Origin of the sequence: Halomonas sp. PR-M31 (assembly GCF_001039575.1) — a bacterium.
Lineage (GTDB): Bacteria > Pseudomonadota > Gammaproteobacteria > Pseudomonadales > Halomonadaceae > Modicisalibacter.
In genome coordinates, this window is record NZ_JIBT01000002.1 from 1 (window position 1) to 57,671 (window position 57,671).

51 protein-coding genes and 1 pseudogene are annotated in these 57,671 nt (G+C 58.5%); 26 read left to right on the plus strand and 26 right to left on the minus strand.

All coding sequences use genetic code 11. The features are described from left to right. Window positions 1–300 precede the first annotated feature (300 nt). On the plus strand, window positions 301–1,371 hold the full coding sequence (locus tag CH74_RS01040) for a tellurite resistance/C4-dicarboxylate transporter family protein (protein WP_048305641.1): 1,071 nt from the start codon (window positions 301–303) through the stop codon (window positions 1,369–1,371). A gap of 75 nt (window positions 1,372–1,446) precedes the next feature. Here CH74_RS01040 and lldD read toward each other — a convergent pair whose 3' ends face one another. Both lldD and CH74_RS01050 read right to left on the minus strand, forming a co-directional pair. Beyond that, complete coding sequence (lldD, locus tag CH74_RS01045) at window positions 1,447–2,601, minus strand: FMN-dependent L-lactate dehydrogenase LldD (protein ID WP_048305642.1); 1,155 nt, start codon at window positions 2,599–2,601, stop codon at window positions 1,447–1,449. Between the two features lie 165 nt (window positions 2,602–2,766). Further along, entirely contained in the window at window positions 2,767–3,738 is a 972-nt protein-coding gene (locus tag CH74_RS01050; RefSeq protein ID WP_048305643.1) for a universal stress protein, read from the minus strand. Between the two features lie 372 nt (window positions 3,739–4,110). Here CH74_RS01050 and CH74_RS01060 point away from each other — a divergent pair, with 372 nt between their 5' ends. From CH74_RS01060 to CH74_RS01095, 8 genes are all read left to right on the plus strand, one after another. After that, window positions 4,111–5,496 (plus strand): V-type ATP synthase subunit B, encoded by a 1,386-nt coding sequence (locus tag CH74_RS01060; protein WP_048305645.1) that lies wholly within the window; start codon window positions 4,111–4,113, stop codon window positions 5,494–5,496. 21 nt (window positions 5,497–5,517) lie between these two features. Then, on the plus strand, window positions 5,518–6,123 hold the full coding sequence (locus CH74_RS01065; protein ID WP_048305646.1) for a V-type ATP synthase subunit D: 606 nt from the start codon (window positions 5,518–5,520) through the stop codon (window positions 6,121–6,123). After that, complete coding sequence (locus CH74_RS01070) at window positions 6,120–7,901, plus strand: V-type ATP synthase subunit I (protein WP_048305647.1); 1,782 nt, start codon at window positions 6,120–6,122, stop codon at window positions 7,899–7,901. Before CH74_RS01065 ends, CH74_RS01070 begins: the two co-directional genes overlap by 4 nt. Further along, complete coding sequence (locus CH74_RS01075; protein WP_048305648.1) at window positions 7,889–8,338, plus strand: ATP synthase subunit C; 450 nt, start codon at window positions 7,889–7,891, stop codon at window positions 8,336–8,338. Before CH74_RS01070 ends, CH74_RS01075 begins: the two co-directional genes overlap by 13 nt. Before the next feature lie 17 nt (window positions 8,339–8,355). After that, on the plus strand, window positions 8,356–9,048 hold the full coding sequence (locus CH74_RS01080) for an ATP synthase subunit A (RefSeq protein ID WP_048305649.1): 693 nt from the start codon (window positions 8,356–8,358) through the stop codon (window positions 9,046–9,048). Between the two features lie 17 nt (window positions 9,049–9,065). Further along, window positions 9,066–9,764: a hypothetical protein gene (locus CH74_RS01085; RefSeq protein ID WP_048305650.1), complete on the plus strand. Its 699-nt coding sequence runs from the start codon at window positions 9,066–9,068 to the stop codon at window positions 9,762–9,764. Between the two features lie 159 nt (window positions 9,765–9,923). After that, on the plus strand, window positions 9,924–11,783 hold the full coding sequence (locus CH74_RS01090) for a V-type ATP synthase subunit A (protein WP_048305651.1): 1,860 nt from the start codon (window positions 9,924–9,926) through the stop codon (window positions 11,781–11,783). Between the two features lie 87 nt (window positions 11,784–11,870). Continuing rightward, on the plus strand, window positions 11,871–13,628 hold the full coding sequence (locus CH74_RS01095; protein WP_082140234.1) for an alpha/beta hydrolase: 1,758 nt from the start codon (window positions 11,871–11,873) through the stop codon (window positions 13,626–13,628). Between the two features lie 187 nt (window positions 13,629–13,815). Here CH74_RS01095 and CH74_RS01100 read toward each other — a convergent pair whose 3' ends face one another. The 6 genes from CH74_RS01100 to CH74_RS01125 all read right to left on the minus strand — a co-directional run bounded on the left by CH74_RS01100 (window position 13,816) and on the right by CH74_RS01125 (window position 18,895). Beyond that, window positions 13,816–14,370 (minus strand): cytochrome b, encoded by a 555-nt coding sequence (locus tag CH74_RS01100; protein ID WP_048305652.1) that lies wholly within the window; start codon window positions 14,368–14,370, stop codon window positions 13,816–13,818. Between the two features lie 91 nt (window positions 14,371–14,461). Then, window positions 14,462–15,016 (minus strand): cytochrome b/b6 domain-containing protein, encoded by a 555-nt coding sequence (locus tag CH74_RS01105; RefSeq protein ID WP_048305653.1) that lies wholly within the window; start codon window positions 15,014–15,016, stop codon window positions 14,462–14,464. Further along, window positions 15,009–15,284: a PepSY domain-containing protein gene (locus tag CH74_RS01110; protein ID WP_048305654.1), complete on the minus strand. Its 276-nt coding sequence runs from the start codon at window positions 15,282–15,284 to the stop codon at window positions 15,009–15,011. The genes CH74_RS01105 and CH74_RS01110 overlap by 8 nt, the downstream gene beginning before the upstream one ends. Window positions 15,285–15,537: 253 nt before the next feature. Next, complete coding sequence (locus CH74_RS01115) at window positions 15,538–16,512, minus strand: cytochrome-c peroxidase (RefSeq protein WP_082140235.1); 975 nt, start codon at window positions 16,510–16,512, stop codon at window positions 15,538–15,540. 401 nt (window positions 16,513–16,913) lie between these two features. Further along, window positions 16,914–18,239 (minus strand): HAMP domain-containing sensor histidine kinase, encoded by a 1,326-nt coding sequence (locus CH74_RS01120; RefSeq protein WP_048305656.1) that lies wholly within the window; start codon window positions 18,237–18,239, stop codon window positions 16,914–16,916. Continuing rightward, a complete protein-coding gene (locus tag CH74_RS01125; RefSeq protein WP_048305657.1) occupies window positions 18,236–18,895 on the minus strand; it encodes a response regulator transcription factor in 660 nt (219 codons plus the stop codon). The genes CH74_RS01120 and CH74_RS01125 overlap by 4 nt, the downstream gene beginning before the upstream one ends. A gap of 164 nt (window positions 18,896–19,059) precedes the next feature. On the opposite strand from CH74_RS01125, the gene CH74_RS01130 reads away from it, so the two are divergent. From CH74_RS01130 to CH74_RS01150, 5 genes are all read left to right on the plus strand, one after another. Next, window positions 19,060–19,395, plus strand: coding sequence for a PepSY domain-containing protein (locus tag CH74_RS01130; RefSeq protein WP_048305658.1), 336 nt, complete (start codon window positions 19,060–19,062; stop codon window positions 19,393–19,395). A 232-nt stretch (window positions 19,396–19,627) separates the two neighbouring features. Further along, entirely contained in the window at window positions 19,628–20,110 is a 483-nt protein-coding gene (locus CH74_RS01135; protein ID WP_048305659.1) for a DUF2271 domain-containing protein, read from the plus strand. Between the two features lie 22 nt (window positions 20,111–20,132). Further along, the gene (locus CH74_RS01140; RefSeq protein WP_048305660.1) at window positions 20,133–22,358 is read left to right on the plus strand and encodes a PepSY domain-containing protein; all 2,226 of its coding nucleotides are present in this window, start codon (window positions 20,133–20,135) and stop codon (window positions 22,356–22,358) included. A gap of 381 nt (window positions 22,359–22,739) precedes the next feature. Then, on the plus strand, window positions 22,740–23,804 hold the full coding sequence (locus tag CH74_RS01145) for an efflux RND transporter periplasmic adaptor subunit (protein ID WP_053070584.1): 1,065 nt from the start codon (window positions 22,740–22,742) through the stop codon (window positions 23,802–23,804). An 83-nt stretch (window positions 23,805–23,887) separates the two neighbouring features. Continuing rightward, window positions 23,888–26,947, plus strand: coding sequence for an efflux RND transporter permease subunit (locus CH74_RS01150; RefSeq protein WP_048305661.1), 3,060 nt, complete (start codon window positions 23,888–23,890; stop codon window positions 26,945–26,947). A gap of 51 nt (window positions 26,948–26,998) precedes the next feature. On the opposite strand, the gene CH74_RS19775 is transcribed toward CH74_RS01150, so the two are convergent. Next, complete coding sequence (locus CH74_RS19775; protein ID WP_301280842.1) at window positions 26,999–27,121, minus strand: hypothetical protein; 123 nt, start codon at window positions 27,119–27,121, stop codon at window positions 26,999–27,001. Here CH74_RS19775 and CH74_RS18530 point away from each other — a divergent pair. The 5 genes and pseudogenes from CH74_RS18530 to CH74_RS01170 all read left to right on the plus strand — a co-directional run bounded on the left by CH74_RS18530 (window position 27,080) and on the right by CH74_RS01170 (window position 31,033). Next, a pseudogene (locus CH74_RS18530) lies at window positions 27,080–27,624 on the plus strand (cation diffusion facilitator family transporter). The gene CH74_RS19775 and the pseudogene CH74_RS18530 sit on opposite strands and share 42 nt — an antisense overlap. Beyond that, window positions 27,564–28,172 carry a cation diffusion facilitator family transporter gene (locus CH74_RS18535; RefSeq protein ID WP_172656291.1) on the plus strand — a complete coding sequence of 203 codons (609 nt, stop codon included), beginning with the start codon at window positions 27,564–27,566 and terminating at the stop codon, window positions 28,170–28,172. Before CH74_RS18530 ends, CH74_RS18535 begins: the two are co-directional and overlap by 61 nt. A gap of 175 nt (window positions 28,173–28,347) precedes the next feature. After that, on the plus strand, window positions 28,348–30,072 hold the full coding sequence (locus tag CH74_RS01160; RefSeq protein WP_253272879.1) for a ribonucleoside triphosphate reductase: 1,725 nt from the start codon (window positions 28,348–28,350) through the stop codon (window positions 30,070–30,072). Between the two features lie 29 nt (window positions 30,073–30,101). Then, window positions 30,102–30,269: an anaerobic ribonucleoside-triphosphate reductase gene (gene nrdD / locus CH74_RS01165; RefSeq protein WP_048305662.1), complete on the plus strand. Its 168-nt coding sequence runs from the start codon at window positions 30,102–30,104 to the stop codon at window positions 30,267–30,269. After that, complete coding sequence (locus tag CH74_RS01170; protein ID WP_053070585.1) at window positions 30,266–31,033, plus strand: anaerobic ribonucleoside-triphosphate reductase activating protein; 768 nt, start codon at window positions 30,266–30,268, stop codon at window positions 31,031–31,033. The genes nrdD and CH74_RS01170 overlap by 4 nt, the downstream gene beginning before the upstream one ends. A gap of 13 nt (window positions 31,034–31,046) precedes the next feature. Here the strand turns inward: CH74_RS01170 and CH74_RS01175 are convergent, their stop codons facing one another. The 12 genes from CH74_RS01175 to CH74_RS19210 form a co-directional block, all read right to left on the minus strand. Beyond that, a complete protein-coding gene (locus CH74_RS01175) occupies window positions 31,047–31,448 on the minus strand; it encodes a DCC1-like thiol-disulfide oxidoreductase family protein (RefSeq protein ID WP_048305663.1) in 402 nt (133 codons plus the stop codon). Window positions 31,449–31,474: 26 nt separating this feature from the next. Then, a complete protein-coding gene (locus CH74_RS01180; RefSeq protein ID WP_216594676.1) occupies window positions 31,475–33,382 on the minus strand; it encodes a hypothetical protein in 1,908 nt (635 codons plus the stop codon). 8 nt (window positions 33,383–33,390) lie between these two features. Further along, window positions 33,391–34,542: an Mrp/NBP35 family ATP-binding protein gene (locus tag CH74_RS01185; RefSeq protein ID WP_048305664.1), complete on the minus strand. Its 1,152-nt coding sequence runs from the start codon at window positions 34,540–34,542 to the stop codon at window positions 33,391–33,393. 16 nt (window positions 34,543–34,558) lie between these two features. Further along, window positions 34,559–35,422, minus strand: a complete 864-nt coding sequence (locus tag CH74_RS01190) for a dimethylsulfide dehydrogenase (RefSeq protein WP_216594677.1) — start codon at window positions 35,420–35,422, stop codon at window positions 34,559–34,561. A 10-nt stretch (window positions 35,423–35,432) separates the two neighbouring features. After that, complete coding sequence (locus CH74_RS01195) at window positions 35,433–36,176, minus strand: molecular chaperone TorD family protein (RefSeq protein WP_082140237.1); 744 nt, start codon at window positions 36,174–36,176, stop codon at window positions 35,433–35,435. A gap of 10 nt (window positions 36,177–36,186) precedes the next feature. Beyond that, window positions 36,187–37,167 (minus strand): selenate reductase subunit beta, encoded by a 981-nt coding sequence (locus CH74_RS01200; RefSeq protein ID WP_048305665.1) that lies wholly within the window; start codon window positions 37,165–37,167, stop codon window positions 36,187–36,189. Between the two features lie 35 nt (window positions 37,168–37,202). Continuing rightward, window positions 37,203–39,962 (minus strand): molybdopterin-dependent oxidoreductase, encoded by a 2,760-nt coding sequence (locus CH74_RS01205; protein ID WP_253272881.1) that lies wholly within the window; start codon window positions 39,960–39,962, stop codon window positions 37,203–37,205. Window positions 39,963–40,507: 545 nt separating this feature from the next. Then, window positions 40,508–40,939, minus strand: coding sequence for a hypothetical protein (locus tag CH74_RS01210; RefSeq protein WP_048305666.1), 432 nt, complete (start codon window positions 40,937–40,939; stop codon window positions 40,508–40,510). A gap of 114 nt (window positions 40,940–41,053) precedes the next feature. Then, window positions 41,054–41,431: a hypothetical protein gene (locus CH74_RS01215; protein WP_048305667.1), complete on the minus strand. Its 378-nt coding sequence runs from the start codon at window positions 41,429–41,431 to the stop codon at window positions 41,054–41,056. Between the two features lie 95 nt (window positions 41,432–41,526). Beyond that, entirely contained in the window at window positions 41,527–42,306 is a 780-nt protein-coding gene (locus CH74_RS01220) for a hypothetical protein (protein ID WP_048305668.1), read from the minus strand. A 57-nt stretch (window positions 42,307–42,363) separates the two neighbouring features. Next, complete coding sequence (locus CH74_RS01225) at window positions 42,364–44,754, minus strand: LAGLIDADG family homing endonuclease (protein WP_253272882.1); 2,391 nt, start codon at window positions 44,752–44,754, stop codon at window positions 42,364–42,366. Further along, window positions 44,712–45,509, minus strand: coding sequence for a ribonucleotide reductase N-terminal alpha domain-containing protein (locus tag CH74_RS19210; RefSeq protein ID WP_172656289.1), 798 nt, complete (start codon window positions 45,507–45,509; stop codon window positions 44,712–44,714). Before CH74_RS19210 ends, CH74_RS01225 begins: the two co-directional genes overlap by 43 nt. Window positions 45,510–45,993: 484 nt before the next feature. Here CH74_RS19210 and fdxA point away from each other — a divergent pair, with 484 nt between their 5' ends. Genes fdxA through CH74_RS01245 form a run of 4 tightly spaced genes read left to right on the plus strand, consistent with a single transcriptional unit; the run spans window position 45,994 to window position 47,730 of the window. Then, entirely contained in the window at window positions 45,994–46,317 is a 324-nt protein-coding gene (fdxA, locus tag CH74_RS01230; RefSeq protein WP_048305697.1) for a ferredoxin FdxA, read from the plus strand. Window positions 46,318–46,330: 13 nt separating this feature from the next. After that, window positions 46,331–46,774 carry a hypothetical protein gene (locus CH74_RS01235; RefSeq protein ID WP_048305669.1) on the plus strand — a complete coding sequence of 148 codons (444 nt, stop codon included), beginning with the start codon at window positions 46,331–46,333 and terminating at the stop codon, window positions 46,772–46,774. Then, a complete protein-coding gene (locus CH74_RS01240) occupies window positions 46,767–47,396 on the plus strand; it encodes a cytochrome c oxidase subunit 3 family protein (RefSeq protein ID WP_216594678.1) in 630 nt (209 codons plus the stop codon). Before CH74_RS01235 ends, CH74_RS01240 begins: the two co-directional genes overlap by 8 nt. Before the next feature lie 31 nt (window positions 47,397–47,427). After that, complete coding sequence (locus CH74_RS01245; protein WP_048305670.1) at window positions 47,428–47,730, plus strand: cytochrome C oxidase subunit IV family protein; 303 nt, start codon at window positions 47,428–47,430, stop codon at window positions 47,728–47,730. 14 nt (window positions 47,731–47,744) lie between these two features. Here the strand turns inward: CH74_RS01245 and CH74_RS01250 are convergent, their stop codons facing one another. From CH74_RS01250 to CH74_RS01270, 5 genes are all read right to left on the minus strand, one after another. Next, on the minus strand, window positions 47,745–47,948 hold the full coding sequence (locus tag CH74_RS01250; RefSeq protein WP_048305671.1) for a hypothetical protein: 204 nt from the start codon (window positions 47,946–47,948) through the stop codon (window positions 47,745–47,747). 14 nt (window positions 47,949–47,962) lie between these two features. Beyond that, window positions 47,963–49,903, minus strand: coding sequence for a nitric oxide reductase activation protein NorD (locus CH74_RS01255; RefSeq protein ID WP_048305672.1), 1,941 nt, complete (start codon window positions 49,901–49,903; stop codon window positions 47,963–47,965). A 15-nt stretch (window positions 49,904–49,918) separates the two neighbouring features. Further along, window positions 49,919–50,746: a CbbQ/NirQ/NorQ/GpvN family protein gene (locus CH74_RS01260; protein WP_048305673.1), complete on the minus strand. Its 828-nt coding sequence runs from the start codon at window positions 50,744–50,746 to the stop codon at window positions 49,919–49,921. A 66-nt stretch (window positions 50,747–50,812) separates the two neighbouring features. Beyond that, window positions 50,813–52,171, minus strand: a complete 1,359-nt coding sequence (locus CH74_RS01265) for a cbb3-type cytochrome c oxidase subunit I (protein WP_048305674.1) — start codon at window positions 52,169–52,171, stop codon at window positions 50,813–50,815. A 64-nt stretch (window positions 52,172–52,235) separates the two neighbouring features. After that, a complete protein-coding gene (locus tag CH74_RS01270) occupies window positions 52,236–52,688 on the minus strand; it encodes a cytochrome c (protein WP_048305675.1) in 453 nt (150 codons plus the stop codon). A gap of 302 nt (window positions 52,689–52,990) precedes the next feature. Here CH74_RS01270 and CH74_RS01275 point away from each other — a divergent pair, with 302 nt between their 5' ends. The 3 genes from CH74_RS01275 to nosZ all read left to right on the plus strand — a co-directional run bounded on the left by CH74_RS01275 (window position 52,991) and on the right by nosZ (window position 57,512). Then, window positions 52,991–53,308, plus strand: a complete 318-nt coding sequence (locus CH74_RS01275) for a cytochrome c (protein ID WP_048305676.1) — start codon at window positions 52,991–52,993, stop codon at window positions 53,306–53,308. A 172-nt stretch (window positions 53,309–53,480) separates the two neighbouring features. Then, window positions 53,481–55,622, plus strand: coding sequence for a transcriptional regulator NosR (gene nosR, locus CH74_RS01280; RefSeq protein ID WP_216594679.1), 2,142 nt, complete (start codon window positions 53,481–53,483; stop codon window positions 55,620–55,622). 3 nt (window positions 55,623–55,625) lie between these two features. Further along, window positions 55,626–57,512 (plus strand): TAT-dependent nitrous-oxide reductase, encoded by a 1,887-nt coding sequence (gene nosZ, locus CH74_RS01285; RefSeq protein WP_048305677.1) that lies wholly within the window; start codon window positions 55,626–55,628, stop codon window positions 57,510–57,512. Window positions 57,513–57,671: the final 159 nt, after the last annotated feature.

Below are 57,671 nucleotides of genomic sequence, written 5' to 3' on the forward strand. Positions count from 1 at the left end.
TTCCAGCTCCGTCGAGACGCCGCCATCAAGAGTCAGCGTCTGTCCGGTCTGCAGCCGTTCCCAGACGTCGCTGTAACGGGTGCCGGCAGAAGGCGTTGAAGTTTCCATGAGATAAAACAGATTCCTTGGATGTTCGATGAAAGAGGCGGTGTCTGACCCACCGTCGGTTTGGCTATCTCTAGATCACTTTAGCCCTAGCCCATTCCAGTTCACTCATGTCTTTGAGAGTGGTCTATCTTGGGGATGAATTCCATATCCGGCTTTGAAGAGCCAACAACCCGTCTGGGGTACCACACCACGATGACAAATGAGACACCTCAGCCCACTTTGCTCAAAGCCGTCGTTTGCGACCTGCATCCCACCTATTTTGCCATGGTCATGGCCACCGGCATCGTCTCCATTGCGGCCTACAAATTGGGGCTGCCACCGATTGCCTACGGGTTGTTCTATCTCAACTGCATGACCTATGGCGTCTTGGCAGTATTGCATGCGCTACGGCTTTGCTGGTTTCCGCATCGTGCACTATCGGATCTGCACGACCATTCCCGGGGCCCGGGCTATTTCACCTGGATCGCCAGTACCGCTGTGCTAGGCACCCAATGCGTCATGCTGGTAAACGCCTATACGGTGGCACTGGTGCTGTGGGTTTTGGCCTGCCTGCTGTGGGTAGGCATCACCTATACCTTTTTCACGCTGTTCATCATCAAGAAGACAAAACCGCCGCTGGAAGATGGCATTAACGGCGCCTGGCTACTTGCCGTGGTGGCCACTCAGTCCGTTTCCGTGCTCAGCGCTCATATGGCCAGCGAATGGCTGGAACCCTATCGACTGGAAGTGAATTTCCTGGCCCTGTCCATGTGGCTGTGGGGCGGCATGCTCTACATCTGGATGATTGCGCTAATCTTCTATCGCTACTACTTCTTTCATTTTTCGCCGAAAGATCTATCTCCGCCTTTCTGGATCAGCATGGGCGCCATGGCCACCTCGACTTTGGCGGGATCACTGCTCATCGCCAACAGCCCGGATGCCCCCTACCTGGACTCGTTGTTGCCGTTTTTGAAGGGTTTCACCGTGTTCTTCTGGGCTACCGGCACCTGGTGGATTCCCATGCTGTTGCTGCTCGCTCTCTGGCGTCATGTCGTCAAGGGCCTGTCCGTGAAGCACAACCCGCTGTACTGGGGTGCTGTCTTTCCCGTAGGCATGTACACCGTGGCCACGGAAAAAATGACCCAGGCAATGCAGCTGGAGTTTCTGCAGATCATTCCGCAGGTCTTCTTGTATATCGCCCTGCTGGTCTGGACGGTGACGTTTCTCGGCCTGCTGGTCAGCATGCTGCAGACGGTTCGCGCTCGGAAGAGCCGAACCTCGTAGCACCATGGAGCAACGCAATCGCAAAAAGGCAGCTCGGGCTGCCTTTTAGTTACCGATTTCGATGGCCGTCCTCGCTTACTGGGCCGCCTGCTTCAGTTCGCGTACCAGCAGGTCGGCATTGATGTCGCCGATGGTCCTGGCGCCGGTGAGTACCATCGCCACCCGCATCTCCTGCTCGATCAGATCCAGCAGATTGCGCACCCCGGCCTCGCCGTCCACCGCCAGGGCATAGATATAGGCGCGACCCAGCATGACGCAGTCGGCGCCAAGGGCCAGCATGCGCACCACGTCCAGCCCGGTGCGAACCCCGGAATCGGCAATCACCTTGAGCTCCCCTTTCACCGCATCCGCAATCGCCGGCAGTGCGCGGGCGGTGGAGGGCGTACCGTCGAGCTGACGTCCACCGTGGTTGGAGACCACCACCCCGTCGGCGCCGAAGGACACCGCGTCCCGGGCATCATCCGGATCGAGAATGCCCTTGATGATCATGGGGCCGTCCCAGAACTCGCGAATCCACTCAAGCTCTTTCCAGGAGATCGACGGATCGAAGTTCTCTCCCAGCCAGCCAATGTAATCCGCAAGGCCCGTCGGATTGCCACGATAGGCAGAAATATTGCCCAGGTCATGCGGCTTGCCCCGCAACCCCACGTTCCAGGCCCAATGAGGATGCGTCATGGCTTGCAGCACCCGGCGCATTGGCGCATTCGGACCGCTCATGCCGGAGTGGGCATCCCGATAACGAGACCCCGGCACCGGCATGTCCACGGTGAAGATCAGCGTGGTCACCCCGGCAGCCTTGGCCCGCTCCAAGGCGTTCTTCATGAAGCCTCGGTCCTTGAGGATGTAGAGCTGAAACCACATGGGACGCTTGATGGCCGGGGTGACCTCCTCGATGGGGCACACCGATACCGTGGACATGGTAAACGGGATGCCTTTCGTCTCCGCGGCCCTGGCCGCCTGTACCTCGCCCCGGCGGGCGTACATGCCGGTCAAGCCCACCGGCGAAAGCGCCAGGGGCATTGACAGGGTCTCATCAAAGAAACGAGTCGTCAGATCCAGCTCCGACATGTCGTTGAGCACCCGCTGACGCAGGGCGATATCCGCCAGATCCTCGACGTTGCGCCTGAGAGTGTGTTCGGCGTAGGAGCCGCCATCGATATAGTGAAACAAAAAAGGCGGCAGTCGACGCTTGGCTGCCGCCCGGTAATCCGTGGAAGCGGAAATGATCATCAGGCAAGTCCCTCGGTGGTTGCAGGGTCGACGCTTGCAGGGTCGATGTCTTGGCTCATGGTACATTTCCCTTTGGGCTAGGCGCTATCTGAAGCCGTCATCCTCGAGTGCAATTTCTTCCCTTGATAGACGATTGGACCTGAGGCGAGCAACATTCTCACCCTCTCAGTCAAAAACTATCGGCGACGTGAAATTCGACGGCTTGACCGCAAGCACGGAACAGCTCAGCCGATCAAGAGTCGCTTCCGCCGTATTGCCGATCAGCCACCCCGTAATGCCCGCGCGTGCAACGGTCCCCATCACCACCAGATCCGCCTGCAACTGGACGGCCATCGCGGGAATCATTTTCATTTTCTCCGGTGCCCCTTGGAACGCATGAAATCGGGGCACAATATAGTCATAGGCTTGCTGCCCTATCCAAGTAGGCAGCAGCTGCTTCAAGCGGTTCATGGCATTCATGTGACTGGCATACACACCCTCGGTGAAGGCCTGCTCCGCACCTCTTCTATCATTCGCCCATATGCCCACATAGCCCGCATGCGGGGCGTCCCAGACATGCATCACATGCAAGATGGCGGAGTTCGCCAAGGCCAGCGAACTGGCCGTCTTCAGAATCTGCTTGGTAAGTGGCTCTTCGAGCGTTTCGGGACGATCAGCATTGAAATCGATCGCCGCAACGATGTCGTCATACCGTGCCTTTTCACCAGGCTTCATCAGCCAGACAGGGCACGGACATTTGCGCAGCAAATGCATGTCGTTGCTGCCGAACAAGCGATCGCGCCAGTCCGGATTCTCCGCGGACTTGATGACCAGATCAAAAGAGTGATTCACCACATGACGAATCGTTTCCATGAACAGCTTACCGAGCAGCACATCGACGTGAATGGTGCAGTCTTTGCGGTAGGGCACCATGAGTGATGTCAGTATCTCGCGGCGCTCTGCGATCATGGCCGCTTGCAGCTCGGCAGGGTCGGACGCATTGGAAGGCGATGTAAAAGATGCATCGATAGGTGCCATGACATCGATCACCGTCAACTCCGCCTGGTTATTTTCCGCCAGTAACACGGCTCTGCTGATGGCCGCCTCGGTTTCCGTGTCGGCTTCTATCACATAGAGGATATTTCTGAACTGCTTCATGGCGCATCTCCAGCGAAGGACTGTTCAGGGTCTAGCATCATGTTAGCCATAGGTCGTAAGACAAACCAAGGCTTGCGGACAAAGCGCCCATTATTGGCAATGTCCGATGTCAGCAAGAGCCTCTGCAACGCCTGTATTTTCAAGAGCGACAAACGGTAATTCGGTAAATCCTCGCCCCTATCTTGATCCAACTCATGAGCGCTCGGGACTCTCATTGACTCTTTGATGAGTTGGAGGCATGTTCATTAGAAGAATAGTAAAAAGCATGCGAACAAGTGTGCTCTCCCCTTCGACGAATTTCACGTTGTCATCGGCAGCGTTGTTTGAGTCATGCCGAGACGAAGCCCTATTGAGTGGAGCTATTGGTCAGGCATGTCACAACCTCTCAGTCACTATCGCAATATTCTCAGCATCGTCGGCGGCATCGTGCGGGTGCGGGTGCCCAGCGGCGACGGTAGCCAGCCTACGCCGGCGCGCTTTCGCGACATTGCCAGCCTACGCAAGGCCGATGGTGAGACGGTGCTCGCCCAGGTGATCCGCATCGATGACGACGTGGTCTCACTGCAGGTCTTTGGCGGCACCGCCGGGCTTACCACTCAGGCATCCGTGCGCTTTCTCGGCCATCCGATGCAGGTCACCTGCTCTCAGAACGTGCTGGGGCGTGCCTTCAACAGCCTCGGCGACCCCATGGATCGCGGCCCGTCATTAAGCGAAGACCGGCGGGTGGATATCGGCGGGCCGTCCGTGAATCCCATGCGCCGGGTGATGCCGAGCCGCATGATCCGCACCGACGTGCCCATGATCGACGTCTTCAATACCCTGGTGGAAAGCCAGAAGATCCCTATCTTTTCCGTGGCCGGCGAGCCTTACAACGCCTTGCTTGCTCGCATCGCCATCCACGCGGACGCAGACGTGGTGGTGTTCGGCGGCATGGGCCTGATTTTTGATGACTACCACTATTTTCGTCAGCGCTTCCTCGATGCAGGGGTATTCGCCCATACGGTGATGTTCACCAACCTGGCCTCGGACTCGGTGGTGGAGCGGCTTCTGATACCGGACATGGCCCTGGCGGTGGCGGAGCGTTTCGCCGTGGAGGAAGGCAAGCGCGTGCTGGTGCTGCTCACGGACATGACCGCCTTCGCCGACGCCCTGAAGGAAGTCGGCATCAGCATGGAGCGGGTGCCGTCGAATCGGGGCCACATGGGGGATCTCTATTCCCAGCTGGCGCGACGCTACGAAAAGGCCTGCGACTTTCACGGCGCCGGCTCGGTAACGGTGCTGACCGTCACCACCATGCCTGGCGACGACATCACCCACCCGGTACCGGACAACACTGGCTACATCACTGAAGGACAGTTCTATCTGCGCGATGGTCGGATTGATCCCTTCGGCTCTCTGTCGAGGCTCAAGCAGCGGGTAATCGGCAAAAGCACCCGAGAAGATCACGGTGCTTTGATGAACACCATGATTCGGCTTTATGCCGGCGCTCGGGACGCCCAGCAAAAGCGCGCCATGGCCTTCGAGCTCTCCAAATTCGACGAGAATCTGTTGCGCTTCGGCGATCTGTTCGAGAAACGCTTCATGGACGTATCCGTTTCCCTGCCTTTGGAGCGCGCCCTGGATCTGGCTTGGGAGACCCTGGCGGAATGCTTTGAGCCCAAGGAACTGGTCATGCGCCAGCAGCTCATCGACAAGTACTTTCCCGGCAAAAAACGCCAGGGTGCAGAGCAAAATCAAGCCGCTAACCTGGCTCAGTGATCGGAAAAAGGATGTAGCGCTGTGGCAAGACTCTCACTCAACAAGACGGCCCTGCATCGGGAGCAGTCCCGGCTTCAGCAGTTTCAGCGACTGCTGCCGTCCCTGGATCTCAAGCGCCGCCAGCTGATCGCCGAGCGCTTGCAAGCCCGCAAGACGCTGCAGGAGAGCGAAGCCGAGCTGGACACCCTGATAGCCAAGGTGCGCGATCAGCTGCCCATGGCCGGTGACGACACCCTGAAGCTCAAGAATCTGACCCGGGTCACCCATGTGCATCTGCGCGAGCGCAACCTGCTTGGTGTGCATCTGCCGGTCCTCGAGGAGGTCGATATCGAACTCGCCGACTACCCCCTGCTGACCACGCCTCACTGGCTGGACCGCTATCAGGCGGCGCTGCGGGAAGCCCTGGCACTGACGGTACGCCTGCAGGTGGAACGGGAGCGACTGAGGCGCCTGGAACGTGCAGTCAAGCAGGTCACCCAGCGGGTCAACCTGTTCGACAAGGTGTTGATCCCCCGCACCCGGGAGAACATTCGCCGCATTCGCATCCATCTTGCCGACGGCGAGCGCTCCGCAGTGGTGCGGGCCAAACTCGCCAAACGCAAGCAGGCCCAGGGAGCGCGCCTATGAGTATCGTGGCACTGAGTAGAATGACCCTGCTAGGCAGCCACGGCGGCAAGCAGGGCACGCTGCGCGAGCTCCAGCGTCTTGGCGTCATGCATCTGATCGATTTGGGGCCGGAAAAGCAGAGCACTCCCACTGCCGCGAGCGCAAGCGATACCCGTAAAGCCTTGGCCTACCTGCTCGACTGTCCCATCAAGCGCCATCAGGTGCCGGATGATCCGGACTTCGATCATTCGACCACCGTCGAACGCGCATTGGACAATCAACGCCGGATGCGAGACCTGGAAGATCGCATCGATTTCACCCGACAGCGTCTCAAGAACCTAAAACCCTGGGGAGATTTTGATTTTCCGCCTCTGGAAAGCCTTGCCGGGCATCGTCTGTGGTTCTACGAGGTGCCCAACTACCGGGCACGCCAGCTTACCGACGTAGCGCTGCCTTGGCAGGAGGTGCATCGCGATAACCGCAATCGCTACATTGCGGTGATCAGTCAGGAAGAGCCTGCAGCGGATGCCATGCCGGTGCCGCGCACCCATACCGGCAGCGTGCCCCGCTGGCAGCTGCGGGAAGAGCTGCAGCGCCTGGTGATACGTCTTGATGAAACCGTCGCCGAACGCGAGGCGCTGACCCGCTGGATCCATTTGCTGCACCGTCATCAGGCTCAGGCGGACGACGCTGCGAGCCTGAAGCAGGCGCAGCATCTCACCCGAGACGACGACGCCATCTTCGCCGTGCAGGGCTGGGTGCCCCAAACGGCTCTCGAGGACGTTCGGCGTCTCGCCGAAGAAAAGGGGCTTGCTCTGCTCAATGAGCCGGTGGGACCAGAAGACCAGCCACCGACGCTCCTCGATAACGATGAGCGTACCGCCGGCGGCGCGGAGATCGTGGGGTTTTATCAGATGCCCGGCTACCGCAACTGGGACCCATCCCGAGTGATCTTTTTCTCCTTTGCAGTGTTCTTCGCCATGATTCTGGCGGATGCGGGCTACGCCCTGCTGATGCTCGGGGCGGTGCTGTTCTTTTCAAAACGGCTCAAGCAAAGCCGCGCCGGAACGCGAGTGCGCACCCTGGGGTTCGTGCTGGTGGGCTTTACCCTGGTCTATGGGGTGCTCGCCGGCAGCTATTTCGGCTGGAGTCCGCCACCGGAGAGCTGGCTGTCATCCTTGAAGCTTCTCGACGTCAACGATTTCGGCCAGATGATGCAGCTGGCGATCGGCATTGGCCTGGCGCATTTGATCATCGCCAACGCCACCGTCGCCTGGCACCACCGGGGCCATAGCGCCATGCTGGCGCCCTTGGGCTGGATCGTCGCGCTGTTGGCCGGTGTCATGCTCTTTTACGCCATTCCCGGTGATGGACTCGCATTGGCTCTGGGGCTTGTCGCCGTCTTCGCTTTCACGGATACCCGTCCTATCCACGAGCCGCTGGATCTGCTCAAACGGGTCGGCGGTGGGCTCTACGCCCTGACCGATGTGACCCGGGCTTTCGGTGACGTGCTGAGCTATCTGCGCCTGTTTGCCCTAGGGCTTGCCAGCGCCTCTTTGGCGGTCACTTTCAACCAGCTCGCCGCGGATGCAGCGGCGGCCTATCCGGGCCTTGGCATCCTGTTCTATGTGCTGATTTTGATCATTGGCCACGCGCTGAATTTCGTGCTGGCGGTGGTCAGCGGCGTGGTGCACGGGCTGCGGCTCAATCTCATCGAGTTCTATCACTGGGGTATCTCGGACGAGGGATACCCCTTCAAGGCATTCAGAAAAACGGAGACTACGCTATGGAGCAACTGATCATCGCATTGGGTTGGGCAGGACTTTACGGCCCCATGGCCCTGGGGGCCATCGGCAGCATCATCGGCTGTGCCATCGCCGGCCAGGCGGCCATCGGAGCTCTGCTCGAGACCGAGTCCGGTCACGGCCGTTTCATCGGACTCTCGGCCATGCCCTCCTCCCAGAGCATCTATGGCATCGTGGTGATGTTCACCCTGCAGCGTCCGGTGACGCTGGCCACCTCCGCGGGGCTTTTCTCCGTGGGCATTCTGGCCGGGGTGGCGCTGTTGTTGAGCGCGGTTTATCAAGGCAGCTGCTGCGCCTCGGCAATCAACAGCTCAAAGAGCAAGCCGGAGATTTTCGGTCTGTCCATTGCGCCAGCGGCGATCGTCGAAGGCTTCGGGGTGTTCGCCTTCATCTTCGCCCTGGTAATCGCCGGTAATATTCCAGCGCAGTAATGCCAAGGAGACAACCCATGAGTCAATCGGAAACGGTTTCCCAAGGTGCGTCCTCTGGCGTCGATGCCCTGATCGAGCGCCTGCGTGGCGAGGGCGTCGAGCAGGGTCGGGAAGAAGCCCGGCGCATCGTCGCCGATGCACAAACCCGTGCCACCTGGATGATCGAACAGGCAAAACGAGATGCTCAGGAGCTGCGAGAGCGGGCTGAAGAGGACGCCAGACGCCTGGAAGATTCCACCCGGGAAGCGCTGCGAGTCGCCGCTCGGGACAGCGTACTGGAAATGCGGGCGACGCTGACTCGTCGCTTTCGCGATCATCTGCGTTGGCTGGTAGGTCAGACCCTGTCTCAGGAAGATTTGTTGCAGCGGCTGATCCTCGAGCTCGCCGTCCGCACCCGGCGCGACACACCGCTGGATGCGGAAAAGGACGTAGAGGTGATGCTGCCCCGGGACGTGCTCGGACTCGAAGAGCTGCGTCGACATCCGGAGAAGCTCAAGGAAGGCACCCTGTCCTATCTGGTGATCGCTCAGGCTCAAGAGGTGCTGCGCGAAGGAGTGCGCTTCACCAATGGCGAACAGGCCGGCGGTCTGCGAGTGCGTCTGCACGAACACGAGATGGAGCTTGATATCAGCGACGAGGCGGTGGCGGAGCTTCTATTGCAGCATTTGCAGCCGCGCTTCCGCGCCATGCTCGAAGGCATCGTCAAATAGCCATGTCACCAATAGCCATGTCAAAACGCCATCAGTATGTCGATCTGCTCGCAAGCCTGCCGGCCTTGCCCGCCACGCCCTTCGGTCGTGAGCCGGTGCCGATCTCGGCGATCCGCTTGGAGCATCGCCTCGAGACGTTGAGCGAGGCCCATCAGGTCAGCCTGCAGAGGCTCGAGACATTGCTCGACTGGCAGCATCTGGGCCTGGACGTTTCCACCGATGCCTATCTCCAGCGCTACCGGCAGGCGGCACCACAGCTAGCGGAGCACGGCGTGGATGATCTTGTCGAGACGATGCTCGAACGCCACACCCTGGTGACGGCCCTGCGCCGGCGCCGACTGGGCGAACCTGTGCCAGGTCTGGGCGAGGCCTGGGGGTTCGGCCCGCGCCTGGCCCATATCAGCGCCCATTGGCAGGCATCGCTGTTCGGCGTGGGCGCGGTTTTTCCCTGGCTCAGTGAGGCCCGGGATCATCTTGAGCACGACCGCCCCTGGGAGCTGGAACGGCTGCTGCTCGAAGAAAGCTGGCGCCGACTTGCTCGGGCGCGCCAATATGATCGTTTCGACTTTCGCGAGGTCGTCATCTACTGGCTGCGCTGGCGTCTGATCGCCGCCTGGCAGCGCTACAACGCCGAGGCGGCACAGCGTCGACTGCAGGCGGATATCGAACGTGGACTCGGCGATTACGAGACAATCTTTTCGGGAGATGGAAATTGAGAATGGCTGACACGGTCCTGCAAGGAGAATGGGCTTTCCCGTTGGCAAGCCTCCGCGAGGGCGCTGTAAACCCGTCCCTGGGCGCTACTTTTGCCCTCCCTGGCAAAAGACCCTCGCTACGCCTTGCCATCGGCGCCCATGGTCACTGGGAGTTTGAAAATGATTGTTAAGCAGGAAGTCCATCGCGACTGCCGAGTGGTCAGCGTTCAGGATGACATCGTGGTCATCGAGGCCACGGAGCGCTCGAAGGGGCTGATGAAAAACGAGGTGGTCTATATTCTTCCCGTCCAAGGCCAAAAAGATGATGGCAAAAGCCACGAACTGCGCCTCAAGGGAGAGGTTTTGCGAGTGCAGGGCAAACGCGCGGACGTTCAGGTCTTCGAGGACACCGGCGGCATCAAGATAGGCGACGCGGTGGAACAGACCGGCGAGATGCTTTCCGTCACTCTGGGTCCTGGTCTACTCGGGCAGATTTACGACGGCCTGCAGAACCCTCTGGAGCAGATCGCCCTGCGCTCAGGCTTCTTCCTGCCTCGAGGATTGCATCTGGAGGCGCTGGACAAAACCACCAAATGGTCCTTCTCTACTCAGGTGCGCATAGGCGCCAAGCTGCGCGCCGGCGATACGCTCGGCACCGTGCAGGAAGGCCGTTTCACCCATCGCATCATGGTGCCCTTCGATACCCGAGGGGAACAGGAAGTCAGCTGGATTCAGGAGGGCAGCTTTGCCGTGGATATGCCGGTGGCGCGGCTGAAGGATGCGTCCGGTGCCGAGCGTCAAGTCACCCTGGCCCAGCGCTGGCCGGTGCGTACACCACTGCCGAAACGCCTGCTCGATAGCGACACCAGCGAACGGCTTTATCCCAGCCGGCCCTTGGACACCACCATCCGGGTGATCGACACTTTCTTTCCTATTGCCACCGGCGGCACCGCCTGTATTCCAGGCCCCTTCGGTGCCGGCAAAACGGTGCTGCAGAATCTCATTGCCCGTCATTCCACCGTGGATATCGTGATCATCGTCGCCTGCGGCGAACGGGCTGGAGAGGTGGTGGAAACCATCACCGAGTTCCCTCAGCTCAACGACCCCACCACCGGCGGCTCACTAATGGATCGCACGGTAATCATCTGCAACACCTCCTCGATGCCGGTGGCCGCCCGGGAAGCCTCCATCTATACCGGTATTACCCTTGGCGAATATTACCGCCAGATGGGACTCAACGTGCTGATGATCGCCGACTCCACCTCGCGCTGGGCCCAGGCAATGCGTGAAACCTCCGGGCGCATGGAGGAGATTCCCGGCGAAGAGGCCTACCCTGCCTATCTGGACTCGGCGGTGCGCAGCGTCTACGAACGCGCCGGGGTGATCCGCAACAACGCAGGCGACAGCGGTAGCCTGACCCTGATCGGCACTGTCTCGCCTTCCGGGGGCAACTTCGAGGAGCCGGTGACCCAAGCGACCCTCGCCACGGTCAAGGCGTTTCTCGGCCTGTCTTCGGATCGTGCCTACAAGCGCTTCTACCCGGCGGTGGACCCGCTGCTGTCCTGGTCCCGCTACCGGGCGCAACTCGAGCCCGCCATTGCCGAGCGTCTCGGCGCTGAGTGGCCGGCACGCATCGATGCGCTGCTCAAGCTTTTGCACGACGGGGAAGACGTCAATCAGATGATGCAGGTCACCGGGGATGAAGGTATCACCCTTGAGGACTTTCTCACCTATCAAAAGGCGAGCTTCCTCGACCTGGTCTACTTGCAGCAGGACGCCTTCGATGACGTGGACGGCAGCACGTCCCCGGAGCGACAGCGGCGCAGTCTGGCATTGATTTATCCGCTGGTCAGTTCGGAGTATGCCTTCGATGACAAGGAAGCCATTCGCGAATACTTCACCGCCCTCGCAAGCGAGATGAAGAATCTCAACTATGCGGCGCTCGATTCGAGTGAATACCGGCGCCACTACGCAGAGATTGAAAAACTAGCCCAAGAAGTTGGGCTCGAGATTAGCGCGCCATCACAAGATTCGACCTAACTTGTGTTATTTGGCAGCATGGAGAAGTCGTGCATTCCCTTGAGTAATGCAGTGCTCCTGAGGCCTACCGATTAGGAGTTGATCAATATGAATCAATATCGTCAGCCATCTTCCCTACTTGCCAGTCGCTACGCACCGCGCATGATGGACCAGGCGTTCAAGGCGAACATGTCCACCCTGACCGGAGGTATCACGCCAGCTGGAACATCAGCAGTGATTTATGAATGGCTCGTCCATCTCGCCATGTCGCCGGGCAAGCAGATGGAACTAGCCGAGGATATAAGCTTCAAGGTCGAGCACCTGCTGCGTCACATTCGAAGAGCCAACGCCTTCATGGGTACAGAGCCCTGCATCGAGCCAACGCTTCAGGATGATCGTTTTTCCGGTGACGCCTGGTCCCGCTGGCCCTACAGTGTTATCTACCAGTCGTTTCTGCTTCAGCAGGCATGGTGGGAAAACGCCTCCACCAATATCGACGGCTTGTCACAGAGTACCGAAAACATGGTGTCCTTCATCGGGCGCCAGATGCTGGATCGCTGGTCGCCCTCTAACTTTCCCTGGCTCAACCCGGAAGTGATCGACGCAACCCTCAAGCAGGGCGGCATGAACTTCCTGCGTGGCTGGGAGAACTTCTGCGAAGACAGGGAACGACGAATGACCGGCTGCCCGCCAGCGGGTGCAGAGCAATTCAAGGTCGGCGAGAATCTTGCGACCACGCCGGGCAAAGTCGTCTATCGCAACCAGCTGATCGAGCTTATCCAGTACACCCCGACCACCAAGAAGGTCTACGCGGAGCCAGTATTGATCGTGCCCGCCTGGATCATGAAGTATTACATTCTCGACCTGACGCCGGAGAAATCTCTGGTGCGCTATCTAGTGGATCAAGGCCATACGGTCTTCATGATCTCCTGGCGCAACCCGACGTCTGAAGATCGCGACCTGGGCATGGGCGACTATCGTCGACTTGGCCCCGCAGCGGCGCTGGACATCGTATCCGCCATTATTCCGGATCAAAAGATCCACGCGGTGGGCTATTGCCTCGGTGGCACGCTGCTTTCGATTCAAGCCGCCACCATGGCGCGCGACGGTGACAATCGCTTGGCCTCGATGAGCACCCTCGCGACCCAAGTCGACTTCACCGAGGCCGGTGAACTATCGCTTTTCATCACTCGAAGCCAGGTCGACTATCTCGAAAGCATGATGCAGGAGCGGGGCTATCTCGACGGGAGCCAAATGGCCGGCGCCTTCCAGCTGCTGCGTTCCAACGATCTTGTCTGGTCACGAATGGTGCGCGAATACATGCTGGGCGAGCGCCAACCCATGATCGCGCTGATGGCCTGGAACGCCGATACGACACGCATGCCTTACAAGATGCATTCCCAGTATCTGCGCTGGCTCTATCTCGACAACGACCTCGCTGCTGGGCGCTACATCGTCGGTGACCGCCCTATTGCCATCACCGACATCAACGTGCCGCTTTTCGCCGTGGCAACCCAAAGCGATCACGTCGCTCCCTGGCGCTCCGCCTACAAGATTCATCTGCTGTCCGATGCAGAAGAAGTCACCTTCCTGCTCACCAGCGGCGGCCACAACGCCGGCATCGTCAGCGAGCCGGGGCATCCGAGGCGCGTCTATCAGGTCGAAACGCGTAAGGAAGGAGAAAACTACATCGATCCAGATACCTGGCAGCAAACCATGCCTCGGCAAAAAGGCTCCTGGTGGCCGGTCTGGCAGGCCTGGCTGGTGGAGCGTTCATCCAAGGAGCAGGCTGCACCACCGGAGATGGGCGGGCAGGACTATTCCCCTATCGCGGATGCGCCAGGTACTTATGTAATGCAGCAATGAAATTTCCATGGAAGTAAAAAATAGCGCCACTATCTTTGAGAGGTAGTGGCGCTGGTTTTTGCACGGCAACTACATGACATTTTATCTTTCAAAGACGGCTTGTTCCGCCAAACGTCTGGCGCGCTTGCCTGCCAGATATTCTGCCTACAAAACCTTCGAAAATCGCCTGGCATACATCGTTCCATGCTCAGCTCTGATCGAAACGTTTTGCAGTCATACGTATAAGCGTATCGTCATGCTTGATGAAGTGATGATAAAGCGCCGCCGCGAAATGACCGAGCACCAGCGCGACGAACAACCAGGAAATCTGTGCGTGCCATTCGCCCAGCGCGACGGCCCAGGGAATCTCATTCTTGCTCTCGGCAACGAGCTCGATGCCCAGAAATCCAAGGCCGTGACCTCCCCCCACCATGAGCAGAATGCCTGTCACCGGCATCAACACCATGCACGCATAGAGCAGAAAATGTCCGCCTTTAGCCAGAAGCTGCATGGCGCCCTGGCCATGTACTTCGGGACGCCGTTGTCGCTGGCTCAACATCCAGATGATTCTAAGTGATACGAGCACAAGCAATAACAAACCAATATCAACATGCCAAGGCACTATATTGTTACCGATCCAGTGCTCTCCCTCGTTGATATAACCACCAAGTGCCATGAATTGAACAATGATAAGAAGCGCCATTGTCCAGTGAAATAGGAGACTGATAACGCCGTAACGCCGCTGTGTGTCCTGATAAGTCATTGCTCACTCCTTATATGATGATTAAAAAAATAAGCCATCTCCGCCACTGATTCTCGAGACCATTCACGCGGCTTCCGAGCATAGGCAGACGTCAATAACGCCGCTTATAGCCGGTCATCATGGAACGAATCAGATTCTCGCGATGATGGAAGCTTTCATAGATTGCCGCTGCCACATGAAGCCCAATCGCTATGAGAGTGACGTTCACCGATATTTCATGTATCTCCTCGATCGTCTTGCTGCCCCAGCCCCAGTCAGTGGTCATCAGCCAGCCGCTAACGCCGATCACGCCGACAGCGATGAGCAGCAAAAGAATCATGATCGCCGCCGCGGGATTATGGCCAAGATAGCGCGGCTCCTGGCCTCGGATCATCTGGCGCACATAATTCGCCAGCTTTGCCGGCCCGGGTACGAAATCGCTGAAACGTGCATGACGGCTGCCGATTACGCCCCAGATCAAGCGAAAAGCCACCAGACCCAATGCCACATAGCCAGCCCATTCGTGAATGGTGCGATTGCTCTCGACGATGAAGTAGGCGACGGCAAATGCCGTCACCAGACTCCAGTGGAAGATGCGTACCGCCGGGTCCCAGACCTTGACCCGATCAGCCCGGGCCACAGTGCTGGTTTCCCCGTTATCAGTCATTGCGATGCTCCTCCACGGCCTCACCATTGACCGGGTCAAAGTAGATTTCGACCTTCACCCCGTCCTTGTCTTCTCCATAGATTTCGTAGCAATTGGTGTCGGTAACGACGAATCGATCGATCTGGTAACCCTGATCCTCGAGCTGCTGTTGCATGGCGTCCTCGCCCATCCATTCGGACTCCGGCGCATCGGTGCATTGAGGAGCAGCGACGGCGACACCGGCAAACGACAGAGCAGCGGCAACAACCAGCACATGACGAATTTGCATAAAAACTCTCCTTTTCACGGCCTTGATCATGTCTTACGGGCACATGCCAAATCGGCATGTCGTCATCGTGGCAAGCCAACCTGACACGAGGCTTAAAAGACGTCTTTAATATTGAAAAAAGTGGAGGATATACGTGATTTCTGTATTCCCTTTTGCGAACGACAAGAATACGGACAGTCGTTATTATCGAGGGATGTCGCTAACTCTTTTGGCATGGGATACGGCGTGGATTGGCACCACGCCGTCATTCAGATTACTGATCGATACCCAGCTCCGGGCGCGGCGTGTCCGCGTTGCTAGGTGGCAAAATGGGATATTCCACCCGGGGTTGCTCGCCGGTCAGGCTATGCAGGAATGCGGTGATCGACTCTACTTCCTCGTCGTTCAACTCGGCCCCTAGTTGCGCCGTTCCCATTACCGCCACCGCCTGCTTCAAATCCCAGGCCTTGCCAGTGTGGAAATACGGTGGCGTCAGGGCAATGTTGCGTAGACTTGGCACTTTATAGACGTACTCATCGGAGGCGGACTCCGTCACCGCGAAGCGCCCCTTGTCTTCCGGCGGCAGGAAATCGGCACCGGGTTTTTCCACCACGCCAAAGGGTTGATATTGATCGCCTCCAAGATTGATGCCGCTATGACAGGCGGCACAGCCCTTGTTGACGAACAGATCGAGCCCAGCCTTCTGCTGATCGCTCAAGGCATTGGCATCCCCCTTCAGATATTGATCGAAAGGCGCATTGGGCGTGATCAACGTTGCCTCGAACAAAGCGATCACATCCTGGATATTGTCAATATTGATGGCATTTTCCGCCTCAGGAAACGCCTCCTCGAAAGCGGGTTGATAACCGGGAATACCCTCGATCATTTCCACCGCGTGCTCGTGGGTAGTAGCCATCTCTACCGGATTGATCAAGGGACCACCCGCCTGTTCGGCGAGATCCGCAGCGCGCCCATCCCAGAACTGGGCGGTGTTGAATACCGCATTGAGCACCGTAGGTGAGTTACGTCCCCCTAGCTGCCAGCGATGGCCGATCGAGGTTTCCAGCATATCGACCCCGCCGAGCCCGACCAGGTGGCAGGTATTGCAGCTGATGGCATGGCTTTTCGACAGTCTTGGCTCGAAATAGAGCATCTTGCCAAGCTCCACCTTGGCAGGCGTGCTGGGATTGCCTTCCATCTCTGGTGGCTGCTCGGGAATTGGCTTGAACAGCGCCTGGGCGCGGCTCATCAATTCATCCTCCGCGGCCAAGGCGCCCCTGCCACTACCACTCCAACCAACATCAGTACCAGGCTTCGTTTTTGCATGCTGATCTCCCTTGTCATGCGATGAACTACCCTGCCCCTCATTGAGGCATGAACGCCTTACAGGAAGCTTAAGCTCACGAGATCAGCAGTTTTTGTCTGCTCCGGCGTCGAGCCTGCTGGGCTGGTTACCCACCGATTCAAGCTCGACGAGTTCGAGAAGAGCTAGGATATCTTCAGCGTCTCGGCTATCGGATACCGGCACAGGTATTCCTGAGTGAGTGCTCAGGAGCCCTGAAAACGGCAGGTGCTGCACTTATTACTTGAATTCAGAGAGTCGAGCGCTTGTCGCTCCAACAGCATGCCGTTGATATTGGTCAGGGGAGCTCAGCGTGGTAGCCGTATGCTCGCCTCGAATCCGTCTTCCCGGCCTATTACAGGAGAGATAAGCACCAGAGAGACGCCGGCTCCCACGGCGATCGCATGGGCGATGGCGAGCCCCAGCCCCGAGCCGCTGGCCCGAGTGTTCGCCCGTTGGAAGCGATCCGTCAGTCGGCCTAGATCTTCTGCGGGCACCACTGGCCCTGAATTGATCACACGCAATACGCCCTCGCTCGACACGACGACCCCCACGGGTTTGTCCTTGTCACCGTGCTTGAGCGCGTTTTCGATCAGATTTCGCAGCAGAATTGCCAGGGCATCCGGATCGATCGACGAGACTATTCGCTCTTTCCTGGGCAACGACAGCTCGAGGCGCGTCCCGAAGACGCGTCGAAAGTCATCGACGACGTGGACGACGATCGGCAGAACGTTCTGCGGCGTCTCGGCCAGCAGTCCTCCGCTTTCGGCCTTGGCCAACTGCATCAGTTTTTCTGACAATCGGGACAGCTCGCGTAGCGAGTCCTCGATTCGCCCCACCCGATCCTGTAGCGGCCCCGGCGGCGCTTCACGGCGCAGGCGCTGTACCTGGGCCAGGGATGCCGCCAATGGCGTGCGCAGCTCGTGTGCGCTGTTGGCGGTGAAGCTGCGTTCCGCCTCCAATGCACTGCGCAATCTTGCCAGCAACTGATCCACCGCCTCGGCGATCGGAGTAAGCTCTGCTGGCAGACGCTGAGCCTTGACCGGCGATAGATCTCCTGCATTACGCGCCTCGAGTGCCTGCCGATAGGCAAGCAGGCCACCCAGGCTATGGCGCACGAACCACCAGATGCCGACCAGGCTGAGCGGTACCAGCACCGCCAGGGGCAATAGCAGCATCGCCAGCATCTCTCGAGTGGCCCGACGGCGATAGGTCAAGGGTTCGGCAACCTCGATGAAGAAGGTATCGCTGACTGCAGAGATACCGTAAAGCCGATGCGTAGCGGTGCTGCGCAGCCCCATTTCAGGCGTTTCAGGAAAGACGGACAGATCGACGTCATGGGACACGAGCAAGGGCGTACCATTCGCTTCCCGCACCAGGTAGGTGATGTATTCCTCATGGGGGCGCAAAGAGGCGACCTGTTGAAGCAGATTGGAATCTTCCCGATTGAATATCTCGACGACAGCCAGGGACAGGATGCGCTGCGCCGTCTCTTCCAGGGAGCTGTCGAGAGTCCTGTCGATGGAATGCTGCACGATGAACACCGTCAACGTGGTTGCAACCAACCAGAGCAACACCACGCCGAGGGTTAGCCCGATTCCAAGACGACGCTGCAGGCTGACCGGCTCGCTCACGCCTGTCCCAGCCGATACCCCATGCCACGCACCGTCTCGATCGTGGCATGGCCCAGCTTCTTGCGTAGCCGACTGATATGAACCTCGATGGTGTTGCTCTCGATTTCTTCGCCAAAGGCGTATAGACGATCCTCGAGCTGGGATCGGGATAAAAGCGCCCCGGGGCGCTGCATGAATGCCTCGAGCAGCGCCCACTCCCGGGCCGTCAGTTCGACGCCATACCCGCCACGCTTTATCGAATGGGTGACCAGATCGATCTCCAGTTCGCCTATCTTGATGAGTGGATTGGGGTTACCCGCATAACGTCGCGCTACGGCGGCGATTCTCGCCGACAATTCCGCCAGATCGAAGGGTTTGACGAGATAATCGTCCGCGCCGGCGTTCAGCCCTTCGATACGATCGGAAATTTGATCCCTCGCCGTCAGGACGATGACCGGCGTCGTGTCACCTTTCCGACGGCAGTGCTTCAGCAGATCGAGCCCGTTTCCATCGGGCAGCAGAAGATCGAGCAGCAGAAGATCGTAGGCGGTGGTCGCAAGACATGCCTTGGCATCGGCTAGCGTCTGCATCCAGTCCACTGCGTGGCCATCCTCGGCGATCTGGTCACGCACCGCCTCGCCCAGGTTGGGTGCGTCCTCGATCAGCAATATGCGCATATCCCATCTCCTCATGGCATCACGGATACATCGAGACTAACGCACCCACCTGACGACGACCTGAACGAAAGCGGTTAACTCTTGTATAAAATCCCAAGTTGTCGCTTCAGACTGCTGTCAGAATAGCGAGTTACGCTAACAGCATTTCTTGTCCGGAGAAGCTCATGAAACCTCTATTATTTGCGGCTACAACGCTATATGCCTTGTTGAGCACCACCGCAGCCCAGGCAGATCACGACTGCAAGGATCCGGTCTCCGACTGGCAGCCGCGGGACGCTTTGAGAAAGCAGCTCGAAACCAGGGGCTGGGAGGTGCGTCGCATCAAGATCGATGATGGCTGCTATGAGGTCAAGGGCCGCGACCAGCACGGCAACAAGGTCGAGGCGGACTATTTCCCTGGGTCGCTACGCCTGCGCAAGCTGGAGATCGAATTCCATGAGGATGCGGTGATACCCGAAGGCCTATACAGCGGCGATGACGATAGAGAAGATACTCGCTGACGTTCGCATGCCCGCACCACTCTCAATAGCGGAATGTTTTCCTGCAACGTCGAGTAATTCATCGCTTCATACCCCCTCCCCGCCTTGTATCCTGCCCTGCTTCTTGTCTGGGGCCATGCCTCTCTGATCGCCAACGCTCCAAACGCCTTTCTTCTGCTTTTCTTCCTGCCTTCAGGTGGCTGTCAGCCACCAACGCTAGATTATCCGTATCGATAAATAGCGGAGACAGAGAATGAAAAAGCCCACCACAGCCCTTGCCCTTACTCTTGGACTCGCTGCCGCCATGATGCTACCGGTCATTGCACAGGCACGCGAAGTGACCTTCAACACCGAGTTGAAAAGCTACGGCGGCGATGGCGCCTATGTGGCGCTTTATCTTACCGACGCCGACGGCCAGTACCAGAGCACGCTCTGGATCGCCGGAGAAAAATCGAAATACTACAAACACTTGCGGGACTGGGCGCGAGGCAGCGGCCAGCGCAGCAGTGAATATGATGGGCTGACCGGGGCCAGCGTCGGCAGCGGGCGGACTCTGAATATCACCCTTGATATTGCCGACGAGCTGATCGACGCGGGATATGAAGTGCGCGTGGACACCGCCGTCGAAGACATGCGCGATAACCGTGCCGATATCGTCGTACCCCTGACCACCGAAGGCGCGGACAAGCCGGTCTCTGGCCGTGGCTACGTGCAGTCTTTCAGCTACACCCTGTAATCGAATAATGAGGAGGCGCAGCATGCTACGCCAGTTTCATTCACTACCCGGCCTGATCGCGGCGCTGTTCGTCATCGTTCTCTCGGTGACCGGGGCGATCCTGTCGCTCAACCCGGCCCTTGAGCGGGCGGAAACCGTGGTGCCCGCCGCTGGGCAGATCAGCGTCGCCGAGCTGGCGGGCAAGGTAGCGGAGCATTACCCGGGGGCCGAGCAGATCGAACGCACGCCCTCGGGCACTCTCATCGTCTATTACACCCGAGACGGTCAGGTGGGAGCCGATCGGGTGGATCCACGCACCGGGCAGGCCGTCGCACCTTATGAGCCATCGTCGTTCACGAGCTGGGTAAAGAACCTGCACCGCTCCATGTTGCTCGATACGCCCGGTCGCACAATGGCAGGCATTACGGCGCTAATGATGGTCGTGCTGGCGATCTCCGGCGCACTGCTGCTGGCGACTCGTTTGGGCGGATGGCGTCAGTTGCTGCGTCCTGTACGCGGCACCTTGAGTCAACGACTGCACATCGAACTCGGCCGAGCGGCGATTCTCGGCCTGCTGCTGTCGGGGCTGACCGGGTCCTATCTGTCCGCCACCACCTTCGGCCTAGCCTCGGAGGGAATGGAGGCCGAACCTGAATTCCCGCTGGAGGTAGATGGTGGCTCTCCTGCTGCCATCGACACCCTGCCGGTCCTGAAGGCAACGGATTTAAGCGACCTGCGAGAGCTGGTCTACCCCTACCCTGACGATCCCACGGACATGGTCTCCCTGGGTACCGATCAGGGTGCCGGTTATATCGATCAGGCCAGCGGTGAGTGGCTCTCCTACCAGCCCCATGACGCCACCCATAAGTTCTATGAATTCATCTATATGCTTCACACCGGTGAAGGTCTCTGGTGGCTTGGCCTGATCCTGGGCCTGACTGCCCTGACGGTGCCGGTGATGGCCGTGACCGGCATGACAATCTGGTGGAAACGCCACCGCTCCAAGCCGAAGCTCGCCGCCAACAGCGGGCCGAAGGCCGCGGATAGCGTGATCCTCGTCGGCAGCGAAGGCAATACGACCTGGGGCTTCGCCAAGACCCTGCACGACAGCCTGGTCCAGGCGGGCCATCGTGTGCATACCGCCCCCATGAACCAGCAGGCCCCACATTATCGCAGTGCGAAACGATTGTTCATCCTCACCGCGACCTACGGAAATGGCGATGCACCGGCCTCGGCCAACCGATTCCTGGAGCGGCTTGAGAAAATCACGGACGCGCCGGATCTTTCAGTTGCCGTGCTGGGCTTCGGTGACCGGCAGTTCCCGCAGTTCTGCGGGTTCGCGAAGGAGGTCGATTCGGCGCTTGCCGCCAGAGGCTGGCCGCAGCTGCTGCCGCTCGACACCATCGACCGACACTCAACCCAGGAGTTCAACCGCTGGGGCAACGCTTTAGGCAAGGTGCTCGGCACCGAGCTGACGCTGGTCCATACCCTAGTACGCCCACGTACCACCTCCTTAGCGCTTGTCGAGCGGGTCGATTACGGCGCCGCGGTGCAGGCCCCTACCGCCGTGCTGCGTTTCAAGGTGCCTGAAAGTAGCGGCAAGACCACTTTACTGAGCCGCTTGCTGGGACGCACCGGCCTGCCGCCTTTCGAGGCCGGCGACCTGGTCGGCATCCTGCCGCCGGGCAGCCAGGTGCCGCGCTTCTATTCCCTGGCTTCTGCCTCAAAGGATGGCATGCTGGAGATCTGCGTGCGCCAGCATCCCGATGGCCTGTGCTCGGGCTTGCTCCATACGCTGCCGATAGGCGGCACCATTGAGGCCTTCATCCAGCCCAATCCGGACTTCCGCCCCGCTTCCGGCAAGGCGCCGGTGGTGCTAATCGGTGCAGGCACCGGCATCGGGCCGCTGGTCGGTTTCATCCGCCACAATAATGCGCATCACCCCATGCACCTCTACTGGGGTGGGCGCAATCCGCACTCCGACTTTCTCTATGAGCCTGAACTGAATACCTATCTCGAGGACCGACGGTTGACGAGGCTAAACGCGACATTCTCCCGCATCGACGAGCATACCTATGTGCAGGACAAGCTCATCGCGAATGGTCCGGAACTACGCCGGCTGATCGAGAGAGGCGCGCAGATCCTGGTCTGCGGCGGTCGGGATATGGCAAGTAGCGTCATTACGGCGCTGAACGAAGTCATCGCACCGCTAGACTTAGACGTGGCGACGCTTAAGGCCCAGGGGCGCTATCGTGAAGACGTCTATTGACCCGTTCCCATGCCTTCGAAGACGTCGTCAGATACCACCCTTTAATGTTCAAAGAAACGCTAGGTCCCGATAAAGGCTACAGCCACCTTAAATTCGGCACGACTGGAACTGATACAGCAGAACGAAAAATCGGTGGATGATCGTCTGGAATAGGTGAAAAGCAAGATAGGGCTTGTTTGGCAGATCAAAGTCACCCATGAATTGATTGGTATCAATCATTGGACTCGAGGCGTCAAGGAAGAGGTGACAAGAGCGTGTATGATATTCCCATTGTCGCCGACGCTCTGTCCTTTTCGTGCCTGCGATTGTTTAAAAATTCGTACATACCATCAGCACGAAGACAGACCGGCGATCGCTCTTTTAGGCTATCGAGAAGAGAGAATGAAAACCGACCATCTCCGACGTATTTTGATCCTGTCATTTTGCTTTTTGCTCACGGCCTGCGGGTCCGAATCGGATGACCCCGTAACCGAGAACAGCGCTCGCCCGGTAAAAATAATCGAAATCAACAGTGCCGATACGCTGCGCAGCAACCGCTATCCGGCGGTCATCGACGCCTCCAATCTGTCCGAGCTGAGCTTTCAGGTCGGCGGAAAAATTGCCGAGCTGCCCGTTAATAAAGCACAGTCGGTTAGCGAAGGCGATCTGATTGCGCGTCTGGATCAAGGCGATTTTCGAAGCAATCTAGCGTCCGCCAAGGCCGTGTTCGAGAACGCGGAAAGCGAATTTCGGCGCGCCGCACAGCTTGCCCAGCGAAATATGATCGCCAAAAGCGCGCTGGATCAGAAGCGCTCCCAGCGTGACGTCGCCAAGGCGGAACTCGATTCGACTGAAAAGGCCTTGAACGACTCCTCCCTGTACGCCCCCTTCGACGGCGTGATTGCGGAACTCCCGGTAAGACGACTGCAAACCGTAGCGTCTGGCACGAAGATTGCCACCATCATCGGCACCACCCACATGGAAGCCATCGTCAACCTTCCCGCCAGCGTCATCAGCCAGGTGCCGACGCGCATAGACCCGGGGGCGCTGGTGATGCTGGACGCCGCGCCAGGCCGGGAAATAGAAGCCACCTACAAAGAAGCAACCCTCATTGCAGATGCCACCTCCCAGACTTATTCAGTCACCTTTTCGTTTGTCCCACCTGAGGACATGGTGGTGCTGCCGGGCATGAACGCCACGCTGATGCTGCAATCCAGAAACAAGGGTGATGCTGCAGCAAAGGCCGTCATGGTGCCCCTGGCAGCGATACAAAGCGATGGCGACGCCCAGTATGTCTGGGTCGTGGATACCAGCGACATGACGGTGTCCAGACGAGAGATCGAAGTAGCGCCGGGGATTGGTGAAAGGCTTCTGGTCACAAACGGGCTATCAAAAGGCGAACAGATCATCGGCGCAGGCGGTGCCTATCTTACCGAGGGCGAGCAGGTAACCCGCTGGACGCAATGAACGGCACGGTTGTCACTGGTATAGCGCTGCTTTTATTAAAAATGTAGCGCTAATGCTATCAATTTTGAGCAAAGAGTAAGTCAATGAATCTGGCCGAGTTCAGCATCAAGAACAAGCTGTTGGGCGTTATCGTCATCATCTTGTCGTTGGCGGGCGGTCTGCTTGCCTACCAGAACATGCCACGCTTCGAGGATCCGGAATTCACCATACGCTCGGCGATGGTGATCACCCAATACCCGGGCGCCACCCCCCTGGAGGTTGCCGAGGAAGTCACCGAACCCTTGGAGCGAGCAGCGCAACAGCTGCAAGAGGTCGATGACATCGAATCCACCTCGATGGGCGGGCGCTCCGAAATCAGGGTCAATATCAAGACCGAGTTCTCACCGAACAAATCAGACTTGCAGCTGATATGGACCAAGCTGCGCAACAAGATCAACGATGCAGCGCCGTCGCTGCCGCTAGGCGCGAGCGCACCCTTTGTCAACGACGACTTCGGGGATGTCTACGGCCTGTATTATTTTCTGACCGGTAACGGCTTCACCCCGGCAGAACTACGCAGCTACGCCAAGGATTTGCAGAGCGAGTTACTGCAGGTCGAGGGGGTTGCCAAGGTGAACTACGACGGCGATTTGAGCGAGGCAATCTTCGTCGAGATTTCACAGCAGAATCTTGCCTCTCTCGGAGTGTCGATAAATGATATCTATCGCACCCTCGAGCAGCAAAACGCCGTTGTTTCCGCCGGCGAGGTCGATATTGACCAGCGTCGATTGATCATTCGCCCCAGCGGCGCCACGGATTCCGTGAAAGCCATTCAAGACCTGCTGGTGGCGACGTCGGATGATGGGCGGGTCACCTACCTGCGGGACATCGCGCATGTGTGGCGCGGTTATCGTTCGCCGCCCAAGAAGCTGTATCGCTTTAACGGAGAACCTGCAATCGCCATCGGGGTTGCCGGTGTGTTGGGCGGCAATATCGTCAAGATCGGGCACGCCGTCGATGAGAAACTCACCCAGGCTGAAAGCCGCCGTCCACTTGGCATGGAGCTGCATCAATACTATCACCAGGGTCAGGAAGTCGAGGCCTCCGTGCAGACGTTCATGCTCAACGTGGTTGCTGCCCTGGCGATCGTACTGGTGACATTGATCATCTTCATGGGCTTCAAGCCTGCACTGGTGATCGGGGCGATCCTGCTCATCACGATATCCGCAACCCTTGCCATCATGAACATGGTCTCGATTCCCATGCATCGGGTATCCCTCGGGGCGCTCATCATTGCCCTGGGCATGATGGTGGACAATGCCATCGTGGTGACGGAAGGTATCTTGATCGGCGTGCAGCGAGGGCAAAAAAAGCTCGACATTGCCAAGCGCATCGTTGATCAGTCCAAGTGGCCCCTGCTGGGCGGCACCCTGGTGGGCATCATTGCTTTCGCTCCCATCGGCCTGGCGCCGGGGGACACCGCGGAGTACGCGGGGCATCTGTTCTGGGTCATCATGATTGCCCTGCTCTTGAGCTGGGGATTTGCCGTCACGCTGACGCCACTGTTCTGCTACTGGCTGTTCAAGGAAGCGTTGAGCAGTAACAAAGAAGCGTCCAAAGACAATTGGTTCTTCCGCACCTACAAGGGATTTCTCAGAATAGCGCTACGCTATCGTTACCTGGTCATCGCCATCGTGTTGGGGCTGTTCGTGACCTCGATCTGGGGCTTTAAATATGTCAAACCGGGCTTTTTCCCGGCCTCCACGACCCCTCAGATCGTCGTGGATTACTGGCTGCCGCAAGGCACCCGCATCGAACAAACCGAGCAAGAGATCAAGCAGGTCGAAGCGTTCGTCGAAGAACTCGATGGCGTCGAGGATGTGGAAACCTCGATCGGCGGCGGTGGCATTCGCTACATGCTGGTGTATCAGCCGGAACAGCCTAACAGCGCCTATGCACAACTCTTGATCCGCACCGAGGACTATCGTCAGATCGACGATCTGATGCCTATCATTCAGCAACACATTGACCAGTCATACCCCAATGCCCAGGCCAAGGTGTGGCGTTTCATCCTGGGGGCCGGCGGTGGATCGAAGATCGAGGCAACGTTCCAGGGCCCGGACCCGGAGGTGCTGCGTGATCTTGCGGATCAGGCGAAGGCCATCATGGTGGCGGATGGCGGGGCACTGTCGATCAAGGACGACTGGCGACAGCCGGTCAGTAGCATCAAGCCGGTCTACTCCCTGGTAAAGGGCCAGCGGGCCGGCGTATCACGACAGGATCTGGCCAACGCCCTGGAAACCAACTTTTCTGGTAAAAACGTGGGTTTCTATCGGGAGGGGGACGATCTCATTCCCATCATCTCTCGTGCGCCCATCGACGAGCGAGTGAGCGTCGAGGATATCAGGAACGTTCAAGTGCTCAGCTCCACCACCGGCGATACCGTGCCCATCGAACAGGTCACCGATGGCTTTGTCACGGTCTGGGATAACGGCACCTTGAAGCGCGAGGACCGGATCTGGACGATCAAGGCCCAGAGCGATCCGTTCCCGGACGAGCTCGTGTCGGATCTTTTCGGGCGCATCCGAGCCGATATCGAGGCCATCGATCTGCCAGATGGTTACAGCTTCAAGTGGGATGGAGAGCACGGCGACTCCGCGGAATCCAACGAGGAGCTGGCAGGCACCCTGCCCCTGGGTCTGCTTGCCATGGTGATCACCGTACTGGTGCTCTTTGGCAGCGTACGTCAGCCGCTGGTGATCTGGCTGGTGGTGCCCCTGGCGCTGATCGGCGTAGTGCTGGGACTGGTCATCACGCAAACGCCGCTGGAATTCATGGCGATCCTGGGCATATTGTCCCTGTCCGGTTTACTGATAAAGAACGCCATCGTGTTGGTAGATCAGATCGATCTGGAAATCGATACGGGTGCCTCGCGCCTGGATGCCCTGATCGATGCCTCGGCCAGTCGTGTGCGCCCGGTCATGATGGGCACCTTGACCACCGTGCTCGGCGTCATCCCTTTGATGTTCGATGCGTTCTTCCAGTCCATGTCCGTGGTGATCGTGTACGGTCTGAGCTTCGCGACCCTGCTGACGCTGATCATCGTGCCGGTGCTGTACGCGGTGTTCTTCAGGATTCGCTCAAGGGAAACGACACGTGCCTGACGACGAGTCATGAAAGCCATGCCGACAGACGAAAATCACGCCACCGACCATTCACGCTCTCTCAAGACGCGGGTCACCCTGGTCGGTGCGCTGGTCAATCTGCTGCTGGCGGGTATCAAGATCGTGATCGGAGTGATCGGTCATTCCCAGGCGCTGGTGGCGGACGGAGTGCATTCCCTGTCGGATCTGCTCAGCGACGCCTGGTGCTGTTTGCCACTCATTTCGGCAGCAAGGCGCCGGATGCGGAGCATCCTTACGGTCATGCTCGCTTCGAAACTGCTGCCACCGTGGTCATCGGCGTCATACTATTGCTGGTCGCCGCGGGCTTTATTCATGACGCCGTCTTTCGTCTACTCGATCCTGGGCGACTGCAGATGCCGGAGTGGATCGTCCTGCCGGCGGCTCTTCTTTCCGTACTGGCCAAAGAGGGCCTTTACCAATACACGATACGCACTGGCCGGCGGGTGGGTTCTGCGCTGATCGAAGCCAATGCCTGGCACCACCGCTCCGACGCCCTGTCCTCTTTGATCGTCATCGGCGCCTTTTTGGGTACCTGGCCGGGTATGCCTGGCTCGACGCCATGGCGGCCATCATCGTCGCGACGATGGTTGGCGTCATGGGAGGCCAGTTCATCTGGCAGTCCTTCCGTGAACTCGTGGATACCGGAATTTCGCTAGAGCGCGTCGAGGAGCTGTCGAGGGTCATCGATAGCGTGGAGGAGGTGCGTTCGCATCACGATCTGCGCACGCGACTGATGGCGGGAAAGGTACTGGTCGACGTGCATATCCTCGTATCGCCTTGGATCAGCGCCTCGGAAGGCCATCGCATTGGAGAAGAAGTGCGGCGCCGCCTGATTCTGCAGACGGGCCAGGCCAGCAGGGTCATGGTGCATGTGGATACCCAGGCAGCGATCGATGCAGCGACGCCCCTTGCGCCGCTGCGACAGACGATACTGACGGAGCTGCACATCGCCTGGCGCGACCTGCCGGAAACCGACAACATTGAGCGCACCATCCTTCACTATGAGAGCAGTCAAGTGCGAGTGGAGCTGCATCTATGCGCAGATGGGCTCGACGCCACTCGACTGGGCGAGCTCGAACAACGCTTTGAGACAGCAGCGACCCTACCCTATCTTGATGCGGTGCACTGCCTGCTGCTGCCTTCCCCCAGTGTCAGAGGCCCATTCCAATCTCCTGGTGACGAACGTCTGCTTACCAAGAGATAGTACTTACCAAGAGATAGACCTCGCTCGGACAACGCCCACCATCGAACATCATCGTTTTGCCTCCATCAGCCATTTTGTTGACTCTAGTCAATCTTTTTTGGCACCAAACCTTTTAGGCTTCATGCACAACATATGGTGTTCAAAAAGATTCTAACAGGCATATATAGGTAATACGGTGAATAAAATCGCTAGTGAGGTCGCCGCGCCGCGTCAACTGGACGTTGCTTCCACCGTCAACGAGTATCTGAATCGCGCGGACTGGCGGGTGCATGCCAACGCCAATCAAGGCTACTCCCTGGGCGGGCTGACCCTCAACGTTTCCGGCAAGCTGATCGCCAACTACTGGCTGGACGAGGTATATCCCCAGGCGGTCGGCGAGGCCCACCGTGAAGGCGACATGCATATTCATGACCTGGACATGCTGGCGGGTTATTGCGCCGGCTGGTCCCTGCGCACCCTGCTCAACGAAGGCTTCAACGGGGTAGCGGATCGCGCTGAAAGCACCCCGCCGCGCCATCTATCCAGCGCCCTGGGGCAGATGGTCAACTTTCTCGGCACCCTGCAGAACGAATGGGCCGGCGCCCAGGCGTTCAGCTCCTTCGATACTTACCTGGCGCCCTATGTGCGCAAGGACCGCTTGAGCTACGTCGCGGTGAAGCAGGCCATTCAAGAGTTCATCTACAACCTCAACGTGCCGTCCCGCTGGGGTAGCCAGACTCCTTTCACCAATCTCACCTTCGACTGGGTGTGCCCAGCGGATCTTCGCGAGCAGGTGCCGGTGATCGGCGGCAAGGAGCAGAGCTTCAGCTACGGCGAGCTGCAGGCGGAGATGGATCTGATCAACCGCGCCTATTTGGAAGTGATGGAAGCCGGCGATCGCCAGGGGCGGGTGTTCACCTTTCCCATTCCCACCTACAACATCACCCCGGACTTCGACTGGGACAGCGACAACGCGGATCGTCTGTTCGCCCTGACCGCCAAGTACGGCCTGCCCTATTTCCAGAACTTTCTCAACTCGGACCTGGAACCGCACATGGTGCGCTCCATGTGCTGTCGCCTGCAGCTGGACTTGAGCGAACTGTTGAAGCGCGGCAATGGCCTGTTCGGCAGCGCCGAGCAGACCGGCTCCTTGGGCGTGGTGACGATCAACTGCGCAAGGCTCGGTCATCGTTTCGCCGATGACAAGGTTGGGCTCTACCGCGAACTCGACCGGCTGATGGCACTCGCCCGGGACAGCCTGGAACTCAAGCGCGAGCGCATCCAGCAGTGGATGGATGCGGGGCTTTATCCTTACTCGAAGCGCTATCTGGGCACCCTGCGCAATCATTTCTCGACGCTTGGCGTCAACGGCCTCAACGAGATGGTGCGCAATTTCACCCAGGACCACTTGGATATTACCGATGAGGAAGGTCGCGCCTTGGCGCTGGAACTGCTTGATCATGTGCGCGATTGCATGAAGCAATTTCAGGAGCAGACCGGCCATCTCTATAACCTGGAAGCCACGCCTGCCGAGGGTACCACCTATCGTTTCGCCAAGGAGGATGCGCGCCGCTATCCAGGCATCCTCCAGGCCGGTACCAAAGAGGCTCCCTACTACACCAACTCCAGCCAGCTACCGGTGGGCCATACCGACGATCCTTTTGAAGCACTCATTCATCAGGACCCGTTGCAAAGCCGCTACACCGGGGGCACCGTGCTGCATCTTTATATGCGAGAGAAGCTTTCCAGCGCCGCCGCCTGCAAGACCCTGGTGCAACGCGCACTGTCGCGCTTCCGACTGCCCTATTTGACCGTCACCCCGACGTTCTCGATCTGTCCGGTGCACGGCTATCTGGCCGGCGAACACGAGTTCTGCCCACGCTGCGACGATGCGCTGCTGGCAACAACCGCTACTGCTTGAACCGATTACACACCCAGAGGAATAACATCATGAGCACTCAATCCCTGCGCGACACCCTGCCAAGCGAACAGCGCCAGCGCTGCGAAGTCTGGACCCGGGTCATGGGCTATCATCGCCCGGTCAGCCAGTTCAATGTCGGTAAGCAGTCCGAGCACCGCGAGCGGCGCCACTTCAGCGAAACCATGCTGAATTCATGAGTACCAATGTTCGCCGGGAGCCCAGCTCCCGGCATCGAGATAACAGCAGTTTGGATGCGATTCGATTGCCGGTAGCGGGCCTGGTACCGATGACCACTCTGGACTATCCGGGCCATCTTGCCTGCGTGGTCTTTCTGCAAGGCTGTCCGCTGCGCTGTGGCTATTGCCACAATCCGCAGATGCTGTCATCCCGTCAGGGCACCCTCCAGGAATGGGCAGAGATTCGCGGCTTCCTGGAAAGTCGCAAGGGTTTGCTGGATGCGGTCGTATTCAGCGGCGGTGAACCCACGATGCATGCAGATCTGGCCGCCGCCATGCGTGAGGCCAAGACACTAGGGTTCAAGGTGGGATTGCATACGGCCGGAGTCTACCCAAAGCGCCTCGAGACATTGCTGCCTTGGCTCGACTGGGTGGGACTTGACGTCAAAGGCCACGCAAACAATTTCGAGCGTGTTGCCGGTCGTCCCGGTCTCTGGAAAAACCATGCCCAGAGCCTGGCCCTACTGCTGGACAGCGGTATCGCTCTCGAATGTCGCACGACTATTCACTGGCGGGACTTCGATCTCGAGACCGTGAAGCGCCTTGCGCTCAATCTGATCGAATGCGGCGTGGAACACTACGCCCTGCAGATAGCTCGCCAGGATCAGTGCCTGAACCCCAAGTATCAACAGCCGGTCATGAATCGACCCACCCGACAGGCCCTCGAACGGCTCATTGTCCGACTGGAACCGCAATTTTCAAGCTTGGTGCTGCGGGATGCCTGAAGGCCGCGAAACTTTAGGAAGATGCGTCGCTATCACGGCCAAGATTATCGATAGGCTCACGCCCCAATCCCTTGATTACGATATTGCGGATACTGCGTAGCGGCGGATAAAGCAGGCGAGCGCGTCGGGGCGAGCGAAAGACCCAGTAGTTGAGGCGATTGAAGATGCCGGAACGACTGCTGAGCAGCGCCACCCGGTGCATCGCTTCATCACCGTGATACAGCTGCCCGTCGAGCTTCAACACCATGCCTTGATCGATATCCAGCCCGGCGCGACGAATCTCGTCCAGGATCGCCTCGTTCACAGCCGATGGCTTTTCCCGGGCATCGACCAACTGCAGTCTACCGATAGTGCCCTGCAATCGAACCAGTCGCACATAGTTGGCGCAGAACGGGCACTGACCGTCATAGACCAGTACCGGATCGTCACTCCTGGCGTTCGTTACGACACCCTCTTTGACTTTCTTTTCAGAATCGTACCCTGATCACCGGCGGCGAATACATCGCCTTGGGGGGAGATGCGCACCGCCCGCAGGCCGGTCGTGGTGCCGGCGTTTTCCGGCTGCCACTGCCCGGCTTCATAGCGCAGGATATTGCCGCCGGTACCCACCACATAGGGTCCGACATCGGATGTGCCGTCTATCGCCAGCAGATCGTCTCGGGCCCGGGCCGGGGTCAGCATCCAGCGCGTGCCATCGAAGTGACCCAGGGTCCCGGATAGCCCGATGATGAAGATATTGCTAAGACTGTCGCCCCAGACATCGTAGAGGAAGTTCTCGGTACCCGCATGAAATTCCGCCCAGTTCTCGCCATTCCAGCGCAGAATCAAGCCGAAATCTCCCACCGCCAGGATATGCTCGTCGTCCATGCCCCAGATATTGTAGAGGGCGGACTTGGTACCACTGGACATACGCTGCCAACCCAGGCCGTCGAAGTGCAGGATCAGTCCTTCGTCCCCCACCGCGTAGATCGAATTGGGTCCCGTGCCCCACATGGCCAGAATGGTGATATCCAGGTGCAGATCGTAATGCTTGCTCCACTGCTCTCCGTCGAAGCGGAAAATCTGCCCCATTTGGCAACCGGCATACAGGCCGCCTTGACCCGCATCCCATAGGCAATGCACCGAAAGCTCGCTGGGCGCCGGCAGTGTTTCCCAGCGATTGCTTTCACTGGAATCCTTGCAGCGCAGTACCGTGCCGCCCTCACCGCAGGCATGGAGCGTGCCGTCCGGGCTGGCCCACAGGCCCCAGAGCTGATGCTTGGTGCCGGAGTCCATGAGTTCCCAGTCAACGGCCTGTTCGGCGTTGGGATCCACCACCGGCGCCAGGGCCTGGGTAAAATCCGCCGCCGCGGTCATGATGGTGCCGAAGTCTCCCACCGCCAAGGCTTCACCCGTCGGCAGCGGCACGATATCCATCAGATCGTGGCGGTTGTTGCTTTGCAGCTGATCGAGTCGGCTGCCCTTGAGATAGTAAAGATGCCCCTGATCGCCGACGATCAGCACGCCCTGTTTGTAGGTCTTGAGAGAGCGTATCCGAGGCATGGGTTTGTCGACCTCGACCTTCTCGAAGCGACCTTCGCGCCATCTGACGAGTTCGCCACGAAAGCCGTTCTGATCGATGAAGTAGCGCCCGCCGGCCAGCAGCAATTCATCGTCACCCAGTGCCAGCACGGTCATGAAACCAGAACCGAAAGGGCATTCCATCTGTTCCCAGTGGCCATCGCCGGAACTGGTCAACACCGTGCCTTCGCCGCCTACCGCATAAAGCTGGCCATTTGGCGTGCGCGTGATACCGCGCAGATTGATCGTGGTGCCACTCTTTTCCCGCTGCCAGGTCTCGTTTTCAGGGCTCAGGGCCAGGATCATGCCGTCGTCCCCCACCGCCCAGGCACGGCCTGACTCGTCACCGGTAATGGCGAACAGGGGGGTGTTTTCTTCACAGGGGGCGAAGCGCTCGGTTCGCTCGTCGATGATACCGCCGCGCTGTAGATGCCACTGACTGCCATCAAAACGCAGGATGTTGCCCATCCAGCCCACCGCATAAAGCCGCGAGCGATCAAGGCCCCAGAGGGCGTGCAGCGGTAGGCGTATTGGTGTTTCCATGTGATGCCACAGGCTGCCGTCTTCTGTGGGGGTGCCGTCGAAGTGCAGAATCATGCCTTCATCGCCCACCACGAACACCTCATCGTGAGATGCCCAGCCGGACCACAATACGTCGCCGTCACCGGCACTGACTTCCGGCACGCGGTGCCAGGGCGCCTGATGCGGCGCTTCAGGATCGCCACCGCTGAGCAGATTGCGAAATAGGCGTCGACGCTCAGGGTCGGGTGCGGTGCCGGTTGTACGCATGTAATTCCTTATTTGTCACGGTCATCATTGCTGGAAGCATCGGCGTCGGAAAGCCGGTTCTGTTCGGCGCCAAGCATGGCTTCAAGCTCCTGGCGTACAGCGTCACGCTCCTCCGGCGGCAAACCGGCCAGTGCTTCGTCCAGATCGGACGACTCGAGATTCTTCTCAAAGGCATCCCCAAGGGAGTGCACTGCGGCCTGGGAGAATTCTGCCTGGGCTTTTGCCACACAGGCGTCCACCACCGGGGTGAATGCCCGAGCAGCGGGGATGTGTGGATGCGCCAGCACCACCGGCATGCCTAGATCCGAACCCGAAGCAAGCTCGAGTGCCAGGGGAATCTGGGTGAGGGATTCGATACCGGCCTTGGCCAGACTTTCCACCAGATGCTCCCGGGGAAAGAGATGGAACTCGCCGCTGCAGTGCGGGCAGGTGATGCCGGACATGTTTTCCACCACCCCCAGCATCGGCAGGCCCCGCTCATGACAAAAGCGCACGGCCTTCAAGCTGTCCATTAGCGCCACGTCTTGCGGCGTGGTGGCAAGCAAGGCCGAGACGTTTGCGCCTTCGAGCATGTCCGCCAAAGTGATCAGCTCGTTGCCGGTGCCCGGGGGCATGTCGACGATCAGAAAGTCCAGCTCGCCCCAGTCAAACGAGCCAATCAGATGATGCATGAAGTCGTGCTTGTAGGCGTCTCGCCACACGATGGGGGTATCGTCGCTTTCCATCAGAAAAGCCAGCGAGCCCACCTTGACCGGATGATCGAGGGAATCCTCGGTGAAATCCTTGGTCGCCAGGCCCTGTTCGCTCAGGCGCACGTGCTCACCGGCGAAGCCGAAGAAGCGGCTTTGATTGGGACCGTGGATATCCGCATCCGCCACGCCGACCCGATAACCGCGCTGAGCAAGGCCGGTGGCCAGATTGGCGGACACGGTGCTCTTGCCCACGCCGCCCTTGTTGGCCATGACCAGCACGATTTGATCGATACGCTCGAGACGGCTTTCGATCAATAGCTTTTCGTGATGGGGCTTGTCCAGGCTGCAGTGGGGCTCGTGGGGGCAAAACTGGCAGGAATGACCCAGCCCGCAATCCGCCGGGCTGAGCTTGAGTTCCTCGTCATTTGCTTCCGAGTTCTTGCCTACATTGATGTAGGAAACCGACATATAAGAACCTATTGAGCTATTTGGCTGACTGGGATTGGGTCGATGCCTGATCCTGATCTTGCTTCTGAGCCTGCTTCTGATCGCCTTGGTCATCGCCTTCAATAGAAGTGTCCAGCAGGATCCATCCTTGAGTGACACGCTTGTTGCCGTCTCGCCCGCCATCGTCGCCCTGCCATACGGCGAAGCCGAAGGGAATCTGTTCCTTGTTCAGGTCGATCTGATGCTCACCATCACTGTCGATTTCTCGCGCCATCACCAGGTGCCATTCCTTGTCCACAGGCTCCTCGCCTTCGATGTACGCGGAATGCCCCATTATCGATTGATCGGACAGCCTGGTAGTACTGCCATAGCCGCCGGCGGCCAGGTCCTCCACGCGAAATTCATGATCCGAGCGCCAATACCAGATATTGACCGGATGCTCCGGCCCGGAGCCCATCATGTAAGAGGTATCGGTGCTGCCATCCAGGGCGAACTGAATGGCGGCCGCATCGCGAAAGCCGTCGATGGTCGTGCCCACGTTCTGGGTGGTGTCCTTCCAGCGCAGCCGTACCAGCAGATGGTCCGAGGTGCGGGCAATCTGAAAATACAGCTCCGTGCCCTGATCCGCGTTGAAGCGAAGCTTTGTCGAAGGATGCACCGGCGGTGCCACGGACAAATAGGTGCGATAGCTAGGAATCCGGTCCCAGATGATATCGTCCGGATCATCGATATCGCGCAGATAGATGCTGTCCGGCACCCGTCCTACCTTGACCGTGTCCCAGGGCTGTATTTCTTGAATGTTGGGGTTTACAAACTCCGAGAATTCCGCCGAGGCGATTCCAGGCAGCGCCAGTGACGCGCAAAGCGCCATCGCACACTTGATCGAGCAACGCATTGCCATAACCCTCTCCTCAATTCCACAAGTTCTGGTCGAGGGCGCGGCCTTTAAGGGCAGCTCCCTTGACCTTTTCATCGTAAACACCCACCCGTGTTTCAAGCTCGACCAGCTGGTTCCTGGCCCATTCCGGCAGATCCTCGATCAGGCGTATCAGTGTCGCATCCAGGGTCAGCCGTTTTTCGCTGGCGGCCTCGCGCTGAATGGCTGCCAATAGCGGCACGAGATGGCGCTTGAGAAAATCCCGTTGCGCAAGACGATAGGCATCGGGCGCCTTGTGCTGCGCAAGCGCCTGGGCTTCCAGGTGGGTCAATACCGCCATGAATTCGAGCATGGCGCTCAGGTGATCCGGCTCTTCGGTACGCCCTTCGTCCCCCAGGGCGGCCTGTAAGCCGAAATGCTTGTAGAAGGCCTGCACGTTGAGCAAGAACGCGGGGCGAACCTGGCCGTCGAGCAAGTCGTCATACTCCCCGGCCACGAGCGCGACTTGAGGTCTGCCCTGACGGCCATGATGGAAGGTGCTGATATAGCCGGATTCCAGCTCAGCAAAGCTCGCACTAGCAGGCTGGCAAGGCCAGGGGCGGCCAGTGACCGCCTGCCAGGCGCTGTCCAGCGCCTGGTTGAAACTACCGTCCGCGAAGGCCTGCTGGGTTTCCGGCAAGGGATGACCAAAGGCTACCGCCGCCAGCCGATAGATCGTGCTCGTGGCTTCCGCGCGAGCGGGAGAATCCACTGGAGGTGGTCGTTGAGCTGTCGTCATCGTATCGTCCTCAGCTCAGCTTGAACATTTCGGCGTGCTTGAAGCCGATCAATGTGTCCATCAGCTCGCTTTCCCGGCCCTCATTCTTGGCCTTGCGCTCTTTCTTGATCGTATCCAGCACCTCACTGACCCGTTCGCCAAACAGGCTTTCCAGGTACGCAAGGGGTATACGCGGCTCATCGAGTTCCTCACCGTTCGGTCCGAACTTGGAGGAAGACAGCGGTGGCACGTAAAACACGTTGGGCTGAGTCCCCCACTCCGGATGCAGTGGCAGCGCGACCTTGTACTTCTCTACCAGGGTATGAATCGGGCCGTCTTCGTCATCGCGATAGCCGATCCAACGGATGCGCCCCACGCACTGGCGAGCACAGGCGGTGGCCAGGCCCTTCTCGATGCGCGGATAGCAGAAGATGCACTTCTCGGACTTGGAGATTTCCTCGTTGAAGTAGACCTTCTTATAGGGGCAAGCGTTGACGCAGTAGCGATAGCCCCGACAGCGTTCCTGGTCCACCAGCACGATGCCATCTTCTTGGCGCTTGTAGATGGCGTTACGTGAACAGGCCGCCAGGCAGGCCGGATTGGCGCAGTGGTTGCACAGCCTAGGCAGATAGAAATAGTAGCTATTGGGGTATTCCCCGTCGCCCTGATCCTCATCCCAGTTAGCTCCCCAGGTCGGCTTGACGTTGGGCCGCAGCCAGGGGTCAGTGCCGGTCATCAGGGCTTCTTCGTAGTTGTACTCCCAGGGAATACCGTAATCTTCCAGCGTAGGCTGCTTGCTGAGCTTGAGCGCCCCATCCTTGTCGAAGCCGCCGCCCATCTTTTCATAGTCCCGTGGATAGCCGGCCCCGGGCTTGGTCTCCACATTGTTCCAGTACATGTATTCGCGGCCATTGCGGTTGGTCCACATCAACTTGCAGGCGGACGTGCAGGTCTGACAGCCGATACACTTGTTCAGGTCCAAAACCATACTAATTTGGCGTTTCACAGCCATGATGTCTCTCCTCTCGAACTGGTGTCGGTCAGGGTTCAGGCAGTAATGTCTTCTGCTTTTGCCAGCTCGATATCGTAGCTACCTTCATGAGCCAACTGGTTGGCGTTCCACATCGCATACTTGAAGCCCAGGTGCCCCCAACCGCCGGCCATTTCGAGCGGCTGCAGGAAGGTGGCCATCGAGTTGTTCATGGGCTTTCTTTTAATGTACTGATGCGGCTCCCAGCCATGCTCCATCATGATCGCGTAGTCCGGCAGGCTCGGATAGAACTTGGCCTGAGCGAAGAACTCGCCGTTGGCATTGAACAGTCTCACGGTATCGCCGTCCTTGATGCCCCTTTCATCCGCCAACTTGGGATTGATATAGATGTTCGGCTCGCCGCGCTGCAGGCGCAGCATGAACTTGTTGGAACGCCAGTTGGAGTGAATGCCCCAACGGGTGTGAGGCGAGTAGAACGCCAGGGGATAGTTCGAGGCTTCCGGCCCGGCGGTACCACGCCCGGTGGGCACCGCCGCCCCCATCTTCATGAACCAAGGATGATCGCAGTAGAAGGTGATGCGCCCGGTCATGGTATCGTAAGGCTTTTTGGCATCGGTCTGGGCGACGAAGGGGTTGTAGGGCTCGTCTTTTACCAGGGGTTGGTTGGTGCCGGCCTTCTCGTTCAGGACGATGAAGCCTTTTTCCGTCGCTTCCTCCATGGTGACGCCACCGTACTCCGGCGAGTTCTCCACCATCCACTTGGTCACGTCGTAGTCGGTCATCAGCTTGCCGTTCATGGTGAAGTCGTCATGAATGGTATGCAGATCCCGGGTCACATCGCCGTCTTCGATCGGCCCGATGCCACGCTCGATGGCGCGCTCCTGAATCTTCTTGGTCAAAAGCGCCATGATTTCCCAGTCCGGCTTAGACTCAAAGATAGGCTTAACGGGGCTAGTGAAGACGTTACAAAAGCGATGGAAGCCCTGGGTACGAAGATCCCAAGCCTCGTAGTGACTGGCCGCGGGCAATACGTAGTCCGCCCACTCCGCGGTGGAATCCAGGCGCACGTTGACGTTGACGTAGAGTTCGCTGGCCTGCTCTAGATGCTGTCTGCGGTATTCTTCGAGGTACTTGTTGCGGCGGAAGGTGTTGTCCGCGATGGAGATCATGCCCTTGATCTCGCCGTAGTAAGGCATCCAGCCTTTGTCGATGGACTCCTGCATCATCTCTTCCATCTCGTCGAGATCGAAGCCCACCGCTTCTTTCAATTTGGCATTGTTGAAGTGCTTGCGAGCGCCTTTGATCATGTTGCCGCGCTTGAATTCGCCAATGCCGCCGGCTTCGTAGCGAGGCAGCTTCTTGCCACCGAAGTTGGCAAGCTCCGTCCAGCGCGGGTGATTCCACACTACCCAGGACGTATCCAAACCGCCGGTCTTGCCGCCGTGACCGGTCAATGCCAGCGCTAAGGCATAACCCCAGCCGGTGAACAAGCAGTTGGAATAAAACGACGTAATATAGCCCAGCATGACGATGGCTTTGCGCGCTTCTGCCATCCGCCGCGCTTCGCGACGCACCATGTCGGCATTGAGCCCAGTGCGGGATTCGGTGTCTTCCGGTGAGAACTTGGCGGCCTCTTTCTTGACGTACTCAAAGACCGGTGTGACCTTGATACCGTCGAAATCGAACTCTCCTTCGATCGCCGGATCGACACCGTCGAGTTTCAAGGTCTTGTCCGTAGAGCCCATGGAGCCCTTGACCTTGACCGGCTTGTCGCTGTTGAGATCCCAGTGATAGAAGACTTCCTCGGAGCCGCCCTCCTCCACGTCGGATTCCCGCAGCATCTTCTGATTGTCCGCGCGCACCAGGATCGGCAGGTCGGTCTGCTCCTTCATGAAGTCCGGCTTGTAGAGCTTTTCCTCGATGATCACGTTGACCATGGAAATGGCCAGGAAGGGGTCGGTGCCTTTCTTGATGGGCATCCACAGGTTGGTGTGGATCGCACTGGGGTTCATGTCCGGGGCAGTGGAAACGATACGCGCACCGTTATGCTGCGCCTCCCAGATATAGTGGGCATCCGGGATACGGGTGGCGTTGGGATTGATCATGCCGAGCAGAATGTAATCCGCGTCGAACCAGGCATCCGAGGTGAAGCTCTCTAGCGGATTGCCATAGGCCAGATGGGCGCCGGTGTTCAGATCGCCCACCACGGTGAAGCCGTCAAGTTGGATACCGCCTACCAGACAGGAAAAGCGGTTGCCCGCGGATTGGCGCACCATGGACTGGTTGCCGGACCCCTGGTGAGTCTTGAGCTTGCCTGGGCCATGTTTTTCGAAGATATCGATGATCTTGTCAGCGATCTCTTCCGTGGCCTGATCCCAGGAAAGGCGTTGCCACTTGCCTTCGCCGCGCTCACCGGCACGCTTGAGCGGATAGTGGACGCGATCCGCTTCATACATGGCAGTAGAGTGAATGGCGCCTTTCTGGCACCCCCGAGGGTTGGCATCCGGCACCTTGTCATTGACTGAAGGATACTTGGCGATCTGCTCTTCGCGAATGACGATGCCGTCTTTTACATAGACGTCCCAGCCGCAGTTGCCCATGCAGTTGATACAGTGGGCAGCGTGACCGATCTTGTCCCAGGCCCATTCGTTGCGATACAGATCTTCCCAGCCGCGATAGGGATACTCCGTCGATAGCGTGTCGCCAATGGGTTCGAGACGATTGAGTGCCCAGACGTTGCCACTAAGTAGTACACCGGTACCGGTGAGCCCCATGCCTTTCAAGAAGTCACGGCGCTTGAGTTTCCACATCCCCATGGTTCTCTCCTCATCGTTGGCGAGCCTGCATCGGACTCACCGGTCGTCATTTTTCATGGCCAATCGGGAATGGTGTGGGCGAACCGTCTGGAACCTGTTTTTTATTAGGCGAATTCACCACGGCGACATTATCGAGCGTTTCCAACGTCAAACCTGGAAATCAACTACCAATGCTTCGCACCATATAGATCGATATGCCGGTATCGTGTTAGACAAGCTTGAATTAACTAATACTAATTCTTAGCACGCTAACGTAGAAAGCTGAGTCCAATCGTTTATTTCTTTTTTATTGGCGTGAAACTGATGTTTGATATGCGCTGCAGTTTAACACCGCGATAGCGATTGCAGCGGCAACCGAGCCAGCAATGCGTTCTTTTCTGCATAAAAATTGACTTGCGTCAAATAGCGTGGCGTTAGCTTGCTGAACCTGCTTCCATATCAAACTTCATTGCTCGGCTTGTCAGCCTGAAATCATCCGGTGACAAACGACCAGTGACTAACAAAGAGCACTACCAGAATCGATAGTCACTGGTTACCCAAGAAGATTAGTGATCCCCCGTCCAGCTGACCTGGAAGGACTTCGTGAAGGGTTTGCCATCCACCATGACCGGCTCATCCACGTCCGTATTATCCGGTCCGTACTCGTACTCGCCTTTCTCACCCGTATCCTTATGCAGCATGACGACTATCTTTTCGCCTGACTCCATGTCTCTATCCAGCACTATCCCGATACGCTCTTGGGTGCCTTTTTCTATCTGGGTATGGCCGATGGCTTTCTTCAACGGCGTGCCCTCATCGTCTACCGCGTGCGCCACTACGAAACCATCGACATTCGACACGAGCTTGGCAATGGTGATGTCGCCACCCGGTTCCTGAAGTTCGATTTCCATGCTCGGGGCATCGCCTTCACTGGCCATTGCCGCCCCCATGGGTAGCAACATCAAACTCGCAAGTAGAGCCGTGTTGAAAAACTTCATTAGATAATTCTCCTTGTCATCATACTCTTCTGACAGTGTAGCCGTTTTCCGCAGACACGCTCTGAGCGTGTCTGGGTTTGGTCTTGCGGCTTTGATGCCATCAAAAACGATCCATCACTCGCAGCGAATGGTCCAGGCAGCGGTGTATTGATCTTCATCCGCGGACAAACCATCAAGATCCGTGTCCTCGGTGACAGTGGTGCCGCTCAATGCATCTTGTCCATCGTTGGGGGGTTGCTGCCCCGGGCTCAGCATCTTCTGTTCGAGGATAGTGAACTTGTCCCGGTCCACTTCGTCGCACTGATCCAGCGCCTTCTCCTTGGCATTGTCCAACGCTTCGTCCTGATCGTCCCCAAGCCCCGTGACCAGATAGGAAGTGCCTTCCTTTTGCACGGCGCTGCTGTCACTAGCGCAGCCATTTAGTCCAATCAACGCGACGCCGCTTAACGCAAGCATCATCACACCGCGTAGCCCCATCTTCGTTACATCCATGACTTACTCCTTGTTTGAACAGTAAATTCGAATGAGCCGTCATTATATTAGCCGTCGAACCACGACTAAAGTAGAAGAATCACTTCGTTCACGCGTTAACCACATTTCGACCAGCCGCAGCCGGCGTAGCAGGTTGGGCAGCCGTCCATCATGATCAGCTCGCCGCGACACTCCGGGCAGTGGCCCACCACCGCCGCTCCGGCGCTCTTTTCCTGCACCGCGTTGTTGACTTCCTCCGGTTCGGGCGGCTGCCAAGGATGGCCATGCATAAGACGCTGGGCATAGCGCTGAGCCAGCTCGTTCACCGGCACCTGGATGCCATCCGCATCAACGAACCCACGGCGGTACAGTATCTGCTGGAGGGACCAGGCGATGGCCGACACTTCGGAATCGTGAAACATGGGCTTGTTCCAGCGATTCATGCCACAGCGTACCAGGCCCTTGTCCCAGGCCACCTTGCGCAGATCCGCCAGGGCCTGGGTGACATAACCGCCCCGAGCCGCCAGGGACAGGCTCCGCATGGTGGCGGTGATCCATTGATGCTCGCTGGAAAGCTGGCCCGAGGGAAAGAAGAACTCCACGGGTCGTTCGATGACCACCTGCTTGCCACCCAGCACCCCTTCCACCGGCATGAAGGCCACCAGCACATAGACCTTCTTGCGCCCTTCGGCGCCGACATAGGAGATCTTTTCAGACACCGCTTCAAGCGTGCCTTCCGGGCGCGATGGAATGCGCAGCGTCAGCGGGTCCTCCTCGCTTAGCGGCAATTCTGCCTGCTGTCCTGTCTGCAACCCTGCCTGCGCTCCTGCATGAGGTTCTGCCTGAGGCTGCTTGACGTGATACCCCACGATCCTGGATGTGATTTCGACGGTCATCACAAGGCTCCTCTATAAACGGGCATGAGTCTGAGTTCAGGGTATGACGCGATGCGGTTACCACTTGCCATAGGTGCCCTCCTTCAATGCATCGTAGAGGTTGGCGGCGTTGTGCTCCTCGCCGTCGTAGACCACTTTCTCGTTGCCTGAAAGCTCGATGGACTCGCCGTTTTCCAGTTCGAACACATAGGTGGTGTTGTTCAGGTCTTCTTCCCGCACCAGCACGCCCTGTAGGGTTTCCGGGTTGAAGCGGAAGGTGGTGCAACCCTTGAGCCTGCTTTCATAGGCATCCAGATAGAGATCCTTGAACTGATCGAACGGGAAGTTCGTGGGCACGTTGACGGTCTTGGAAATGGCGGAGTCGATCCAGGTCTGAGCCGCCGCCTGTACCGCTACGTGCTGTTTCGGCGTGACCGCATCCGCGGTGATGAAATAATCCGGCAGATCGCTTTCCACCGCATCCGGCGCTACGAAATGGCGATAAGCGGCAAGCTCAAAAGAGACCACCTCGACCTGCTCCTTGGTCTTCTTGCCGGCCTGTATGATGTTGCGATAATAGCGATGGGAGAATGACGGCTCGATGCCGTTGGAGGCATTGTTGCCCAGGGACAGGCTGATGGTGCCGGTCGGCGCGATGGAAGAGTGATGGGTAAAGCGCGCGCCGTGCTCCGCGAGTGCCGCCACCAGCTCCGGTTCGATCTCGGCGATCTTCTGCATGTAGTGGCTGTAGCGAGCATGCAGGATACGCCCGGGCACCTTATCGCCGATCTCGTAGCCGTCTTTGGACAGCTGCGGACGCTCCCGCATCATCTTCGGCGTAATCTCGATCTCTTCGGCTAGAATCGGCGCCATGCCCTTTTCCCTGGAAAGCTCCAGCGCTACCTTCCAGCCTTCGAGGGCAAGGGTTCGGCTTACCTCATCGGTAAAGGTCAGGGAGTCGTCGCTGCCATAGCGCATCTTGAGCATGGCCATGGTCGAACCGAGTCCCAGAAATCCCATGCCATGGCGGCGCTTGGATTCTATCTCGCGCTGCTGGCCGGGCAGTGGCAAGCCGGCGATCTCCACCACGTTATCGAGCATCCGGGTAAAGATCGCCACCACCTTGCGATAGCGCTCCCAGTCGAAGCGCGGATTCTCGCCAAAGGGCTCGATCACGAACCGGGTCAGATTGATCGACCCCAGCAGGCACGCGCCTTCCGGCGGAAGTGGTTGCTCACCGCAATTCCCTGTCACCAAGCCATTGAAAATTAAATTATTTTTGTCTTTCTGGGTGGTATCGAACACCGGTTCGCAGCCAACGTACTCGATCTTGTTGACCCTGGCCAGGAACGCATCCTGCTTGGCAGTCTTGCGCATTGCATGCCATTGCCGATATTTTTGGTTCTTGGCTTCGGTCAGAAAACCAATTTCCTGCATGAAACGATCCCGGGATTCAGCACCGATCAATAACTCGTAATCTGCCTGACAGACGTATTCCTTGCTACCGCCCTTGCCGCCGGGTAAGTAACGAGTGCCCGCGGCGCGGCGTTTGAGAATACGGCATAAAATGCCGAAATTGGCCAGCAGCGACTGCACGTCTTTCAACATACTTGGCGTGCTCGAAGACAGACGAATCGTGCAATACGCATTCCTATCATCGCACTGTACCGTGCCATCCGCTTGAAAAAGTCCGCGCAGATAGCCTTTTACACACTCTTCGTTGCCACGCCATACCACTTCCGGCACTTTGAGCTTGGTCTCGTGCGTAAAGCCATAGTGCGCCAGCAGGCGCGCCAGAATTACCGAACGAATGAAGACGTGGCTACGTTGAGCCACGCTGACCGGCGCGACTCGATACTGACGCGCCGTCAGCGCCGCGCCGGCTATCAATCCGTTGATATAGTCGGCGGTAACATCGGCAAGTTCCCGGCCTTGGCCCCAGAAATTGATCAGTACCGCTTCGAGGCCATTGCCACGGTGAGTAAAATGCCCGTCGCCGGCGATCATCCCCAGCAGCGTTCCCAGCTTTTCGTTGCCTTCATTGCCGAACTGCCCCTTGTCGGATTGCACCCAGAGGCTGTCGCCTTCACGCAATTTCTCGAGAGGCAATTTGCCGCGCTGGGTGTAGAAATCGTGCCACCGAGTGGCCTTGATCTCATAGCCTTCTTGGGTCGTTACCCGGTAAACATCAGCCTGTTTGGCGGTCATGAAAGCGGGTACAGCAGGACGAGTTTCAACTCCTCTGTCGCCTGTCTCGAGCGCACGCTTGTCGACGGTCACCTCAAGCTCATCACCACACCTGTAGAGCTCGCCAACTGGTATTTGGCCATATTGAGTGTGCAATCGAGTATCCGCCGTCACGCACGGGTTGGTCGCCCGGATCTCCTCACAGAACCAGTTGTTGTTCATGCGGTTGACCTGATCGATCAGAATGAACCCCGGCTCGGCGAAGTCGTAGGTGGAGGACATGATGGTGTCCCACAGCTCGCGAGCTTGATTACCTCGACGATGCGACAGGCCACCCGGCCTTCGTCGTCGAGGGTGTAGCCGTCCTCGATCACCGGCCAGTCGCGGTAAATGACGTCTTCGGGCTTGACGTCCTCCTTCTCGCCGGGATGCAGCGGAAACGCCAGGGGCCAGTCCGCATTCTGCTTGACCGCTTCGATGAACTCATCGGTGATCAAAAGGCTCAGGTTAAACTGACGCAGTCGCCCGGCCTCGCGCTTGGCTTCGATGAACTCCCTGACGTCCGGATGGCCGACGTCGAAGGTCGCCATCTGCGCCCCGCGACGACCGCCGGCGGAGGCCACGGTGAAGCACATCTTGTCGTAGATATCCATGAACGCCAGCGGGCCGTTGGTGCCTGCCCCGGCACCGAACACGAAAGCGCCCTTGTGACGCAGGGTGGAAAATTCATAGCCGATGCCGCAACCCGCCTTCAACGTCATGCCCGCATCCACCACGGAACCGAGGATGTCCTGCATGGAGTCGCGAATGGTGCGCGACACGGTGCAGTTGATCAGGCTGACCGCGGGCTTGTATTCCTCGGCGCCGGCATTGGAAAGAATGCGCCCGGCGGGAGTGGCGCCGTTTTCCAGGGCCCAGCGAAACTTCTCCAACCACTCTTCGGCCTTGTCACCTTCGACTGCGGCCAGGGCACGTGCCACGCGCTCGTAGGTTGCCCGAACGTCCTTGTCGACGGGCCGCTGGTGACGATCCTTCAACGATACTTGGAATCCCAGATATCGCGAGAAGGTACCTGCAATGGCACCTCGTTGGATGTCTTGACGGCGTTGGCGGAAGTGCTCATGAGGAGAAATCTCCAGACATTCTGAAATTAAGAAAAATCCCGGCCGGCTGGTAGCCTGCCGGCAAAACTCGAGCCATAAATCATACGGCTGCAACCATTTCTCAGAGGGTGCAAGGTGCTCGAATGCGGGCCATCCTAATCAGCCTTGGCTCCATCAATCATGACTCACATCAAGAAAATGTCATTTCTTGCCGTCAGGCAGCACCACAACATATAGCCCCTGCAATGATAACAAGCACAATATATGGCATACATTTTGGATTTGCAGCCTTGACTGCCGCTGGCATTCTCAATTCCTGCATATCGATTTCTACGCCCGTCACTCAAGGATGATTGCCGCCATAAGCGCCAGGCTTTAAGATGTGCTTGACATGCATCTTAAAAAACTGGAGATGCTCATGACCTTTGTCGTCACTGAAAACTGCATCAAATGCAAGTACACCGACTGCGTGGAAGTTTGCCCCGTGGACTGCTTCTATGAAGGCCCCAACTTCTTGGTAATCAATCCGGACGAGTGTATCGACTGCGCCCTGTGTGAGCCGGAATGTCCCGCGGAGGCGATCTTCGCCGAGGATGAACTACCCGACTCCCAGCGTCACTTCATCGAACTCAACGCGGAGCTGGCAGAGCAGTGGCCGGTCATCATGGAAAAGCAGGACCCGCCCGAGGACGCCGAGGAGTGGGATGGCGTTCCCGACAAGCTGCCCCACCTCGAACGCTGAAGAGGGATGACGCATGCCAATCGACCTCGAACGAAACGATGATGACTTTGCTGCCCGCAAGGCCAACTCGCCGGGCCGTGGCGCTGCGGTTCTGATTTACGCCCTCTACCTGGGCAGCGTCATGGCAGTGGTTACCGCACCGCTTGGCGTGGCGATCGCGCACTTCAAGCTGGGGCGCGGCGCCGAGTGGGTCGATAGCCATCTGCGCTTTCAGATTCGCACCTTCTGGCTCGGCGTCGTGGCCGGTGGCATTGGTCTGCTGTTATGGAACCTGCTGGGCTATCTTGATGCCGCCCCGGGCATCGCTTGGGGGCTTGGCTATCTGTTCTTCACGACATGCCTGGTATGGATGGTGGCCCGCTGCGGCGTGGGTATTCATCGCCTGATGGCCAATCATCCCATCAATAACCCACGCAGCCTGGGGTTCGGTGGCGCCAAGGTACGCTTTCATGACTGAATCGCAACACGGGCAGCCTTCACCGAATGAAACCTTGCCGGACGACGCTATCAAGAGCGACGCCGTCGATAGCGATAGCGACTGGGGCCCGCTATCCGCCTTGCCCGGCAACCCGTTGATGTGGGTGCTGATCCTGAGCGAGATGCTGGTGTTCGCCGCCGCTTTTGGCCTCTATGCCTGGATGCGCGCTGCGGAGCAGCCACTTTTCGACGCCTCCCAGCAGCAGCTAGACCCAATTATCGGCGGCCTGAACACCATGGTGCTGTTGACCAGCGGATTGTTCGCGGCGCTGGCGGTGAACGCGGTGGCGCGAGGTCATGTACGCCACAGCCGGCGTTGGATGCTGGCGACCATGGCCTTGGGCGTCTTGTTCTGTGGCATAAAGATGACTGAATATATCGACAAGTTCAGCGCCGGTCTGACGCCTGACACCAACACCTTCTTTGCCTTCTATTATCTATTGACCGGCTTTCATTTCGCCCATGTGCTGTTCGGCCTGGGAGTGCTTGCGTTGGTGACCTGGCGCACCACCCTCGCCAACGTGGAGACCGCCACGGCCTTCTGGCACATGGTCGATCTGATCTGGATTCTGCTTTACCCACTGATCTATCTATTACGGTAGTTATCAAGATAGATAGGCTATTGAGATGGACATGACGACGCATCCTACCACCCGCCGTTTGGTGCTGACCTGGTTGATCCTGATAGCGCTGACGCTAGTCTCCATGATCTCCGCCCGGCTCGATGCCGGAGATCACTGGCTGGCGCTTCCCTTGTGGTCCGCGCTGCTGGTCTTGATCAGCACCGGCTTCAAGGCGCATCAGGTATTGATGATCTATCTCAACCTGCGCGTCTCGTCACCGGCCTGGAAAGGCGCTTTCATTGGGCTGGCGCTGGTGATCCTGGGCTTGATTTTGTCGGGCTACCTGGCGGCCCGGGCCAATCTTCTTATCTGATTAATCACGACCAATCAGTGTCGGCGCCGTTTGGGGGCGGCCCGCACCCAGTCGTCCAATCGCCGTACCAAGACCATCAGGCCATAGACGATAAAGGGCGCGGGGAAGATCATCGCAACACCCCAATCCTGCGTATTGATGATCCAGGCCACGGGAATGATTACCGCCAAGAAAATCACCGCCCCTAGCAGTATCGCGATCACGGCGCGTGCAGTCATGATTGGCTTGCTCCTTAGTTGGCGATGATCTGACGGTAGATTCCCGGCAATGCTAACGAAAGGTGCTCCGGCTTTTGCACGATGGCATAGCCGCCACGGCCGAACAGATGCGGAATGTACTGCCGCGCCTCCTGGTCGATGGTCACACCGAACACCTTTATTTCCTGCTGCCGCGCATCGAGGATCGCCCGGCGGGTATCCTCGATGCCATAACGCCCTTCGTAATAGTCGGTATCGTTGGGCTTGCCATCGGTGAGTACCAGCAACAACCGATGCCGGTTGGAGCGCTGGGTCAACTCATGACTCACATGACGAATGGCCGGCCCCATGCGGGTGTAGCGCCCGGGCTTGAGGGCGGCGATGCGTCGATCGACCCGCTCGTTCATGGGCTCCTCAAAGGTCTTGAGGGTGTTGACCCATACCTTTTGACGGCGATGAGAGGTAAAGCAGTGGATCGCGTAGTCGTCGCCGCAACCGGACAGGCCATGGCCGAGCACCAGCAGGGCTTCCTTTTCCACGTCCAGCACCCGCCGATCCTCCAGCCAAGCATCCGTGGACAGTGACACATCCACCAGAATCGACACGGCCAGGTCTCGAGCCTGCTGTCGCGTTGCCAGATACAGGCGATCGCTGGTCTCGCCGGTGGCGGCCAGATCGCAATGGGCACGTATCATCGCGTCCATGTCCAGCTCAGAGCCATCGAGCTGGCCGCGCAGGGTTTCGCGACGCGGCCTGAGCGCCTCGAACTCCCGCCGCACCCGACGAATACGCCGCCGGGTCGTGTCGTCCGGTAACCAGTCCTCGCCCTCCTCGCTTTGCAGGTCCGTCAGCACCGCGCAATGATCCGGCAGATAGATCTGCTTGCGATGGTTCCACTCGGGGTAAAGATGCTTGCCCCGCAGGCGTTCGCCGCTGATTGCCTCCGGCGCCAGGTCCAGATCGATCTTGAGCTGGGACGCTGCCCGTTGCTGGTTCGGGCTTAGGGTGATCTCCTCCATCTGTTCCGCGGTGCTCTTGGCGTTCTTGTCCTCTTCGTCATCTACCATGCGATTGAGATTGATCATCTCAGCAAAGGAGAGCATTTTCTCGAAGCGATTGAAGATCAGCGAGTCCTTGCGTTCACTTTGATCCTGGCGCCGACGCTCTGCCTTGCGTTTGCCTTGAGTCACCGCCTGGGCCTGCTGATCGCTTGGCTCCTCGTCGTCTCCCTCGGGTCGGACTTCACCCTGATGACCCAGCTCGACGACCTGCGCCCAGAGCGGCACGGGAAGCGGCGGACGATAGCCCCGGGGCGCCTGAAAGGCATCCAAGGGGGTGTCGGGATCACGAATTGCCGCCTCGAGTTCGGCTGCCTCATCGCTTAACCCTCGAGGATCACCCAGTAGGCGCAGTATCACGGCCTCGACCGCAGCCTCGGTCGCCGGCAGGCGGCGCTTGGGACGAACGGACAGCAGCGCCTGACAAAGCCGGGCATGGCGCTCTTGCAGTCCGGGGAAGTGGGCCAGGACGCGACGGGTCGTCTTTACAACGTCACGCAGCCAGGCGATGTCCTGGCGCAGCGGATCCTCATGATGTGGAACGCGACGCGCCAGGGCCAGGAAAGCCGCTAGCCAGAAATAAAGATCGCGATTGAGGGCAGTATCGGGAAACAGATCGAGAGTGGGAGGCAGCAGCAGATTTTCCTCGTCGCGCCGAGCGATATCGAGGGTTTCTTCATCGAAGCCCAGGCGCTGACGCAGACTCAGGCGATGGGTCGAATTGCGCGCGGCGATGGCTGCCACCTCCAGGCCGGCTTCGCCGCCGCTGGCGCGGAAAAACACCCCCAGCACGACGCGCAGATCCTCGAGATGGACCGCTGCCTCGGGGTAATGCGGATAGCTGGTGGCATTGGACGCCCAGCGATGCCAGTGGCGCCCGACGAACTCCTCCACTTCAAGAAAATCCAGCTTGCTCATAGTCGTGTGTTCTCGCTATCCGCCGAAAGTTGCTTCAATAGCCTCCATCAATCCTTCTTGCACATCGTCGTCGTCGGATAGCGGCTCTACCAGGGTCGCCCGGGCGGCCTGCATGATGGGCATGCCGGCGACGATCAAGGTAGCGCAGTAGACCAACAAACGTGTCGATACGCCCTCTTCCAGATCCTGGCCCTTCATGTCGCGCAACCGCGCCGCCAGATTGACCAGAGCACTGCATCTGTCCGCGGACAGACCGCTTTCCCGGGCAACGATATCCCGCTCCACCGCCGGTGGCGGGAAACCGAAGGTCTGGGCGACGAAGCGTTGACGGGTGCTGGGCTTGAGCGACTTCAGGATGTGCTGATAGCCCGGGTTATAGGAGACCACCAGCATGAAGTCGTCCGGCGCCTCGAGCAGCTCGCCGGTGCGCTCCAATGGCAGCAGGCGACGATCGTCGGTCAGCGGGTGCAATACCACGGTGACGTCCTTACGCGCTTCCACCACCTCATCGAGGTAACAGATGCCGCCTTCGCGCACGGCCCGGGTCAGAGGACCATCGACCCAGCGGGTCTCGCCGCCTTGCAGCAGATAGCGCCCGGTCAGGTCGGCGGCGGTCAGGTCATCATGGCAGGAAACGGTAAATAGAGGTTTGCCCAATCGCGCCGCCATATGACTGACGAAACGGGTCTTGCCGCAGCCGGTCGGGCCCTTGAGCAGTAGGGGCAGGCGCTGACGATAGGCGTGCTCGAACAGCTCGCATTCGTTGCCTACCGGCTGGTAGAACGGCGCCTCCTGGCACGCCTGCCGGGCAGAGGCGGTAGAAGCAACTTCGGAAAGAGTCATACAGCGCTCCAGGGTAAAAAGTCAGCAGCCCACGGTCTTGTCGCAAGACCGTGGGGTCTTATCGCATCAAAAGGTAGGACTGGTATTGGCGGCGATTTGCGGTCCGCCTGCGGGTATTTGCTCTTTTACCCTGCCGAAAATGGCATAGAGAAACAGCACCGTGGCGACGGCCACCGCCACACCCGCGCCCAGGCGCATGATGTAGAACAGCACGAGCTGGTCCTGCACTTCCATGTAGTTCATGCCCAGCACTCGCTGCAGGTGGGTCTGCACCACACCGGCAAAGGTCAGGGTAAAGGTCATGAAGCACATGGCGGAGGTCATGATCCAGAAGCTCCACATGTTCATGATCTGATTGTAGGGCTGCACCCGACGAATCTGCGGCATGGCGTAGGTGATCACCGCCAGCACCATCATCACGTAAGCGCCATAGAAGGCCAGGTGGCCATGAGCGGCGGTGACCTGGGTACCGTGGCTGTAGTAGTTCACGAAAGACAGGGTGTGCATGAAGCCCCATACGCCGGCACCGAAAAAGGCCGTGGCAGCGCTGCCCAGGGTCCACAGCATGGCGCTCTTATTGGGGTGATTGCGCCGGCCTTTCCAGAACATGCTGAAGGCGAACATCACCATGACGAAGAATGGCAGCACTTCAAGAGTGGAGAAGATACTGCCGATGGGCTGCCAGTAGCCCGGCGCGCCGATCCAGTAGTAGTGGTGACCGGTCCCCAACAGGCCCGAGAACAGCGCCAGGCCGATGATGACATAAAGCCATTTCTCGATGACCTCGCGATCCACCCCGGTCATCTTGATCAACAGGTAGGCCAGCAGAGAAGCCATGATCAGCTCCCATACCCCTTCTACCCAGATGTGCACGATCCACCACCAGTAAAGCTTGTCCAGGGCGAGGTTGCTCGGATTGAAGAAAGCGAACAGCCAGAACACCGCCGCCAGCCACAGCCCCAGCATGAGAATCATGTTGACGGCAGTCCTGCGGCCCTTGAGCAAGGTCATGCTGGTATTGTAGAGAAACATCAGAAAGGAAATAGTGATCAGCACCTTGACCCAAAACGGCTGTTCAAGGAATTCGCGCCCTTCATGGATGCCGAGCTGATAGCTGACCAGCGCGCCCACTCCGGCGATGACAAAGATACCCAGCTGAATGTAGGCAATCATCGGGCTATGAATCTCCCGCTCCGCCTCTTCCGGCATCAGGAAGTAGGTACAGCCCATGAAGCCGATCAGTAGCCACACGATCAGTAGATTGGTGTGACTCATGCGGATGATGTTGAAGGGCATGAATTCCGCCCAGAATTCCGGCACCACATAGACGGTGGCGGCCAACAACCCAAACACGATCTGCAGCGCGAATAACAACATCGCAACGGCAAAGAAGGGGTAGGCCACCCATTGTGTTTCATATTTCATCGGTTCGATGCTCCTGTGTTCTTGAACCCTTGTCTTTCTTGCACCCTTCGATATGCGCGATCGATCAGCCTGACTTGGTAGGCGGCCAGTCCTGGGTATTGATGGAATCGGTCCACTTGAAGAAATCGACCAGGGAGTCCAGTTCTTCGTCGCTCAGGTTGAACTGGGGCATCTGGCGACGCCCCGGCACATTGAGCGGCTGGGACTGTATCCAGGCCTTGAGCCCCGCGCGTGCGGCTTCGGGGTTTTCACGTCCACCATAACGATCCCAGACGTTGCCAAGCTCCGGCGCGAAGTAGGCACCCTCTCCGATCAGGCTATGGCAGTTGATGCAGCTATGCTCTTCCCATACTTCCTTGCCGTGCTTTACCGAAGCGGTCAGCGTCTCCTCGTTGGTGGATGACGTCTTCATGTACCAGTGGCTGTGGGCCGTCAGCGCGGCGAACAGCAAGAAGAAAAACAGCGACCCGCCAAAGAAGATATTGCGTGCCGCCGATTTAGTAAGACCATCGGCCATGTGATTCCCCCCCTTCTCATTTTGCGGCGTTGCAGACCTGGCCTTCTGTGGGCAGGATCGAACACGCCTTTAATATGCATTTAAAATGCTTTTTAAAGATTATTCTTCGCCCGCATCCTGGTCAATTACTAAGTTAGTATCTTGTTTCATCAACCTTGATAGAAGTCATCTTTGTGCGGAAAAACATGACCTCCGTCAATTTACTTGCACCTAAAGTGCGGGCATCATCGTGCTGACCGGCCCATTCGTGTTTTATTTGAGTGGGTTTTTGAGGAGCATAAGAAGCATTTTGGAGTCTAGTTATGAAAATTCTAACTACTGCATTACTAGTAAGTTGCGCGACATTTGCTGTTACCGCTCAAGCCGCGGGGGATGCGGACGCCGGCGCTGAAAAGATTGCCGTTTGTGTGGCTTGCCACGGCAAGGATGGCAAGGCGACAGCGCCGATCTATCCCAATCTTGCGGGCCAGTCCGCTCAGTACCTGGAAAGCGCCCTCAAGGCTTATCGTGAAGGACAGCGTGGCGGGGGTATGGCGATGATGATGGCGCCTCAGGCGAAGCAGCTATCCGATGAGGATATCGCCAACATCGCTGCCTATTACAGCCAACAGACGCCCTGAACTACGCCGCTCCGGCTCTTTCCCAAGGCCGGAGCATTTCCTGCCCCTGAAAAAGACGTCGATCGTTGACGCAGGTCAAGATTGTTTTTGCATCAAGCTGTGAAGATAAAGATTCATAAAATATACATCTATTGGTAAATCTTACCGTCTTCCGGTAAACAAGGCCTGGCTCATGAAGTTGACTTCTTTTATCTTTCGCTCTTTTTTCATGCTGTTCATGCTGGCGTTCCTGTCGTGCCTGGCTCTACCCGCTCTTGCCATTGAGCTTGACCAGGTCAAGCAGGGTTTTCCCCAGGCCAGCAGCCTTGAAGAGGCAGAAAGCGAACTGCCGGTGCGGGTCGTCATGAAGGGCGACGAAATCCTGGGCTATGTCTTTGAAAGCATGGACGTGGCGCCAATCCCCGCCTACTCCGGCAAACCGGTCAATCTATTGATAGGCATCGATACCGCCGGTCAGTTGACCCTGGCCAAGGTGCTCGATCACTCCGAGCCCATCATGCTGGTGGGTATCCCGGAAGAAAAACTGCAGAATTTTGCCAGCGCCCATACCAACTTCAGCGTCAGCGACAACCCCAAGATCGGTACCAATCTGGACGCCATCTCCGGCGCCACGGTCACGGTGATCGTGGTCAACGACACCATCATGCGCGCCGCTCGTCAGGTCGCCGCGAGCCTTGGCATCATCGAGGACCCTTCCGCCCAACCTGCCGCCACGGTCAAGCCGGACGTGTTTGAAAAGACCGACTGGCAGACTCTGACCGGGGACGGCACCATCCGCCGTCTGCATCTGACCCATGGCCAGGTGGACGAAGCTTTCGTCGGCACCGCAGCGGAAGACTACTTGCGCGGCACCCCGGAACCCGCAGACAAGACCTTCATCAATCTTTATTACACCTACCTGAATGCCCCCATGGCGGGTCGCAACCTTTTGGGTGACGCCCGCTATGAATCACTGATGGAGAGCCTCGAACCCGGTGAACACGCCGTCGCGTTGATGGCCAACGGCGACTACTCCTTCAAGGGCTCAGGCTATGTGCGCGGGGGTATCTTCGATCGCATCGAAGTGAGCCAGGACGGGCGCACCATCACTTTCCACGACCTGGATCATCAGCGGGTCGGCAGTTTTGATCTTGCTGGCATGCCCCGCATGACGGAAAAGGACATTTTCATTATCCGCGAGGAGGCAAACTTCGATCCGGGCCGCCCCTGGCAGCTGGATCTGCTGGTGCGCCGCGCCTCTGGCCCGCTGGATACGGAGTTCACCCGCTTCAGCGCCGATTACAGCATTCCGGATGCCTACGTCGATCGCTCGGAACCGGTGGTGGAGCGGCCCATCTGGGTCCAGGTGTGGTACGACAAGGCCTTCCAGATCGGCGTGCTGGGCGTGGGGCTTTTGGTACTGACCATCGTCATGCTGTTTCAGGACGTGCTGGTGCGCTACCCGCGCATCCTGGAGCCGCTGCGCATTGGCTTTCTGGTCTACACCCTGTTCTTCATCGGCTGGTATGCCCTCGCCCAGCTCTCGGTAGTCAACATCCTGACCTTCACCCATTCGCTGATGACCGACTTCAGTTGGACCTCGTTTCTGATCGATCCGATGATGTTCATTCTGTGGGGGTTCGTCGCGGTCAGCTTGCTGCTATGGGGGCGTGGCGTCTACTGCGGCTGGCTGTGCCCCTTTGGCGCCCTGCAAGATCTAGTCAACAAGGCGGCGCGCAAGCTCGGCGTCAAGCAGATCGAGGTGCCCTTCGGCCTGCACGAACGCTTGTGGGCCATCAAGTACATCATCCTGCTGGGCCTGTTCGCCATCTCGCTCAATTCCCTGGGTACTGCCGAGCATTACGCCGAAGTTGAACCCTTCAAGACCGCCATTACCCTGCGCTTTCAGCGGGACTGGCCTTTCGTGCTCTATGCCCTGGGGCTGGTGCTGGTGTCGGTGTTCAACCACAAGTTCTACTGCCGCTATGTCTGCCCTCTGGGGGCCGGCCTGGCGATTCCTTCTCGGCTCAGATTGTTCGATTGGCTCAAGCGTCATCGTGGCAGCTGCGGTACGCCCTGTCAGATCTGCGCCCACGAGTGCGAAGTAGGTGCCATTCACCCGGATGGACGCATCAACGCCAACGAGTGTCACTACTGTCTCGATTGTCAGGTGCTGTATTGGGACGACCAGCGCTGCCCGCCCATGGTCAAGCGTCGCAAGCGCTATGAGAAGGCAGCACGCGTTTCCGGTAACACAGCCCGGCCTTTCGATCCCGCCGCAGCCGGCGCGCAGGGCGCTGCGCTGCAACGCATTCCCACTCATCAAGAGGAATGAACCATGAGTGAAGATAAGAAGAACTCACTGAAAGACCTAAGCCGTCGTCACTTTCTGCGCAATACCAGCGTTGCAGGCGTGGCCGGTGCCACCCTGGCGGGAGGCTTCGGTAGCGCCGCCGCACTGCTGCAGAGCCAGAAGGCGCGAGCGGCCAGTGAAGGCGGCGAGGTCGCCATCGCCCCGGGGGAACTCGATGAATACTACGGTTTCTGGAGCGGCGGTCATTCTGGCGAGGTGCGCATCCTCGGCGTGCCCTCCATGCGTGAGCTGATGCGCATTCCGGTGTTCAACATCGATAGCGCTACCGGCTGGGGTATTACCAACGAGTCCAAGCATATACTCGGCGACTCGGCGAAATTCCTCAACGGTGACGCCCACCACCCCCACGTCTCCATGACCGACGGTCGCTACGACGGCAAGTACCTGTTCATCAACGACAAGGCCAATACCCGGGTAGCTCGCATCCGTCTGGACATCATGAAGACGGACAAGATCACGACCATTCCCAACGTCCAGGCGATCCACGGCCTGCGCCTGCAGAAGGTGCCCCATACCAAGTACGTGTTCGCCAACGCCGAGTACTTCATTCCTCATCCCAACGATGGGCAGAACATGGAGGATCTCGAGAACCACTACACCATGTTCAACGCCATCGATGCGGAAAGCATGGACGTGGCCTGGCAGGTGATCGTCGACGGCAACCTGGACAACACCGACGCGGACTATACAGGTCGCTTCGTTGCCTCGACCTGCTACAACTCGGAGAAAGCAGCTCAGCTGGCAGGCACCATGCGCGAAGAGCGGGACTGGGCGGTAGTGTTCGACGTGGAAGCCATCGAGAAAGCAGTTGAAAATGGCGACTACAAGACTCTGGGCGATTCCAAGGTGCCGGTGTTGGACGGCCGCCACGGCTCCAAGCTGACCCGCTATATTCCGGTACCCAAGAACCCGCATGGCCTGAACACCTCGCCGGACGGCAAGTACTTCATTGCCAACGGCAAGCTCTCCCCCACCTGCTCGATCATCGCCATCGACAAGCTGCCGGATGTATTCGCCGACAAGATCGAGCCTCGGGACGCCGTGGTCGGTGAGCCGGAACTGGGCTTGGGGCCACTGCACACCACCTTCGATGGCCGGGGCAACGCCTACACCACCCTGTTCATCGATAGCCAGGTGGCCAAGTGGAACATCGAGGATGCCATCAAGAGCTACAACGGCGAAGACGTCAATTATCTGCGTCAGAAGATCGATGTGCATTATCAGCCCGGCCATAATCACGCAAGCCTGACCGAGACCCGGGATGCGGACGGCAAGTGGCTGGTGGTACTCTCCAAGTTCTCCAAGGATCGTTTCCTGCCGGTGGGTCCGCTGCGCCCGGAGAACGATCAGCTGATCGATATTTCCGGCGAGGAGATGAAGCTGGTGCACGATGGCCCCACCTACGCCGAACCTCACGACTGCATCCTGCTGCGTGCCGATCAGGTCAACCCGCGCAAGCTATGGGATCGCGAAGACCCGTTCTTTGCCGTCACGCGAGAGCGGGCCAAGGCCGACGGCATCGATCTGATGATGGACAACAAGGTCATCCGCGACGGCAACAAGGTGCGGGTCTACATGACCTCCGTGGCGCCGCAGTTCAATCTCACCGAGTTCAAGGTCAAGCAGGGTGACGAGGTTACGGTGACCGTCACCAACCTGGACCAGATCGAGGACCTGACCCACGGTTTCTGCATGGTCAATCACGGGGTGTCCATGGAGATCTCGCCGCAGCAGACTTCCAGCGTGACCTTCACCGCGGACAAACCCGGGGTGCACTGGTACTACTGCAACTGGTTTTGTCACGCCATGCATATGGAGATGACGGGGCGGATGCTGGTAGAGCCTGCCTAAAGGAAACCGGTTGGAGCACGCCTCGACGCCAGGTTGACTCGAGGCTGCTCCGTCGACAGGCCGTCGAGGAGGCGCTGTGAACCCATCCCTGGGCGCTACTTTTGCTATCTGACCGCCATGGATGGCGGGAATGCCGGAATGGCATGGAGCTTTTTTCCG

Coding starts and splice junctions, on each gene's coding strand:
- CH74_RS01040 (WP_048305641.1), top strand. CDS start 301: ATGACAAATGAGACACCTCAGCCCACTTTGCTCAAAGCCGTCGTTTGC.
- lldD (WP_048305642.1), bottom strand. CDS start 2,601: ATGATCATTTCCGCTTCCACGGATTACCGGGCGGCAGCCAAGCGTCGA.
- CH74_RS01050 (WP_048305643.1), bottom strand. CDS start 3,738: ATGAAGCAGTTCAGAAATATCCTCTATGTGATAGAAGCCGACACGGAA.
- CH74_RS01060 (WP_048305645.1), top strand. CDS start 4,111: ATGTCACAACCTCTCAGTCACTATCGCAATATTCTCAGCATCGTCGGC.
- CH74_RS01070 (WP_048305647.1), top strand. CDS start 6,120: ATGAGTATCGTGGCACTGAGTAGAATGACCCTGCTAGGCAGCCACGGC.
- CH74_RS01075 (WP_048305648.1), top strand. CDS start 7,889: ATGGAGCAACTGATCATCGCATTGGGTTGGGCAGGACTTTACGGCCCC.
- CH74_RS01080 (WP_048305649.1), top strand. CDS start 8,356: ATGAGTCAATCGGAAACGGTTTCCCAAGGTGCGTCCTCTGGCGTCGAT.
- CH74_RS01085 (WP_048305650.1), top strand. CDS start 9,066: ATGTCAAAACGCCATCAGTATGTCGATCTGCTCGCAAGCCTGCCGGCC.
- CH74_RS01090 (WP_048305651.1), top strand. CDS start 9,924: ATGATTGTTAAGCAGGAAGTCCATCGCGACTGCCGAGTGGTCAGCGTT.
- CH74_RS01095 (WP_082140234.1), top strand. CDS start 11,871: ATGAATCAATATCGTCAGCCATCTTCCCTACTTGCCAGTCGCTACGCA.
- CH74_RS01100 (WP_048305652.1), bottom strand. CDS start 14,370: ATGACTTATCAGGACACACAGCGGCGTTACGGCGTTATCAGTCTCCTA.
- CH74_RS01105 (WP_048305653.1), bottom strand. CDS start 15,016: ATGACTGATAACGGGGAAACCAGCACTGTGGCCCGGGCTGATCGGGTC.
- CH74_RS01110 (WP_048305654.1), bottom strand. CDS start 15,284: ATGCAAATTCGTCATGTGCTGGTTGTTGCCGCTGCTCTGTCGTTTGCC.
- CH74_RS01115 (WP_082140235.1), bottom strand. CDS start 16,512: ATGAGCCGCGCCCAGGCGCTGTTCAAGCCAATTCCCGAGCAGCCACCA.
- CH74_RS01125 (WP_048305657.1), bottom strand. CDS start 18,895: ATGCGCATATTGCTGATCGAGGACGCACCCAACCTGGGCGAGGCGGTG.
- CH74_RS01130 (WP_048305658.1), top strand. CDS start 19,060: ATGAAACCTCTATTATTTGCGGCTACAACGCTATATGCCTTGTTGAGC.
- CH74_RS01135 (WP_048305659.1), top strand. CDS start 19,628: ATGAAAAAGCCCACCACAGCCCTTGCCCTTACTCTTGGACTCGCTGCC.
- CH74_RS01140 (WP_048305660.1), top strand. CDS start 20,133: ATGCTACGCCAGTTTCATTCACTACCCGGCCTGATCGCGGCGCTGTTC.
- CH74_RS01145 (WP_053070584.1), top strand. CDS start 22,740: ATGAAAACCGACCATCTCCGACGTATTTTGATCCTGTCATTTTGCTTT.
- CH74_RS01150 (WP_048305661.1), top strand. CDS start 23,888: ATGAATCTGGCCGAGTTCAGCATCAAGAACAAGCTGTTGGGCGTTATC.
- CH74_RS19775 (WP_301280842.1), bottom strand. CDS start 27,121: ATGCACTCCGTCCGCCACCAGCGCCTGGGAATGACCGATCACTCCGAT.
- CH74_RS18535 (WP_172656291.1), top strand. CDS start 27,564: ATGGGAGGCCAGTTCATCTGGCAGTCCTTCCGTGAACTCGTGGATACC.
- nrdD (WP_048305662.1), top strand. CDS start 30,102: ATGAGCACTCAATCCCTGCGCGACACCCTGCCAAGCGAACAGCGCCAG.
- CH74_RS01170 (WP_053070585.1), top strand. CDS start 30,266: ATGAGTACCAATGTTCGCCGGGAGCCCAGCTCCCGGCATCGAGATAAC.
- CH74_RS01180 (WP_216594676.1), bottom strand. CDS start 33,382: ATGCGTACAACCGGCACCGCACCCGACCCTGAGCGTCGACGCCTATTT.
- CH74_RS01185 (WP_048305664.1), bottom strand. CDS start 34,542: ATGTCGGTTTCCTACATCAATGTAGGCAAGAACTCGGAAGCAAATGAC.
- CH74_RS01190 (WP_216594677.1), bottom strand. CDS start 35,422: ATGGCAATGCGTTGCTCGATCAAGTGTGCGATGGCGCTTTGCGCGTCA.
- CH74_RS01195 (WP_082140237.1), bottom strand. CDS start 36,176: ATGACGACAGCTCAACGACCACCTCCAGTGGATTCTCCCGCTCGCGCG.
- CH74_RS01200 (WP_048305665.1), bottom strand. CDS start 37,167: ATGGCTGTGAAACGCCAAATTAGTATGGTTTTGGACCTGAACAAGTGT.
- CH74_RS01205 (WP_253272881.1), bottom strand. CDS start 39,962: ATGGGGATGTGGAAACTCAAGCGCCGTGACTTCTTGAAAGGCATGGGG.
- CH74_RS01210 (WP_048305666.1), bottom strand. CDS start 40,939: ATGAAGTTTTTCAACACGGCTCTACTTGCGAGTTTGATGTTGCTACCC.
- CH74_RS01215 (WP_048305667.1), bottom strand. CDS start 41,431: ATGGATGTAACGAAGATGGGGCTACGCGGTGTGATGATGCTTGCGTTA.
- CH74_RS01220 (WP_048305668.1), bottom strand. CDS start 42,306: ATGACCGTCGAAATCACATCCAGGATCGTGGGGTATCACGTCAAGCAG.
- CH74_RS01225 (WP_253272882.1), bottom strand. CDS start 44,754: ATGTCCTCCACCTACGACTTCGCCGAGCCGGGGTTCATTCTGATCGAT.
- fdxA (WP_048305697.1), top strand. CDS start 45,994: ATGACCTTTGTCGTCACTGAAAACTGCATCAAATGCAAGTACACCGAC.
- CH74_RS01235 (WP_048305669.1), top strand. CDS start 46,331: ATGCCAATCGACCTCGAACGAAACGATGATGACTTTGCTGCCCGCAAG.
- CH74_RS01240 (WP_216594678.1), top strand. CDS start 46,767: ATGACTGAATCGCAACACGGGCAGCCTTCACCGAATGAAACCTTGCCG.
- CH74_RS01245 (WP_048305670.1), top strand. CDS start 47,428: ATGACGACGCATCCTACCACCCGCCGTTTGGTGCTGACCTGGTTGATC.
- CH74_RS01250 (WP_048305671.1), bottom strand. CDS start 47,948: ATGACTGCACGCGCCGTGATCGCGATACTGCTAGGGGCGGTGATTTTC.
- CH74_RS01255 (WP_048305672.1), bottom strand. CDS start 49,903: ATGAGCAAGCTGGATTTTCTTGAAGTGGAGGAGTTCGTCGGGCGCCAC.
- CH74_RS01260 (WP_048305673.1), bottom strand. CDS start 50,746: ATGACTCTTTCCGAAGTTGCTTCTACCGCCTCTGCCCGGCAGGCGTGC.
- CH74_RS01265 (WP_048305674.1), bottom strand. CDS start 52,171: ATGAAATATGAAACACAATGGGTGGCCTACCCCTTCTTTGCCGTTGCG.
- CH74_RS01270 (WP_048305675.1), bottom strand. CDS start 52,688: ATGGCCGATGGTCTTACTAAATCGGCGGCACGCAATATCTTCTTTGGC.
- CH74_RS01275 (WP_048305676.1), top strand. CDS start 52,991: ATGAAAATTCTAACTACTGCATTACTAGTAAGTTGCGCGACATTTGCT.
- nosR (WP_216594679.1), top strand. CDS start 53,481: ATGAAGTTGACTTCTTTTATCTTTCGCTCTTTTTTCATGCTGTTCATG.
- nosZ (WP_048305677.1), top strand. CDS start 55,626: ATGAGTGAAGATAAGAAGAACTCACTGAAAGACCTAAGCCGTCGTCAC.